The following is a 56,681-nucleotide window of genomic DNA, read 5'->3' as shown; positions in this document are numbered from 1 at the left end:
ATTACGGCTTGATGAAGGTCCGCTTCACGCGCTCTGAACGCTTGAAATACGGAACCAGCAGCGCGGTGGCCAGTAACGGGAACAGCAGCTGGCGTAATGCGAGGGCATCAGACACCGGCGCGAAGGCAAAGGCTTTCACCGCCAGCAGCACTGAAATCAGCAGCCAGATAATATAATGCTTAGGCACCAGCTTCCGGCGTTTAAAGAATGCCGCGGTTAGCCACAGGGTGTAACACCACATGCCGATTGCAAAAACCAAAGACAGTAGCCACAGACTTAAATTGGTCGTTGTTAAAGCGGCCAGATTCGAACGTGCGGCAGGCGACAATAGCACGCCGGCGTACAACAGGACCGCCAGCGAAGCGCTGAGTAAGGCCACAATGAGCCATGCCAGCGGGGCGAGTAGCCAGCCACCAATACGTTCTTCCGTCGGTTCAGCGGACATTACTTCTCCAGAATCAGCGTCAATCAAAAATGCAGGGCGAGAAGTATAAGCAACTGACGCGTGAGAAAACAGTCTTTATTGCACGTAGCGCCAGACGGTCTTTGGCACCTGGCCTACATCGTACAGACGCCCGCCTGAAACCAGTTCTGCACGACGATGATCGGCCGCGCGATACATATTCACGATTTCCTGGGTATCCGTCAGCGAGTAATTAAGATGGTCAAAAAGTTTTTCCAGACTCTCAAGAGAACTGATCTTTCGGAATTTTAATAAATAATCCTGAACGGTCATATTAGCGATCTTCCATTTTATAATGTTGTATTTATTAGGTAAAAATAACCTGGTGAGGGCAATCTTCGCCAGTCAGGGTAAGGGAATCAGGCGATAAGATTTGCATGGATTATTTAGGCTAAAAATATCAAAAACAAGCACAGAACGTCATTCTGTTGCTGTTAAATTTAAATTAAGAGTTTTCTAAGCTAAATACCAGGCACCGGACGGCGCCTGGTGAGGAAGATTAACGCTGTTCACCGCGAGTGGCAATCACGTTTTGATACCAGAAGAAGCTCTTTTTACGCTTACGGGCCAGGTTTTGCTGATGATCAACATAAACAAAACCGTACTGTTTTTTGTAGCCATTCAGCCAGCTCAATAAATCGATAAATGACCACGGATAATATCCGCGAACATCAGCGCCCAGCGCCATGGCTTTTTCCATTGCGTCGATATGCATGCGCAAATAGTCGATTCGCGGCTCGTCGACAATTTCCCCGTCAATAATCGGGTCTTTTGCCCCGAGGCCATTTTCGGTGATGTACATCGGAATATCGCCATAGCGTTCTTTGATCATCATGATGCCGTCAGTTAACCCCTGTGGCCAGATTTCCCAGTCCCAGTCGGTATAAACGCCATCCGGATTGCGGACGAATTTAAACAAGTCTTTAAAGCCGAATTCCGCGCCGCTGTTCGGTTCACCGTTGTGATTGCTGGCGGTTTTGGTTTCACCCGGGTTGGCGACTACGGTTTCACGGCGATAATAGTTCAGGCCGATAAAGTCGCAGATGTTGTTGCGCAGCAGTTCGTCATCGCCTGGCTCAAAGCGGGGCACGTCCCACAGCGCCTGGGTTTGCGCTAGCAACGTTTCCGGGTAATGGCCTTTCAATACCGGGTCGTACAGCCAGTGGGTATGAATGGCATCGGCAATTTCTGTGGCAATACGGTCTTCCGGGCTGTTGGTCAGCGCGGTGTGCGGTTGCAGCACGTTCACAAAACCGATCTCGCCCTGAACGTTCATTTCGCGGAAGGCTTTCACCGCCAGCGCATGAGCGATAAAGACCTGGTGGCAGGCCTGAACGGCTCTCGCCGGGTCACGCACGGAAGGCGGATGGCTGCCAGTAATGTAGCCATGGCCGATAAATACGATGGTTTCGTTGAAGGTCGCCCACAGCTTAACGCGGTCGCCGTAGCGCGAATAACACAGGCGCGCGTACTCTTCGAAGGCATGTGCCGTCGAGCGTACTTCCCAGCCGCCTTCATCCTGCAAGGCCTGCGGCAGATCCCAGTGGTAAAGGGTAATCATTGGCACGATGTTGTGCGCCAGCAGGGTGTCTATCAAATCACTGTAAAACTTGACCCCGGCTTCGTTGACGGTACCGCGCCCGTTTGGAAGCAGGCGAGGCCAGGAGATGGAAAATCGGTAGCTTTGCAGGCCCATTTCGGCCATCAGCGCCACGTCTTCCTGCATGCGGTGGTAGTGATCTACGGCGACGTCGCCATTGGTGTCCTGCCAGGTCGTACCGGGAAGATGAGAGAATACGTCCCAGATGGAAAGTCCTTTGCCATCTTCGTTATGCGCGCCTTCAACCTGATACGCGGCGGTTGCAGCGCCCCAGAGAAAGTCTTTCGGAAATACAGCCATTACACGCTCCTTATCGATGAGATAAGTCCAGTGTAAGGAGTGAGGATATGGGTCTGCAACCGGTTTCAGAAACCGGTTACATAGTTGCGACCGAGGTCACTTTCTGGCGTTTACTTATGCGGCTGTGCCGCAACAGGCTGCTCTGGTGGCTGGTAATTATCAATATGATGCGCTGCAATGAGCAGCAAAACGCACACCCCAAGCACAATCCAGCCCACCAGCTCGACGATGCGATTAAATACCATAGTCATAACAATCAATGTCCAAAATTATCCAGGGGCGAAATATTACCAGGAACACGGCTTTCGGGCCAGGGCGTTGCGGAACAATCTTGCGGATTTTTTCACCAGCAGCTGAAAGTTACAGCGCTCGTACTGGCGGAAGGGCGATTATGTTAATAATGGGTTGTGAGCAACCTGCATATGTTGTGAAATGACGGACATTCACAGATGAGGGCGATAACATGAGTGACACTATTCGGGTCGGATTAATAGGCTATGGCTACGCGAGTAAAACCTTCCACGCGCCGCTGATCAGCGGTACGCCGGGCATGGAACTGGCGGCTGTTTCCAGTAGTGATGAAGCGAAGGTGAAAGTGGACTGGCCGGGCGTGAAAGTCGTCTCTGAACCAAAGCATCTCTTCAACGATCCCAGCATCGATTTGATTGTTATTCCTACGCCTAACGATACTCATTTCCCGCTGGCTAAAGCCGCGCTGGAAGCGGGAAAACACGTGGTAGTGGACAAACCGTTTACCGTGACGTTGTCACAAGCGCGTGAGCTGGATGCGTTAGCCCGCAGCCTGGGCCGACTGCTTTCCGTATTCCACAACCGCCGCTGGGACAGCGATTTTCTGACCGTGAAGGCATTAATTGCCGACGGTACCCTCGGGGAAGTGACTTTCTTTGAATCGCATTTTGACCGCTATCGTCCGGAAGTGCGTAACCGCTGGCGTGAACAGGGCGGTCCGGGCAGCGGCATCTGGTACGATCTGGCTCCGCATCTGCTCGACCAGGTGGTAAATCTGTTCGGCCTGCCGGTCAGCCTGACGGTCGATCTGGCGCAGTTACGTCCTGGCGCGCAGTCCACGGATTATTTTCATGCCGTTCTGACCTATCCACAGCGTCGTGTGGTTCTGCACGGCACGTTGCTGGCGGCGGCGGAGTCTGCACGTTATATCGTGCACGGCACCCGCGCAAGCTATGTGAAGTATGGTCTGGACCCGCAGGAAGAACGCCTGAAAAATGGTGAACGTCTGCCGCAAGAGGATTGGGGATACGACATGCGCGATGGCGTTGTCACGCGTGTGGACGGTGATGAGCGTACAGAAGAAACGTGGCTGACGGTGCCGGGCAACTATCCGGCGTACTACGCGGGTATCCGCGATGCGCTGAACGGCAGCGGTGAGAACCCGGTTCCGGCCAGCCAGGCGATTCAGATTATGGAATTGATTGAGCTGGGGATTGAATCAGCGAAACATCGTTCGACGCTCAGTTTGACTTGATAGTGATTCCAGTGCCCGGCGGCGCTGCGCTTGCGCGGGTCTACAAGTGTGAAATGTAGGCCTGACAAGTAGCGCGCCGCCGGGCGTTTTTTTAAGCTGCTTTTACTTTCTGAATTAACGCCTGTTTCTCCTGCGCAGACAGGAACGCAATTTCCAGGCCGTTAATCTGCGCCTGACGAATCTGCGCAGCTGTTAGGCCAGCCGCCGGGGCCGCGATTTCATACTCGTGAATAATATCGATTCCCTGAACTGCCGGGTCGTCGGTGTTCAGCGATGCCAGCACGCCATGTTCCAGGAAAATCTTCAGAGGATGACGCTCAAGCGACGGCACGGTGCTGGTCTGAATGTTGGAGGTCAGACAGGATTCAATGCCAATGCGCTGCTCTGCGAGGAAATCCATCAGGGCGCGATCTTCTACTGCCTTCACACCGTGGCCGATACGCTCCGCGCCCAGCTCACGAATTGCCTGCCAGATGCTTTCCGGACCAGCCGCTTCGCCCGCATGGACGGTGATACGCCAGCCCGCGTCACGTGCGCGATTGAAATGATTGAGGAACAGGCTGCCAGGGAAACCCAGTTCATCACCAGCCAAATCCAGCGCGGTGATACTGTCGCGATGGGCGAGCAGGGCATTGAGCTCCTGTTCGCAGGCAGTTTCACCAAAGGTACGACTCATGATGCCAATCAGGTTCGCCTGCACCGGGAAGTCACGACAGCCCTGTTTTACCCCAGCGATCACCGCTTCTACCACGCCAGCCACCGGCAGGTTGTGCGCCATCGCCATATAGCCCGGGGAAAAACGCAGCTCAACGTAGTGCAGGCCGTTTTGTGCAGCATCTTCAATGTTTTCGTAGGCAACGCGACGACAGGCGTCGAGATCCGCCAGCACTTTCACGCCCCAGTCGAGTTTACTCAGGAAGCTGACAAGATCAGGCTCAAGGCTGGTGACCTGCACGTGCGGGCGCAGAGCGTCAAGAGTGGAAGCAGGAAGCGCAATATTATGCTGGCGACCAAGTTCAAGGATGGTTTGTGCGCGAATGTTGCCGTCAAGGTGGCGGTGAATGTCTGTCAGGGGCAGGTCTTTATGAATCATGGTCGCACTCTTTTTTTAGTTAAAGTGCGACGTATTATAGAGTCAAAGTGGATGGAAAAGCCATGTTGCGCAACGAAAATCTCCGTTGCGCAACATATTTAGCGGACGGCGTGAAGGGCGTTGATCAAACCCTGAATGCCACGCTCAAGTTTACTGCGCGGGCAGCCTGCATTCAGACGGACAAAGCCGTTGCCTTCTTCACCATAGGTATAACCCGGCATGATGGCCACTTTTTGCTGCTCAATCAGTACTTTTTGCAGCAGTTTGTCGTCAATGTGCAGCGGGCGTAAATCAATCCACGCCAGATAGGTGGATTCCGGGGGGTGCCAGTTCAGTTCTGGGAACGCGGCGTTCAGCTCGCTGGCGATAAAGTGCATATTGCCCTGCAAATAATCGCGCAGCGCATCCAGCCACGGAGCACCTTGCTGATAGGCCGCAATGTGCGCGACCACCGCGGGAATCGAGGGGGAAGAGAGTCCATCGCGGCCTTTCAGCGCACTGAGGTAATCGTTGCGTGAGATCTCATTGCCAATCAGGCCATACGCGCCGGTGAGCGCCGGAATGTTGAAACTCTTGGAGCCAGACGTGAACAGCGCCCAGTCACTTTGCGCGACATCGCACCACGGAATATGCCGATGTCCGTTCCACGTCATATCCATATGGATTTCATCACTGATCACTTTCACATCGTGCTTCTGACACAGTGCGGCGATGGTGGTCAATTCTTCATGGGTCCACACTTTCCCGGTCGGGTTATGCGGGCTGCACAGCAGCAGCACTTTGTTGCGCGGTTCGGCGAGCACGCTTTCCAGCAGGGCCATATCGCAACCCCAGCCTTCACTCGTCTGGTGCAGTGGTACGGCGGCGATAGTGCGCTGATTGCCTTCAATCGCTTTGTAAAACGCGTCATAAGCGGGGGTTTGCACCACGATGCCATCGCCCACGTCAGACCATTGGCGGATCATCTGGGAAACCATGTAGATAACCGAAGGGCCGTACACCAGGTGTTCCGTGTTAATCGCGCTGTCAAAACGGGTCTGGAACCAGTGCTGAATGGCGGCGAGAAACTCGTCATTTTTCCAGCGGCTGTAGCCGAGGACGCCGTGGCTCAGACGCTGGCTGATAGCCTCAAGCACGCAAGGTGCGGTTGGGAAATCCATATCCGAGATAGTGAAAGGCAGTAAATCGGCAACGCCGAAGCGGTCTGCGACGTAATCCCACTGGGTGCACCAGGTACCGTGACGGTCGACGACCGTTGAGAAATCAAACATCGGAAACTCCATTTCGGTCAAAACGGGTGAGGAAACATTGTCCCCCTTCAGGGCGAAGGGGGAAAGGGGATTTACGCTTCGACGCTGTGCATCAGTGTCGCCATTTCATCTTTCACCGACTGCACCTGCGGGCCAATCACGACCTGCAGACTGTGCTGGTTCAGCTGTACCACGCCGATGGCACGGTTCGCTTTTAAAGCTTCAACGTCGACTTTGGTCATGTCGTCAACCGACAAACGCAGACGGGTTAGACAGTTATCCAGGTTAGTGATGTTATCCGCGCCGCCAAGTGCCGCCAGAATAGCCGGAACGTTGTAGCCTGATTTACCGATAGTACCGGCCATGGCTTTTTCCACGCTGGATGCGGTTTCGGTATCGCGACCTGGCGTTTTCAGGTTAAAGCGGGTGATAGCGAAGCGGAAGATGGTGTAGTAGGCAACGAACCAGATGATTGCCACCACCGGCACCAGATACCACTTGGTCGCCAGACCGTGCAGGATCCCAAACACCACGAAGTCGATGATGTTGCCGTCGGTATTCCCGATGGTCACACCCAGGACCGCCATCACGGTGAAGCCAAGGCCGGTCAACAGTGCGTGAATGACATACAGTACCGGAGCCACGAACAGGAACAGGAATTCCAGCGGTTCAGTGGTGCCGCCCACAACGCAGGCAACTACGCCGGAGATCAGCAGGCCTTTAATTTTATGACGGTTTTCCGGACGTGCGCAGTGGTACATCGCCAGTGCAGCACCCGGCAGGCCGCCGAGGAAGGCTGGCATTTTGCCCTGAGACAGGAAGCGGGTTGCGCTTTCGGAGAAGCCTTGCGTGGTCGGGCAGCTCAGCTGCGCCTGGAAGATGGTCAGGGCGCCGCTTACCGAGTGGCCGCAAACATCCATGGTGCCGCCTGCTTCAGAGAAGCGGATCAGGGCAACAAGAATGTGATGCAAGCCGAATGGCAGCAGCAGACGTTCACCGGTACCGAAGATCATCGGACCAAACTCACCGGCTTCGTTAATCACGTAGCCGAGGGCGTTGATGCCTTTTGCGAACACAGGCCAAATCAGCGGAATGACCAGACCGACCAGGCCGAGCACCACGGTGGTGATGATCGGCACAAAACGCGTGCCGCCGAAGAACGCCAGCGCATCCGGCAGGCGAATGGTATGGAAACGCTCGTGCAGCATCCAGACGATAACGCCGCAGATAACCGCGCCGAGAATACCGGTATCAATAGACTGAATACCAATCACGTTCTGGATGTTGTTTGCTTTCAGAATGGCGGCATCCGTTGTCGGCAGAATACCCTGCGCCGTCAGCCAGAAGTTAACCCCGAGGTTCATCACCGCGAAGCCAACAAAACCGGCAAAAGCGGCCACGCCTTTGTTATCACGCGCCAGTCCCAGTGGGATTGCGATACAGAACATCACAGGCAGGAAGCTGAAGGCAAACGAGCCGACTTTACCCATCCAGATGAAAACGGCCTGCAGAAACGGGGTGTCCAGCCACGGCAGTAATGTGGTGACATCATGGCTGCTCAGCGAGCTGCCGATCCCCATCATGATCCCGCAGAAAGAGAGTAGTGCCACTGGCAGCATGAAGGTTTTGCCCAATTGCTGGAAAAATTCCCAGAGGGTGATTTTTGGTGCTGCTTTCGCCGTCATATAACGACTCCTTGTGCTTAAAAATCTGTTGTAGTTGTAGAATGCAGCGAGAAGATAAAACGTTTTACCTAACTTTAGTGCGAGGTAAATCACATAATCAAACTATGATTAGGTTTATAAATATAACCCATTGATAAAACGTTTTATCGCTACGCAGGAGTGGCAAGCGGCGCATGGCCATTGCAAAAAAAGTCACCATTAACGATGTCGCGCATGCTGCGGGTGTATCGGTCGCCACCGTTTCTCTGGTGTTAAGTGGCAAAGGGCGTATTTCTACCGCTACGGGTGAGCGCGTCAGTCAGGCGATTGAACATCTCGGATTTGTACGTAACCGTCAGGCGGCATCGCTGCGCGGTGGTCAAACGGGGGTCATCGGACTGATTGTCGGCGATCTCAGTTCACCCTTTTACGCAGAGCTGGCCGCCGGGCTTATCGAAGCCCTTGAATCACAGGGAAAAATGGTGTTTCTCACTCAGGGTGGGAAGCAGGGCGAACATATGCTTCAGCGCTTCGCGACCCTGGTGTCGCAAGGTGTGGACGGCGTGGTGATCGCCGGTTCGGTGGACCAGGGCATGGAGTTGCGTGATAAAGCCGATGAAAGCGGGGTACCGCTGGTCTTTGCCTCCAGGGCAAGCTATCTCGATGACGTGGATTTAATCCGGCCTGACAACATGCAGGCGGCGCAAATGATAACCGAACATCTTATCCGACGTGGACACCAGCGCATCGCCTGGCTCGGGGGGCTGAGCGCGTCGTTGACCCGTGCGGAGCGCGTCGGGGGATATTGCGCCACGCTGCTGAAATTTGGATTACCGTTCCACAGCGAATGGGTCGTTGAGTGCGAAACCAGCCAGAAACAGGCGTCACAGGCGCTGACACAGCTCCTTAGGCATAATCCAACCATCACCGCAGTGGTGTGTTACAACAACGTGGTAGCGATGGGCGCGTGGCTGGGGTTGATGCGTGCAGGCTGGCAGAGTGGCGAGCATGCGGTCGATTACTACGATAAACGGGTTGCGTTAGCGGCGTTTGCTGATGTACCGGAAAAAGATCTCGATGATGCCCCGATGAGTTGGGTGATAACCCCGGCCCGGGAAATGGGAAAAAGCGTGGCGGAAAGAATGCTACAGCGAATCGAAGACAGAAAGAGTACGGCACGTAATCAGATTATGCCGCCGCGGCTGGTCAAACAGCAATAAAACCGGCAGCAGGGCTGCCGGTTTTATTATCAGTTTGGCGCGATGGCCGGGGTTGCGTCTTCCGGTGCAGGTGCTGCTTGACCCTGTGGTTCAGGGGCTGGAGCGTCACTCTGCGGCGCTGGAATAGCCACATCCGGCACGCCGAACATCCCGACAAAATCAGCCAGTGGCATTTTCTGTCCGTTGAGGGAGACCTGACCGTTCGAATATTGCAGGCTGGACTGAATGTTGTTGTCCTGTTGGGTGGTGATGCGGAACATCTGACCCATCGCCGCCAGGCCTTTCACCTGCTGGCTTGCCAGCTTCTCGGCATCAGCCTGCTGATAACCTTCCAGACGCGCTACCTGAGTCATAAACTCGGTCGCCATATCCATTGGGATGACCAGTTTGCTGTCGAGCGATTTCACGCTGCGATCGACTTCTTGCGCCAGCGTCTGCGGAGCGATGGTCGCCTGGGACGGATCTTTCAGGAACAGTGACAGATTAAAGGTGGTTTCGCCTTTGCTGTTTTTCCAGCTCAGCGGTGCCACGGTAATCACTGGCTCGCCTTTCAGCAGCAGCGGCAGGGCGCCGAAGAACGCTTCGGTCACTTTTTGCTGATACACTTCCGGATTATCCATCACGCCAGGCTGCGCAAGCAGGGCCTGAACCTGACTGTTGTACTGCTGGCTGAACTGGTGCCACGCCTGACCGTCAATCTGACCGATTTTCAGCGCCAGTTTGCTGCTGCCCATGTCCTGGCCCTGAAGCTTCAGGCTGTTGAGCGCGTAGTCCAGCGTCGCATCGATGGTTTTACCGTCTTTTGACAGGTTGGATTTACCGTCGATGGTCATGCCATCGAGAAGCGCCAACTCTTTGCCTTCCACGGAAATCGCCATTTTATCCAGGGTCACTTTCTGATTGCCAATGCGTTCTGCGAAGCTGGTGAGCTTGCTGTCGCCGCTGGTTTTCAGGTTGTTGAAGGTGACCAGTACTTTCTGGTTGTATTCGTTAACCGCGTTAATCACGCCGCTTTCCATGTCGCCGTTCAGAGCGAAAGCGTTGCCATCACGGTCTGCATCAAGCTGGAATTCACCGCCGCTGAAAGCGACTTTCTCTTCGCCTTTTTCGTAATTTAACGGTTTAAGGCTGATGTCGGAGCGGGTGTCACCGGCATAGCTAATGCGGGTGCTGATATCAAACGGCGACTGGCCTTTCGCCAGTTCGAACAGCTGTTTGCTGGCCTCGTTGTTTACCAGCTTTGACTCAACGGTCGCCATCGCCGGGGCGAGGTTAAAGGTTTTTAGCGATGCCATTGGGAACGGGCCGTGCGAAACGTTTTCATCCAGTACGATGGTCTGACCAGGTTTCAGCCAGCTGCTTTTCGCGCCGTCTACTGGTTTAACCACCATCTGAAGATGGCTGCTGAACACGCCGCGCTGGTAGTTTTGATAGGCCAGCTGAATACCGGCTTCCGGCGCGGTGCTTGCGAGCTGCGTATTGGCCTGCGCAACCATATCGGCCAGACGACCTTCCAGCTGTTTACCCGTGTACCAGGATCCCCCGGTCCACACCACTCCTAAAGCCACAATAATTCCAACTGCAACCAGCGATTTTTTCATAGCGTTTGTCCATAAAATAAAAACAGGCGGAATCGTCCGCCTGTGATGTCGTTAGGCTGCCTCAAGCTTAGCAAGAGTTGCCCCGATCTTCAGTATTTACTTGAGCTTATTAAAAACCCGCGCGATACGGCCGACGCCGCTCAGATTAACCGGCGAATCGTTGGCGCAGACAAAAGCGGACTCACCAGGCTTCAGCACCAGCTGCTGTTCACCTTTACGCAATACCGCTTCACCTTCAACACAAAACAGGATTGCAGCGCTCTGCTGAGCAACGTCGGCACCCGCCGTGCTCAGGTCGTGCAACGAGAAAGCAAAATCGTCGACCGGGATCGGGAAATCAAGCTCAGAGCCGTTTTTAGCCGGCTGCGTCAGCAGTTCGGCCGCCGGTTTCGGCGTGAATTTCACGTTCGCCACCAGTTCCGGGATGTCGATGTATTTCGGCGTCAGACCCGCACGAAGTACGTTATCGGAGTTCGCCATCACTTCCAGCGCCACACCCTGCAAGTAAGCATGTGGGGTTTCTGCAAACAGGAACATCGCGTCGCCTGGATTGAGCTTCACCACGTTCAGCAGCAGCGGCGAGAACAGACCGCTGTCGTCCGGGTAGAACTGAGCGATAAAGCGAATGGTCTCCCACGGCTCGCCCTGCTGGCTGTTGAGTGCGGCTTTGAGTACGGCCAGCGCACGGGATTTTTCCTCGCCCTGCATATTCAGCAGGCTGGCGAACAGCTGGCTCAAACGCTCGGCACTCGGCTCTTGCAGGAAATGGGCGATGGAGGTGTGCGCCCCAGAAACCGGCTGCAGCAGAGAGACAATGTCAGAAAACTCGCGGAATGCGTTCATCGCCAGGAACGGGGTGAGGGCGAATACCAGTTCCGGTTTGTGGTTCGGATCTTTGTAGTTACGTTCGGCTGCGTCCAGCGGAATACCCGCGGCGTTCTCTTTGGCAAAGCCTTCTTCGGACGCTTTCTTATTCGGGTGAACCTGAATCGAGAGCGGGTTATCGGCGCACAGTACTTTAAACAAGAACGGCAGTTCACCGAAACGGTCGGCAACGTTTTTGCCCAGCAGTGCGGCTTTATCGGCGTCGATAACGTCACGCAGACTGCGGACCTGGCCGCTGGCATCGGTTATCTTCGAGCTGCTCTTCGGATGCGCACCCATCCAGAGTTCTGCCATTGGCAGGTTGTCCGGGTTGGCGATACCGTAGAGTTCCGTTAACGCAGTTTTACTACCCCAGGCATAGTTCTGCACTGAGTTGATGAGTTTTTGCATTATCAAGCCCTGTATTCATAAGGAAATTATCTGTTCGTATTAAACCAATAAACCGCACAGAAGTAACCTTCTCAGGGAAAAAGTCGTACTAGTCTCAGTTTTTGTTAAAAAGTTGTGTAGGATATGCGGACTCGCTTTTCCCAGGGTCTATGGAAAACTGACCCGTGAATTAATCAGCCAACGTCGTAAGTGAGAGTACAATGTCGAACAAACCCTTTATCTATCAGGATCCTTTTCCTCTGAAAAAGGATGACACCGAATATTATCTCCTCAGTAAAGACCACGTCTCTGTTACCGAATTTGAAGGCCAGGAAATCCTTAAAGTCGACCCGCAGGCGCTCACGCTGCTGGCCAAACACGCCTTCCATGATGCCTCATTTATGCTGCGCCCGGCGCATCAGCAGCAGGTCGCCGATATTCTGAATGACCCGGAAGCCAGCGAAAACGATAAATACGTCGCGCTACAGTTCCTGCGCAACTCTGATATCGCGGCGAAGGGTATTCTGCCGACCTGTCAGGACACCGGCACGGCGATCATCGTCGGTAAAAAAGGCCAGCGCGTCTGGACCGGCGGTGGCGATGACGCGGCACTGGCCCGCGGTGTGTATGACACCTACATCGAAGACAACCTGCGCTATTCACAAAACGCGCCGCTGGACATGTATAAAGAGGTCAACACCGGCACCAACCTGCCTGCGCAGATTGACCTCTACAGCGTCGACGGCGAAGAGTATAAGTTCCTGTGCATCGCCAAGGGCGGCGGTTCCGCCAACAAAACCTACCTCTATCAGGAAACCAAAGCGCTGATCACCCCGGCGAAGCTGAAAGGTTATCTGGTCGAGAAAATGCGTACGCTCGGCACCGCAGCATGCCCGCCGTATCACATCGCGTTTGTGATTGGCGGTACGTCTGCAGAAGCGACGCTGAAAACGGTTAAACTTGCGTCGACTAAATACTACGACGGCTTGCCGACCGAAGGTAACGAGCACGGCCAGGCGTTCCGTGACATTCAGCTTGAGCAGGAATTACTGCTTGAAGCGCAAAACCTCGGCCTCGGTGCGCAGTTCGGCGGTAAATACTTCGCCCATGACATTCGCGTGGTGCGCCTGCCGCGTCACGGTGCGTCGTGTCCGGTGGGAATGGGCGTGTCCTGTTCTGCAGACCGCAACATCAAAGCGAAAATCAACCGCGAAGGTGTGTGGATTGAGAAGCTTGAACACAATCCAGGCAAGTATATTCCTGAGGAATTGCGCAACGCCGGAGAAGGTGAAGCGGTAAAAATCGACCTCAACCGTCCGATGAAAGAGATCCTCGCCCAGCTTTCTGACTTCCCGGTTTCCACCCGTCTGTCGCTGAACGGCACCATTATTGTGGCCCGTGACATCGCCCATGCAAAACTCAAAGAGCGCATGGACAACGGCGAAGGTCTGCCGCAGTACGTGAAAGATCACCCGATTTACTACGCAGGCCCGGCCAAAACGCCGGAAGGGTATGCCTCGGGCTCTCTCGGCCCAACCACCGCCGGACGTATGGATTCCTACGTCGACCAGTTACAGGCGGAAGGCGGCAGCATGATCATGCTCGCCAAAGGCAACCGTAGCCAGCAGGTGACCGACGCGTGTCACAAACACGGTGGGTTCTACCTCGGAAGCATCGGTGGCCCGGCAGCCGTACTGGCGCAGGGCAGTATCATGAGCCTTGAGTGCGTCGAATACCCGGAACTGGGGATGGAAGCCATCTGGAAAATCGAAGTTGAAGATTTCCCGGCGTTTATCCTGGTAGACGATAAAGGTAATGATTTCTTCCAGCAGATTCAGTCGTCGCAGTGTGACCGCTGCGTGAAGTGATAACAGGCCGCTCCTCGGGGCGGCTTTTTTTGGTTGATTGCGATAAAACAAAAGTTAAAAAAGCATCAATACTTAACGTTCTGGAAGGCATGCGAGCTTCGTCGAAACCCTTCACTTTGATTTCAAGGAGAAAGTCATGACAACGTTACGCCGCGAGAGCGACTCCATGGGCGCGATTGAGGTTCCGGCAGACAAGCTGTGGGGCGCGCAAACCCAGCGCTCGCTGGAACATTTCCGCATATCCACTGAAAAAATGCCGGTCTCGCTGATTGCTGCGCTTGCGCTGACCAAACGCGCGGCCGCCAAGGTCAATCAGGATTTGCAGCTGCTTCCGGCTGATAAAGCCAATGCTATCGTCAGCGCCGCCGACGAAGTGCTGGCGGGCAAACACGCAGACGAATTTCCCCTCGCCATCTGGCAAACTGGCTCTGGTACGCAGAGCAACATGAATATGAACGAAGTGCTGGCCAACCGCGCCAGTGAGCTGCTCGGCGGCGTGCGTGGCATGGAGCGTAAGGTTCACCCTAATGACGATGTGAACAAAAGCCAGAGTTCGAACGACGTATTCCCGACCGCCATGCACGTTGCGGCGGTGATCGCGCTTCGCGAAAACCTTATCCCGCAGTTACAGGTGCTGAAAAAGACGCTGAGCGGCAAATCCCACGCCTTCGCCGATATCGTCAAAATTGGCCGCACCCATTTGCAGGATGCCACGCCGCTGACGCTCGGGCAGGAGATTTCAGGCTGGGTGGCGATGCTGGAACACAATCTAAAACATATCGATTTAACGCTGCCACACTTAAGCGAGCTGGCGCTGGGTGGCACGGCGGTTGGCACCGGCCTGAACACCCATCCGGAATACGCCAGGCGCGTAGCGGATGAACTGGCGGCAATCACCAGACAGGCGTTTATCACCGCGCCGAACAAATTCGAAGCGTTAGGAACCTGCGATGCGCTGGTTCACGCCCACGGCGCACTGAAAGGGCTGGCGGCATCGCTGATGAAAATCGCCAACGATGTGCGCTGGCTGGCATCCGGCCCGCGTTGTGGTATTGGTGAGCTATCGATCCCTGAAAACGAACCTGGTAGTTCGATAATGCCCGGCAAAGTGAACCCGACGCAGTGCGAAGCGATGACCATGCTGTGTTGTCAGGTGATGGGCAATGATGTGGCGGTGAATATGGGGGGCGCATCGGGCAATTTCGAGCTGAATGTGTATCGCCCGATGGTGATTCATAATTTCCTGCAATCGGTGCGCCTGCTGGCGGATGGAATGGAAAGTTTCAACGAGCATTGTGCGGTGGGGATCGAGCCAAACCGCGCACGTATCGATCAGCTGCTGAATGAATCGCTAATGCTGGTCACTGCGCTCAATACCCATATTGGCTACGACAAAGCGGCAGAAATTGCCAAAAAAGCCCATAAAGACGGGCTGACGCTGAAGGCCTCGGCATTGAAACTCGGCTATCTGACCGACGCTGAGTTTGACGAGTGGGTACGTCCGCAAGCGATGGTCGGCAGCATGAAAATCAGTCGCTAGCCAGATACAGGTGCAGTCGTGGGATGATCAGTTCCAGCGACTGCGCGTCAGGCTTATAGCGATACTGTACGTTATCTTCATCGTAATTCAGCAACTCTCCAATCTCCGGTACGCTAACGCCTTGGGTGCCGGATATCAACGCGATCATCGGTCCTGGACAGGCGTACTGCACCTGTTTTTGCTTTCCTGCATACCACACGCGCGCAATCGGCTGGACTTTTACCGGACGCTTAATCTTCAGTTTTGCCTTCTGCGGCAGCGCCGCGATGTCCTGATACTCACGCTCCAGTTTGGCCTGCCACTGTTCACGAGTGAAAGGCGGCACGGAACGCGGCGAGCGCAGGCTGTTTTCCAGCTGTTTTAGCACTTCGTCACGGGTCAGATTCTTGATGATGTGTTTATTGGCCCATCCAAAGCGGATGGTGGCCGGGTCGCGCAACAGCGTCAGGGAACGGTAGGCTTTGAGGGTAATCAACCCGGGTAAATGGTGATGCACCCACTCAAAGCGGGCCGCGGAGGGCAAACCAGACTCGACGGTGACAATGGCCTCGAACGCCGCTTTTAGCGCGTTAATGCTGCTGATTTTGTTGTCCAGTACCTGCAACTGCTCCGGCTCCGGATGCAGACAAATCACCCCGGGCAAACGTACCGCCGCTTTACTGCTGCGGTTCTCCGACTGCTGCTGAATAAACAGGTGACTATAGTGGTTCAGCGCTTTCAGCCGCGCCGCATCGCCCAGATGCTGCGCGACCGAAATGGCAGAGAGCGGGTCGTGCTCATGCTCCTTGCTCACTTCCGGTAGTTCGAACACCCGCGCGGCAAGTAGCCGACAGTCCGCCAGCATTTGCTGCAGCTCGAGCAGTTCGTGCTCCATCTGGCGGAAAGTTGTGGTTAAACGCTCAATCAGGTCGTAATCGGCCATAACACCCACTTTAGTTACAACATACTCATTAGTTTTTACTATAAGCCGGGTGGTGGCATTGTGCAATGTTCGCTCAGGCAGGGGCGTTAAGGTTTTGCGAAACGTTCACCGGCCAGCTGAAACAGAAACGCGCGCCGCCAATCGGGCTGGCGTCGCAGCTCACTTCCCCTGACATCGCATGACCAATGGAATGCACGATAGCCAGGCCCAGTCCGCATCCTCCGGTGGCGCGGTCGCGGCTTGGGTCGAGGCGCACAAACGGCTCGAACACACGTTCGCGTTCGTCAGGCGCAATGCCCGGACCATCGTCATCAACCAGCAGTGTCGCGCGTCCGTCGTTCAGCGTCAGGCTAACCTGAATCTGCTGCCGGCTGTAGCGCATCGCATTGTTCACGAGGTTATCCAGTACCCGTTCCATCAGACGCATATCCAGCGCGCCGTAGTGACCCGGCGTCAGTTTCACCAGAGACACATCGCGTTGAGGATTGACGGTCTGAATATCATCGACATGGGCGCTTATCCACGCGGGGAGGTCGGGCGTGGTGAGGATCAGTTCATTCTGCGGGCGGTCGAGGCGCGCGTAGGTCAGCAGTTCGTCGATAAGCGCTTCGAGCTGACCGATATCCCGGTTCAGCGCCTGAGATTCCGCGTCGGTTAAATTCTCGCTCATCTCAAGACGGTAGCGCAGACGCACCAGCGGGGTACGCAGTTCGTGGGCTATCCCGTCGGTGAGCTGTTTTTTACTGGCGATCAGCGTATTGATGTTGTCCGCCATCTGGTTGAACACCACCCCAAGCCGTTCAAAGCTCGACATACTGTCAAAATGAATACGCTCGGTAAGGTGTCCTTCACCAAAGCGCTGGGCTGCGGTTTCCAGACGTAGCATGTCCTGCCAGTGCGGTCGCATCCAGATAAACACAGGGAAGGCCAGCGAGATGGCGATAAACGCCAGCAGGGCGACGTCCAGCAATCGCATTTCATGCAGGTAATAGAGATACGGCACCGGGCCGACGGCCAAAACGTAATGACTGCGCGGAATGCGCTGAATAAAAGTGTACTGATCGTCGAGTGCGACGATATCGCCCCGGCGTAAATGCTCCATCGAGCTTTCTGCCAGCTGGAATTTATTCAATGGCTCAATGCGTAAATCGAAAGAGAGATTGAGATCAAGCTCTTTAAGGGTCTTACTCCAGTCCCGGGGCGGGATTTCACGCAGTTCGCTGCGCATCAGATAAAGCGAACTTTTCATCAGATCGTCGAGGGACTGTCGGCCCGCACGTTCGGCAGTGAATTTATACACCAGCCCGACCAGCATGGTCATCACCAGAAAGCAGACAAACAGCAGCAGGTAAAACTGCACGAACAACTTTTTCATTTCTGGCCCCGGAAGTCCGAAAAATTAGTTATCCCAGGCGTGGGGGGCGAAAAGATAGCCCTTATTACGCACGGTTTTAATACGGTACGGCTCGGTGGCGCTATCGAGCAGCTTTTTACGCAGGCGAGAAATCGCCACGTCCACGCTGCGGTCCATCCCGTCATAGGTCACGCCGCGCAGGTTTTTCAGCAGCGCGTCGCGGTCCATAATTTGCCCCGCATGGGTTGCAAGCTCCCACAGCAGGTCAAAATCGGCGGTCGACAGGGTGACATTCACGCCGCTGAGCAATACCTGGCGATTGACCGGGTCGATAGACAGCGTTCCAAAGCGGATCGCTTTATGCTGCATCAGTCCGGTTGCCGGTTTCTCTCCTGTCGGCTGTGCAACGTGCTGACGCAAGTGCAGACGCAGACGTGCCAAAAGCACCGCAGGCGGGGTGGTTTTGAGGATATAGTCGCTGGCGCCCATTTCCAGAGACAGAATATGGTTCATGTCGCTGTCGAGCGAGGTCAGCAGAACGATCGGGCCTTGCCACTGCGCGCGCAAATCGCGGCAAATGGTCATCCCATCTTTGCCGGGCAGCATGATGTCGAGCAGGACCAGATCGGGTTTTTCACGCAGAACCACTTCTTCAGCGCGGTCACCGCGCGGTTCAACGATAACGTCCATATCATGCTTGCCAAGGTAGGCGGCGATGAGCGATCCGACTTCCGGATCATCTTCCACAAAAACGATCTTATTCATATCAACTGTGCGAGGCGAAAAAAGCTAAAATACACCGCCATTCTGTGGGGTGCTATTAATCTTTCATAAACAATGTAACTTCCGCTATCCTCGACTCATTCATCGGGTGAATTGTAGGCTGGAAGATGGCTTTACTGATAAAAGCGGCGCTGGGTGCGCTGGTGGTGTTATTGATTGGTGTGCTGGCGAAAACGAAAAATTATTATATTGCCGGGCTTATTCCTCTGTTTCCGACGTTCGCCCTGATTGCGCATTATATTATTGCCAGCGAGCGGGGCATCGAGGCGCTGCGCACCACCATCGTGTTTGGTATGTGGTCGATCATTCCCTACTTTTTCTATCTGCTTTCGCTGTGGTATTTCACCGGCTTTCTGCGCCTGCCGTTGGCGCTGGCAGGCGCAGTCGGGTGCTGGAGTCTGAGCGCGTGGCTGTTAATCGCCCTCTGGAGCCGGGTGCATTAACGCAGCGGACGACCGCCGTCGACGCCGAACGACCGTCCGGTGACGTAACAACTGGTCAGCAGATAATCCACCAGGTCGATAATTTCTTTTTCGCCAGGCGCGACTTTCATCAGCGATTTATTCAGCGCCTGCTGGCGATATTCCGCATCATCACTTTCATTAAACAAAATCAACGCCGGGGCGATGGCGTTGACCTTCACTTCCGGCGCCAGCTTGCGGGCAAATGAGCGGGTCATATTGTCGAGCGCGGCTTTACTGGCGGCGTAGGCGATATGCTTGTCGCTGCCTTTTTCCACCACGTAATCGGTGAAATGAATGATATCGCTGGACGCGTGGCCGTGACCGCGCAACAGTGTTTCCAGCGCATGATTCAGTAAGTAGGGCGCATTAACGTGAATTTGCATCATCTGTTGCATCACGTCGCTCAATGAAACGCCGGGCTTTTCGGCCCGCCAGCTACTGGCATTGTGAATGACCGCCCGCAGGCTATTGGTATGGGTTTTCACGGTTTCCGCGAAAGATAAAATGCCGTCATCACTGGAAAAATCGGCTGCGATGCACAACGCACCGGCACGTTCCAGCACACCGATAGCGTCATAGCGCGTGCGGTAGCTGACAATCACCGGCTGCTGTTGATTCAGAAAATGATGGGCAAGGGCGAGGCCGATACGGCGGCCTCCACCGGTAATCAGGACGGGGCGGGAATGACTTTCTCCCATCGTTTTCTCCTTAGGGTCGCGATGGGGTAAGCGCATTACCCCACTAATATCCACGTTGCCGGCACGGCGGCAACCAGTAATAAACCAATCAGCGCCATTTCACGACGCTTAAGCGTGTCACTCAACGAGTGCGTACGGCGAGCATACATAAACACCAGCAGGCCCGGTGCGTACAGCACAACCGACAGCAGCAGGTGCATCGGTCCGGAAGCATACAGTAACCATAAGCCATAAATGCAGGCACCGATACCCACCGCTTTATGTAGCGGACGTGTTGCCATCTTCAGCAGGAACGCGCCGACAAGGAAATACGGCACCAGAATCATCTCTGAGGCGATGGTCAGCAGCGTATTGTAGTCAGAGCCGGTGATCCCAATCAGGATAAGACACACTTGCACACTGATGTTGGTCAACCACAGCGAAGACGACGGCGCGTTATTTTTATTCTGACGGGCAAAAATGCGAGGGAATGCCTTATGCGTCGCTGCCAGATACGGCACTTCGGCCGCCATAATGGTCCAGCTCAGGTACGCGCCACACACGGAGACAATCAGTCCTGCTGCAATTACCACTTCGCCCCAGGAACCCATCAGACGTACCATCAGGCCAGCCATCGACGGATTTCGCATCTCAGCGAGTTCAGGACGCGGTACGACACCCAACGACAGCAGAGTAACCAGCAGATACACGCTTAACGCAGAAAGCACCGCCAGCAGCGTGGCGCGGCCAACATCCTTCTTATTCCGCGCGCGGGCAGAAACCACCACCGCGCCTTCGACGCCGATGAACACCCACAAGGTAATGAGCATCGTGCCTTTAACCTGTTCCCACACTGGCACGCCCAGCGCCACGCCGCTGAAATCCAGACTGAAGGTGTCGCTGCTGAAGGCCATCGCCGCCAGTACGATAAACAGGCCGAGCGGCACCAGCTTCGCCAGCGTAGCCACTACATTAATGCTGGCTGCGGTCTGCACGCCGCGCAGCACCAGGAAATGCACCACCCATAGCAGCACCGAGGCGCCAATCATCGCCTGCCAGGTATTACCGTCGCCAAACAGGCGCAGTTCTGGCGTATCAGTAAAGAAACTCAGGGCTGAAAACACGATGACCAGGTAGGAGACGTTGGCGATTACTGCACAGAGCCAGTAACCCCAGGCGGAGCAGAAGCCAATCAGCTCGCCGAAGCCTTCACGGGCGTAGGTGAAAATGCCGCCATCCAGATCCGGACGAATGCGGGTCAGCAGTAACATGGCGAAAGCGAGGAACAAAATGCCCACGCCGGTAATGGCCCAACCAATAAGCAGTGCGGAAGGGCTGGCCACTTCGGCCATATTCTGCGGCAAACTGAATACGCCTGCACCCAGCATTGAGCTGAGTACCAGGGCCGTCAAGGCACCAAGGCCGAGTTTCTTTTCCATGGGCATCCTGTCGAAGGAAGAATAAAAGCCAGAATATTTATTTGGCTAAAACGCATAAAAATGGAAGATTACGCTACGGCGCGCGATTTTACGGAGAGAGTCGGTGGCATGCAATGGCGTAAGGCAGAAAAAAATAAAAAAGGCAGCCGAGGCTGCCTTATCTGTCTTGAAAAGCAATTACTTATAGAGGTCGGCGCTGATGGTCATATTACCACCACGTTCCTGCCACTGGCGGGTAATGTGGTAGTACTTAGCCCCTTTCTTAGCAGCACGCTTAGCGACCTGATAAGAGATTTCAGTCATGTTGCCGTAGTTACCGGTGAACTGAATATCATCAAACGGTACCATCTGGGCGGCGGTGACTTTGTTCAGCTCTTCAATCTTCGTCCCGTCTGGCAGCGTGACGCTGTAACGTCCACCTTTAGTCGACTGTGTTTCGAAGAACAGACCTACGCCCGCAGCCGAAGCCGAAGTCGAGCCGACGGTGGAGGATGTCGCCACGCCTGGTATTTCAACTTTCTTCGCCGCTTCACCACCTTCCGCTAATGCCGCACGTCCTGCATCAGAATTTGCCGGGATTGCATCCGGGCTCTGAACCACACGCTTCTTCGCATCGGCTTTATAGATGTAGGCGGTGACACGCTGGTTACCGCCGCCGTTGGCATCCACCTGACGAACGATAAAGAACGACGCGGCGCCTTTCTCTTTCGCGGCTTTCGCAATGGCAGAGTTAACGTCAGGCTGGCTGCGGTAAAAACCCTGTACGGTGACGGTGTCGAATGGCTCAATCAGGGCAGCCTGGTCTTTCGGCAGTTCAGTCACGCCATCAATTACGCGGTTTTTAGGTGCGTCGGCTTTAGCGGCATCGTCTTTATATAAGTCTGCGGTAACGCGCCAGTTGCCACTGCTGGAGAAATCGGACGTATCGACGACGTAGAAGGAGGCTGCGCCTGCTTTATCGGCTTTACGGGAAACAGCATCAACGGCGTCACCAATAGCATTAAAACGACCGGTGATAACGATACGATCGTACGGCTTGAGGGCTGCCGCTTGCTCCGGCGTTAACTCGGTTGCTGCACTGGCGGAAAAAGCCGCTGCAGACAGGAGAGCGGACGCCAGGAGGGTGTACTTAAGCTTCATAAAAATAATCCTTCGCCTTGCGCAAACCAGGTACTGGTAGTTGTTAGTGACTAAAACGTCAGAGATTATTGCATTTAAATTGCTTCACTGTCTGCGTGATTTTGCTCATCTTGTGCGACCCTGCTAACAGGGCGCGATAACTTTTCACGATATGTCGTGGAAATGGACGGTTGACCAGAAAAAGCGATAATCATTATGACTTTTATAAGTTAATGCAATGTTAATTTCCGGTAATAACGCCGAGAATAATCATGTTTTACCGCTTCGCTTAAGCGAATTATCAGGCTTGCCAGACAAAATAAGGTAAATATTGCTGCCTGAGACCTGCATAAGTGACTTTTCCCTAATAAAATCACAATTACTGTTTCCTAACGCTAGATCACAACCGCTATTTTCAGTAGCTTATAGAAAGTTTGTTACTGTTTTTTTTCCGGGTGCTCGCCACTTCGCCAGTCCATACGGCCAGGGACGGAACCCGATGAGACAACAAACCATCATTACAATCGATGGAAGGGAAAACTATGCGTATTGCAGTACCTAAAGAGACGCTGGCCCTGGAAACCCGGGCTGCAGCAACGCCGAAAACGGTAGAACAGCTGCTCAAACTCGGTTTTACAGTGGCAGTTGAAAGCGGGGCCGGTAAGCTTGCAAGCTTTGACGATCGTGCTTTTACCGAGGCGGGCGCTGAAGTCGTCAGCACAGAAACCGTCTGGCAGTCTGACATTATTCTAAAAGTGAATGCCCCAACGGACGCGGAAATCGCGCTGCTTAATCCGGGCACCACGCTGATTAGCTTTATTTGGCCGGCACAAAACCCGGAGCTGATGGCAAAATTAGCCGAGCGACAGGTCAACGTGATGGCGATGGATTCCGTGCCGCGTATTTCACGCGCGCAGTCTCTCGATGCCCTGAGTTCGATGGCGAACATCGCGGGTTACCGCGCGATTGTTGAAGCCGCCCACGAGTTTGGCCGCTTCTTCACCGGGCAAATCACCGCCGCAGGTAAAGTGCCACCGGCTAAAGTCATGGTTATCGGTGCGGGTGTTGCGGGTCTGGCCGCCATCGGCGCGGCGAACAGCCTCGGCGCTATCGTGCGTGCTTTTGACACCCGTCCGGAAGTGAAGGAACAGGTCCAGAGTATGGGCGCGGAATTCCTCGAACTGGATTTCGAGGAAGAAGCGGGCAGCGGCGACGGCTATGCCAAAGTAATGTCCGAAGCCTTTATCAAAGCGGAAATGGAACTGTTCGCCGCCCAGGCGAAAGAAGTCGATATTATCGTCACCACCGCACTGATCCCTGGCAAGCCAGCCCCAAAACTGATCACCCGCGAGATGGTGGATTCGATGAATCCAGGCAGCGTGGTGGTTGATCTGGCGGCACAAAACGGTGGCAACTGCGAATATACCGTGCCGGGTGAAGTGTTCACTACCGCCAACGGTGTGAAGGTGATTGGCTATACCGATTTAGCCAGCCGCCTGCCGACCCAGTCCTCACAGCTTTACGGCACCAACCTGGTGAACTTGCTCAAACTGCTGTGCAAAGAAAAAGACGGCAACATCAACATTGATTTTGACGACGTGGTTATTCGCGGCGTGACCGTGGTTCGCGAAGGTGAAGTCACCTGGCCTGCGCCACCGATTCAGGTTTCTGCTCAGCCGAAAGCGGCAGCAAAAGTTGAAGCGGCACCTGCGGAACCGGAAAAACCGGCATCGCCGTGGCGCAAATACGCGCTGATGGCGCTGGCGATTATTCTGTTTGGCTGGCTCGCAGACGTTGCACCAAAAGAGTTCCTCGGCCACTTCACCGTGTTCGCGCTCTCCTGCGTGGTCGGTTATTACGTTGTGTGGAACGTGTCTCATGCGCTGCACACGCCGCTGATGTCGGTCACGAACGCCATTTCCGGAATCATCGTGGTGGGTGCGTTGCTGCAAATTGGCCACGGTGGCTGGGTCAGTTTCCTCAGCTTTATTGCCGTGCTGATTGCCAGCATCAATATTTTCGGTGGTTTCACCGTGACTCAGCGCATGCTGAAAATGTTCCGCAAAGGGTAAGGGGTAGCACATGTCTGGAGGATTAGTTACAGCTGCATACATTGTTGCCGCGATCCTGTTTATTTTTAGTCTGGCAGGGCTTTCGAAACACGAAACGTCACAGCAGGGCAACTATTACGGCATCGCCGGGATGGCCATTGCGCTGATTGCCACCATCTTTGGGCCGGAAACGGGCAACGTGGCGTGGATTTTAGTCGCGATGATTATCGGCGGGGCGATCGGTATTCGTCTGGCAAAACGGGTCGAAATGACTGAAATGCCAGAGCTGGTGGCGGTGCTGCACAGCTTTGTGGGCCTGGCTGCGGTACTGGTCGGCTTTAACAGCTACCTGTACCACGAACCGGGCCTTGAGCCGATCCTGGTCAATATTCACCTGACCGAAGTGTTCCTTGGCATCTTTATTGGTGCGGTGACCTTCACCGGTTCCATCGTTGCATTCGGTAAACTGCGCGGCAAAATTTCGTCCAAGCCGCTGATGCTACCGAACCGTCATAAAATGAACCTGGCCGCGCTGGTGGTTTCATTCCTGATGCTGGTGGTATTTGTTCGTACCGAAAGCGTTGGCCTGCAGGTACTGGCCCTGCTCATCATGACCGTTATCGCGCTGGCCTTTGGCTGGCACCTGGTGGCGTCCATCGGTGGGGCTGACATGCCGGTTGTGGTGTCGATGCTGAACTCCTATTCCGGTTGGGCGGCTGCGGCTGCGGGCTTCATGCTCAGCAACGATCTGCTGATCGTTACCGGTGCGTTGGTCGGTTCTTCTGGTGCGATCCTGTCTTATATCATGTGTAAAGCGATGAACCGTTCGTTCTTCAGCGTTATTGCAGGCGGCTTCGGCACCGACGGTTCGTCTACCGGGGCTGACGACGAAGTGGGTGAACACCGCGAAATCAGCGCGGAAGACACCGCTGAGATGCTGAAAAACTCGCAGACGGTCATCATCACCCCAGGCTACGGCATGGCGGTGGCGCAGGCGCAGTATCCGGTGGCTGAAATCACTGAAAGACTGCGCGCGCGCGGTATCAAAGTGCGTTTCGGTATTCACCCTGTGGCGGGCCGTTTGCCGGGGCACATGAACGTACTGCTGGCTGAAGCGAAAGTGCCGTATGACATCGTGCTGGAAATGGACGAAATCAATGACGATTTCCGCGACACCGATACCGTGCTGGTCATTGGCGCCAACGACACCGTTAACCCGGCGGCGCTGGACGATCCGAAGAGCCCGATTGCCGGAATGCCAGTGCTGGAAGTGTGGAAAGCGCAGAACGTAATTGTCTTCAAACGTTCGATGAATACCGGCTACGCTGGCGTGCAAAACCCGCTGTTCTTCAAAGAGAACACCCACATGTTGTTTGGCGATGCAAAAGCCAGCGTGGATGCGATCCTCAAAGCGCTGTAATTACCTGATATAAATCTGTGCTTAAAGCCGTCTTCCGGTAAAAGGAAGGCGGCTTTTTTGTTATGATGGCCGTCACATTTTGAATCAGCAGCAGTGAAGGGAGAGCAGCGTGTTTGCGGATTTTGGCGTACTGAATTACTGGACTTACCTGGTCGGCGCGATATTTATCATTCTGGTGCCGGGGCCTAATACCTTTTTTGTGCTCAAAACCGGGGCCGCATATGGTATCCGCACTGGCTATCTGGCCGCGCTGGCGGTGTTTATCGGCGATGCGGTGCTGATGTTCCTCTCCTGGGCGGGGGTCGCCACGCTGATTAAAACCACGCCGGTGCTGTTTAACATTGTCCGTTATCTGGGCGCACTGTATCTGCTATATCTCGGGCTTAAAATGCTGTGGGCAGTTATCAAACAGAAAGGTGGCGAGCACATGCACACCGCTGACCAGCGCAGCACTATTTTCAAACGCGCGCTGACGCTGAGCCTGACCAACCCGAAAGCGATTCTGTTCTACGTCTCATTCTTCGTTCAGTTCATTGACGTGAACTCCACCACGCCGGGTCTGGCATTCCTGATCCTCGGCGTCACGCTGGAAATCGTCAGCTTCACCTATCTCAGCTTCCTGATTGTCTCCGGTTCGCTGGTGACCCGTTTCGTTGGCAGCCGTAAAAAGCTGGTGAAGCTCGGCAATAGTCTGATTGGCCTGGTGTTCGTCGGATTTGCCGCACGACTGGCATCATTACAGTCTTAATATTTCCCTCGCTCCTGTGAGGTTTTTGCTTTTTGCGGGTGGGTTGGTTAGCATTCCGCTTCAAAAGGGGAAACTGATGAAAAAAGCAATCTTAGCCATATCTGTAGTGCTTATCGCTGGATGTTCATCTACTTCTGAACAAAATCCAGCACCCGGCCTCTCGAATCCTGCATCTATTTACTGCATTAAACAGGGCGGCAAACTGAGTATTGTTAACTCTGGCAATGGCGAAGTTGGCTACTGCAATCTGCCTAATAAAGAGCGGGTAGAGGAGTGGGAGCTATATCGCCGAATGGGACATTGACATTATTTTACTTAACGGATTGTTTATAAATAAACAGTCCATTTGCACGCGACTTGAAAATCCAGCATTTAAAGCTAAATTTAGGTTGTGATTTTGTTGCATCTTTGCGGCGAATTTAACCTCAGGGAGCGTGTTATGGATTTTTTAAAGAGAACCAAAGCTGAAGCGCGAAACTATGGCGTCGCATTATGGGCCGGTTTTTTAGGTGGAAACTTATCGAGTTTCGTAAAGTGGGGGACAGAAAATCCTATGCCTCCCCGTACTGCAGACAGAGCTATCCCACCGGCAGAAATGCTTCAGGACGTTGGATTTCAGGTGAATGAAATGATCTATCACTATTCCGGTCACGTCGTGAACTGGGGAGTGGCAGGTATCCATCATATGTTCTCTATCGGTTTTGCTATGTTTTATTGCCTCGTTGCAGAAGTATTCCCGGCAATTAAATTATGGCAGGGCGCTGCTTTTGCCATACTCGTTACCATTGGGTTTCATGGTGTTATGTTGCCAATATTTCATTGGGCTCCGCCATTATGGCAATTGCCTTTTGATGAGCTTCTCTCGGAGACGCTCGGGCATATCCTTTGGATGTGGGCAATTGAGATTGTTCGACGTGACATCCGTAATCGAATAACGAAAAAACCAGACCCCGAGTTTCAGTGATTAGCTGTTAATCACCGTAATAGTTATGAGATCATTCTATAAGGGCTCGCTTTGGCGAGCCTTTTTTATGAATTTTTTGATGCAGGCACCCAATTCCCGCGCCGCTATTGGGTTGTGTATGCTGAACGGGAGTCCGCGGTTGATAAATCGCGTCGGTAGCTGGCATTCAATGAAGCGCTTTTTTCTTGAGTCACTTCATAATACCACCAATAACCTTGCACTTTAGGAGGATACTTGTAGACGAGTGATGCCCAAAAATCCAAAAATAAATGATAAGAAGATTGAATTTGGTGAGTGTATGAACTGGATGTATTACCTCGGGCATTGGTGGCGGATTGTGAAGTTTGAAGAGAACAGTGTATTCATCCTTTTTCCAGAATTCGGAGCGTCCTCTCTGATGGTCTCAGAGTTGACGCTGCGCGATATTATGAAGTCCTACTGGGGTTTTAAATCTTCGCTTGTTTAAGGTCGGAAAAAGCATATTTCACCCAATCCACTCTTTGACGCTATCACGATAACCGTGCAGGCCTGATAGCAAGCCGTCAGGGAGTGGGCTCTTCGTCATAAATGACCTATCGCAGACTCAATTTCATCTGTATTTATCAGGAAGTATTGCGGCCAAAATCGCTTTCAGGGGCAATTTTGGGGCGATAAAAGGCCTGGTTATGTCTGATAGTGTCTTTTGCCTGTTTTTGTCAACCGACTGATAAGCATGAAAAAGTTAATGTATACAGGCAAATGCTAAAAAAGCTACTATACTCCTCTATAGTATTTAGGGGGGCCTATGCCGCATTCACCTGAAGATAAAAAGCGCGCTTTGACGCGCGTGCGTCGTATTCGTGGTCAGGTCGATGCACTTGAGCGGGCGCTGGAGTCCGGCGAGCCGTGCCTGAGCATCCTGCAACAGATTGCTGCCGTGCGCGGGGCCGCCAACGGCCTGATGGGCGAAATGATCGAAATGCATCTTAAAGACGAGCTGGTGACGGGCGAAACCACCGTCGATCAGCGCGCGGCTCGCATGGCGGAAGTTGGTCATCTGCTACGATCGTATTTAAAATAACTGACAACAAGGTAAGAGACGGAATGAAATCACGTGCTGCAGTTGCGTTTGGTCCAGGCCAGCCGCTAAAAATTGTCGAAATTGACGTGGCGCCGCCGAAGAAGGGCGAAGTACTGGTCAAAATTACCCATACCGGCGTGTGCCACACTGATGCGTTCACGCTGTCGGGTGATGATCCGGAAGGCGTCTTCCCGGCGGTACTCGGGCATGAAGGCGGCGGCGTAGTGGTTGAAGTCGGTGAAGGCGTAAGTAGCCTGAAGGCGGGCGACCACGTTATCCCGCTGTACACAGCGGAATGTCGCGAGTGTAAGTTCTGTAAATCCGGTAAAACCAACCTTTGTCAGGCGGTCCGCGCCACGCAGGGTAAAGGCCTGATGCCAGACGGTACCACTCGTTTCTCTTATAACGGCGAGCCGATTTACCACTACATGGGCACCAGCACCTTCAGCGAATACACGGTAGTGGCTGAAATCTCCCTGGCGAAAGTTAACCCGCAGGCACCACTGGATAAAGTCTGTCTGCTAGGCTGCGGCGTGACCACCGGTATTGGCGCGGTGCATAACACGGCGAAAGTGAAAGAAGGTGACACCGTGGCGGTATTTGGCCTCGGCGGTATCGGTCTGGCGGTCATTCAGGGCGCAGTTCAGGCAAAGGCCGGGCGCATCATTGCGGTCGACACCAACCCGGAAAAATTCAAACTAGCCGGTGAAATGGGCGCGACCGATTTCATCAACCCGAATGACAGTGATAAGCCAGTGCAGGACGTTATCGTCGAACTGACCGACGGTGGCGTAGATTTCAGCTTCGAGTGCATCGGCAACGTGAACGTGATGCGTGCGGCGCTGGAATGCTGCCACAAAGGTTGGGGTGAAAGCGTGATTATCGGCGTGGCGGGTGCAGGTCAGGAAATCAAAACCCGTCCGTTCCAGCTGGTGACCGGTCGCGTGTGGCGCGGTTCGGCGTTTGGCGGCGTGAAAGGGCGCACCCAACTGCCGGGCATGGTTGAAGATGCGATGGTCGGTAAAATTAACCTCGACCCGTTCATTACCCACCGTATGCCGCTGGACCAGATCAACGAAGCGTTTGATCTGATGCACGAAGGCAAGTCAATCCGCACTGTTATCCATTTCGGCGACAACTGATGCGCAGGCCAGCGGAGCCATTCCGCTGGCTTTACCCCGCGTAATCTCCAAAGTGTGATCGATGTAGCGCTTTTACCTGTAAGCAATCTCCCCGCCAGGCCGATGACAATCTAACGGGCGTTTTGGTACGCCTCTTACAATAAGAGAGTCGATAAGCCATGGACAAATCAGCCGCAGGGCAAAAGTCGCAAACAGTCAGTTTTTTACATCACATCCGTCTCGTTCCACTGTTCTCCTCAATTCTGGGCGGCATCCTGCTGCTGTTCGCATTAAGCTCGGGCCTGGCGGGCTATTTCCTGTTGCAGGCTGACCGCGACCAGAACGACGTCACGCAAGAGTTAGAAGTCCGAATGGGGCTCTCGAACAGCTCGAACCACCTGCGTACCGCGCGTATCAACCTGATCCACGCCGGGGCCGCCAGCCGTATTGCCGAAATGGATGATATGAAGCGCAATATTTCCGAGGCTGAACTGCGGATCAAACAGTCGCAGGAAGGGTTTAAGCAGTACGTGAACCGTGACGTAAAAACCCCTGCGGACGAAGCACTGGATGGCGAAATCAATGCGCGTTACAACGCTTATATCGACGGCATGAAGCCGATGCTGAAATATGCCAAAAACGGCATGTTTGAAGCGATCATTAATCATGAAAACGAGCACGCTCGCCTGCTGGATTCGGCCTATAACGATGTGCTGTTGAAAGCGATTAAAATCCGTAGCGACCGCGCGCGTCATCTCTCTGAATCGGCCCACAGCCGCACCCAGCTCGGCCTGGCCTTTATGGTCGGCGCGTTTGTCCTGGCGCTGGTGTTGACGCTGCTGACCTTCGTTGCGCTGCGCCGTACCGTTATCAACCCGCTTCGCCGCGCGTTGCATCGTATCGAGCAGATTGCCGATGGCGATTTAACTCTGGCGGATGAAGCCTCCGGACGGAGTGAAATCGGCAAGCTGAGCCATGATTTGCAGAAAATGCAGCACGCGCTGTCGCAAACGGTCGGTACCGTACGTCAAGGTGCCGAGGAAATTTACCGCGGTACCAGCGAAATTTCGGCGGGCAATACCGATCTCTCGTCCCGCACTGAGCAGCAGGCAGCGGCGATTGAGGAAACGGCAGCCAGCATGGAACAGCTGACCGCCACGGTGAAACAGAACGCCGACAACGCACATCACGCTACCAAACTAGCGGAAGATGCCTCCGGGAAAGCCACTCGCGGTGGGCAGATTGTGTCGGGGGTGGTGTCGACGATGGGTAACATCTCCAGCAGCTCGAAGAAAATTTCTGAAATTACCGCAGTAATTAACAGCATCGCGTTCCAGACCAATATTCTGGCGCTGAACGCAGCGGTTGAAGCCGCGCGCGCCGGGGAACAAGGGCGTGGATTTGCCGTGGTGGCGAGCGAAGTGCGAACTCTGGCGAGCCGCAGCGCGCAGGCGGCGAAAGAGATAGAAGGGCTGATCAGTGAATCGGTCACGCTGATCGAGCGTGGGTCCGGCGAAGTGGTTGCGGCGGGCAGCACCATGAGTGAAATCGTGGATGCGGTGAAGCGCGTGACCGACATTATGCTGGAAATTGCGGCGGCATCTGACGAACAGAGTCGCGGTATTTTGCAGGTCAGCCAGGCGATCACCGAAATGGATAACGTCACCCAACAGAACGCCTCGCTGGTGGAAGAAGCGTCTGCGGCGGCAGGATCGCTGGAAGAGCAGGCCGCTCGTTTGACCGAAGCCGTGGGTGCGTTTCGTTTGCAGCAGGGCGGTTCGGTTCGCCAGCCGAAACCTTCTTCCGGCGCGACTTATGTCGCACAACGTCCAGCGTTGGCGAGCGGGGATAACTGGGAAACGTTTTGACTGAGGGAAACGCCCGGTGACGCTTCGCTTATCGGGCCTACATTCGAATTTGATATCACCGCAGGCCTGGCAAGCCTGCGCCGCCGGGCACAACAACAAACATAAAAAAGGGACCTTTCGGTCCCTTTGCCGTTACTGCGAGAAGATTACTGCTTATCTGGCAGCGCGTAGGCGATAATGTAATCGCCACGGTCCGGAGACTGACGGGCGCCGCCTGCGTTAATGATGATGTACTGCTTCCCGGTTTTCGGTGATACGTAGGTCATCGGGCCGGACTGGCTGCCGACCGGCAGGCGGGATTTCCAGATTTCTTTCCCGTTTGCTGTATCGAACGCGCGCAGGTAGAAATCTTGCGTGCCCGCGAAGAACAGCAGACCAGACTGCGTGGACAGCGAAGCGCCCAGCGTCGGCATCCCAATCGGGATCGGCAGGTGCATACGAATGCCCAGCGGACCGGTGTCTTCTACCGTACCGACCGGAACTTGCCACACCAGCTTGCCACTTTTCAGGTCAACGGCGGACATGGTGCCGAATGGGGGTTTCTGGCACGGAATGCCGAGCGGAGACAGGAAGCGTTCACGCATCGCGCCGAAAGGCGTACCGTCCATCGGCACAATACCCATCTCGATGCCGCTGGCATTTTTCGCTACCTTGGCGCGCGGAACCATATAGTTCGCCAGGCCCAGACGCATATCGTTCACGAACATCAGGCTGTTATTCGGGTCAACCGACACGCTGCCCCAGTTCATACCGCCGAGCGATCCCGGGAACTGCAGGGAACGATCGAGGCCTGGTGGGGTGAACACGCCCTGATGACGCATCTCTTTAAACTGAATGCGGCACAGCAGCAGGTCAATTGGCGTTGCACCCCACATGTCGGACTCTTTCAGGGTTTGATTGCCGATCATCGGCATCCCTACAGAGTACGGCTGCGTTGGGGAATAACGCTCACCTTTGATGTCGCCCGCAGGCACCGGACGCTCTTCCACTTTGGCGACAGGTTTACCGGTCGCGCGGTTGAGCATAAAGATCATGCCCTGTTTGGAGGTTTGCACCAGCACCGGCGTCGTGCCGCCTTTACCGTCCGGCAAATCGTACAGCAGCGGCTGCGACGGCAGGTCAAAGTCCCAAAGGTCGTGATGGGTGGTTTGATAATGCCAACGCACCTGGCCCGTAGTTGCATCAACGGCGACGATAGACGAGCTGTATTTGTCGTCCAGAGCCGTGCGATGACCGCCGAAGAAATCAGGGGTTGCGTTGCCGGTCGGCAGATAAATCAGGTTCAGCTTCGCGTCATAAGACATTGCTGACCAGACGTTTGGGGTTCCGCGGGTATAGGTTGTGCCTTCTGGCGGAACGCTGGTCAGATTCGGATTACCCGGATCCCACGCCCACGCCAGTTTGCCAGTGTGAACGTCATACGCGCGCACCACGCCCGGCGGTTCACCCGTCGAGAAGTTATCCGCGACGCGACCGCCGACCACAACCACATTTCCAGCCACCAATGGGGTCGAGGTTTGCTGGTAGTAGCCAGGCTTGATTTCGCCCATGCCAACGCTCAAATCCACCACGCCGTGGGTGCCAAAGTCTTCACAAACTTTGCCGGTGTCAGCGTTAATGGCAATCAGACGGGCGTCAGTGGTCGGCAAGAACAGGCGACGCGGGCAGGCAGCGGGCTGCGAATCTGCTGTCGGTGTTGCGTTAGCCACAGGCGTTTCAGCTGCCTGGTCGTAATAGCCGAGACCACGGCACCGCTGCCAGTTTGGCGCAGTGGCCTTTGAATCATAGCGCCACTTCTCTTTGCCGGAATCAACGTCCAGCGCCAGAACTTTGCTGTAAGGCGTGCAGACAAACAGCGTGTCACCCACTTGCAGCGGTGTATTCTGATCTTCCGCGCCGGAACCATTGCTCAGCGGAATGTCTCCGGTATGTGCGGTCCACGCGACCTGAAGCTGGCTGACGTTTTGCTTATTGATTTGATCAAGGGCGGCAAAGCGGTCGCCGTGGGTGGTATTGCCCCAGTGCTCCCAATTTTTTTGCGCTTCGCCCGCTGCGACCGGTTTCACCGGAACGGGTTCGTCGGCGGTGACCAGCGTTTGTGGGCGGAACATGCCGCCTGCGCTGGCCAGTAAAATAACCACCAGCACCGCGGCAATGCCAAAGGCCGGGGCTTTACCCGTGGCGGTCTGTTGGCCGAGGAAAGGCCAGAGCAGGGTAGCCAGCAGTGCCAGCACGCCGAAGGTGAACAGTCGTGAGAACAGCGGCCAGAACTCCCAGCCTGCATCGCTAATCGCCCAGACACTCGAGGCAATGAATAACACCGCATAAAGCACAAGACCGCTGCGACGATTTTTAGCGATAAGCCAGGCTGAAATCAGTATCACGATACCGGCGATGACGAAGTACCAGCTCCCGCCTACGCTCGCGAGTTTGGCGCCGAGGCCACCCACGGCGAGGCCGATCACGGCCATCAGCACCACTAAAAGCCACTGCAGGATCTGAGGTAATCCGCGTGGCGAACTGCCAGTTGTCATTTCTGTCTCCTTAACGACACACATACGTGCAGGTTATGAACCATACGTAACGCTTGAACACGAATGGGTTTTTGAATGAAGCGATAAATACCTTCAGAGAGGCGCAATAGTCACCTTTATGAATTTCATATGAACCATTTGGTGAATTGCGAGCATGATAGATCTGTTAAATTGCATTGCGCAATTGTTAATAAATAATATCGCATTATTTGCGCAGCAGAGGCGGGGCCAAAACGAGGGCCGCCGATGAAAATTCTGTAGGGTCTAAACTGTGATCGGGACTGATAATTTCAATGCTGGCGCCGATCGACATCACAATTCACGCTGTGAGCGTTGGGTGTATTTTGCTCATCATGATTAAAACTATATCTATAATAGAAACAAACAGAGGCAATGATGAACGATGAACAGAACAGAAACGTTGCAGGCGGTATCGCCCGCCGCTGAGATCCCAGCGGCGCGTAAGCTGCGCAAGGTGCTACTCGCCACCGGTGTGGGGCATTTCGTTGAATGGTTCGATTTCGGATTGTACGGTACGCTGGCGGCGATTATCGGTATGCAGTTTTTCCACGCCGACAGTCCGGGCGTGGCGCTGCTGTCATCGTTCGCGGTTTTTGGTGCCGGGTTTATCATGCGCCCGCTAGGTGGGTTGTATTTCGGCTCGCTAGGTGACCGGGTGGGGCGGCAGAAAGTACTGGCTACGGTGATTTTGCTGACCTCTGGCGCGACGTTTGTTATGGGCTTGTTGCCCACTTTCCATCAGATTGGCGTCACGGCGACGGTGCTGTTGGTCATTACCCGTTTGGTTCAGGGTTTTGCCGCTGGCGGTGAAAGCTCTGGCGCCACCACCTATCTGGCGGAATACGCTCCGAACGATCGGCGCGGCTATTTTACCTGCTGGATAGATAACTTTGGCTTTATGGCTTTTGTCGCTGGCTCGGGGCTGGTGTTTATCCTCACGGCGTCGTTGGGTGAAACCGCGATGAACGACTGGGGCTGGCGGATCCCGTTCCTGGTGGCCGGGCCGCTCGGCTGGGTGGGGCTGTATCTGCGCCAGCATCTGGAAGATTCACCGGAATTTAAGGCCGTAGCACAAAGCGGTAAAACCGAAAGCAAGCCGCTGCGCGCTGCGGTGACGAAAGCCTGGGGCGCGCTGCTGTTTTGCGTAGGATTCGTGGTGCTCAAAGCGGTCGGACACTGGACGTTGCAAACCTTTATGCCGGGCTATCTCTCCACCGAACTGCATTTCTCAAAGCTCAACGCTTACGCCATCACCACCATCGGCCTGTTTGGCATTGCGGTTCTGGTGCCATTTATGGGCTGGCTGTCGGATAAATATGGCCGCAAGCCGCTGATGCTGGCCGGATGCGCCGGGTTTATTCTGTTCAGCTATCCGGCGATGATGGTGATGGCGCAGGGGAACATGCTGTCGGCGGTGTTGGCGATGTTGCTGCTCGGGGCGTTTATTGCCGCGTTTGACGGGGCGTGCAGTGCGGCCATGGCTGAGCTGTTCCCGACCAGCGTGCGCTATGGCGGCTTGTCCATCGCCTATAACTTTGCGGTGGCGTTCTTTGGCGGCATCACGCCGTGGTTCTCGGTATGGCTGATTGGGGCCACTGGCGATCGGTTTTCCCCGGCGTATTACGTGATGGGGGCGGCATTGATCACCTTCCTTACAGTGCTGAAAGCCAAAGAAACCGCAGGAAAACCGCTTAAAAGATGAGGTTTATATTCACGCAAGTGTTGTTTCTGGTCAAAAAACAATCAGAGCCAGATGCTATACTGGATGGGTTTTCAACGTAAAAGAGGATGTCATGGATACCGAATTAAACCCTAAGCAGCTGGCCGTCGAATTTCTGCGTCGTGATACAAGCCCGTTAACTCCTGCGCAATATCTGAAACGCGTTAAACAGCTGGAGCTGGAGTTTGCCGACCTGATGGCGCTTTCCTCCCTCGAACTGAAAGAAGAGATCGACTACGCCTGGCGCATGGGTATCCATTGATCCTGACGTCAGCTATAAAAAAAACCGGTGAGTGTTCTCATCGGGTTTTTTATTCGCGGCTAACGCTTAATCGTCGTCTTCATCGTCCAGTTCGACCGGGGTCTGATACTGATCTGGTTTCAGCGCCAGCAAATCGCAGCGCAGATGGTCAATCACCTGTTCCGCCGTATTGCCGAGGAACGCCGCAGACAGCCCGGTGCGTCCTACGGTGCCAAGCACCACAATCCCCGCCTGCAAATGCTCCGCCAAATCCGGGATAACTTCTTCCGGCAGGCCTTTTTCGACGTGAGTCATCTCTTCCGAAATACCGTATTTCTGACGTAATGACTTCATTGCCAGCAGATGTTGGCCGCGAATCGCGTCGTTATACACGCTCGGGTCAAAATCAGGCAGCTCGATTGCGATATTGATAGGGGTAACCGGATACGCGCCAACCAGATGCACTTCGGTGTGGTTAATCTGATCGGCGAGCTGGAGGGTTTCACGAACCAGCTTATCGTTGAGGGCGTTGTGATATTCCTCTTCGCTGGCGAGATTAACCGCCACAATCGCCTTACCACCTTCCGGCCACGGCTGATCTTTCACCATCCAAACCGGACACGGACATTTTCTCAGCAGATGCCAGTCGGTTGGGGTGAAAATCACCGCTTCCAGTTTGTCGTGCTGATGCGCCATCTTAAGCAACAAATCGTGCCCGTTACTCATGATTTCCTGAATGATGGCTTCAAAAGGACGGTTATGCCAGACGACCTTAATTTCAATCGGTACGCCGGCATCCAGATAAAATTTTGCCTGCTCGCGGATCCAGGCGGTCCGTTGGCTGATGACGCCCTGACGCATAGCGGTGCGCTCATCAGGCGACAGAAGGGTGGTCATCTCGTAGGAAAAGTCATAGATCGGCAAAAAGGCTTTAATCGATCCACCAATCCGTTGATGAAGGTAAACAGCGCGCCGTAATGCGGGTTGATCGTCCTGGTTAGGATCGATGGCTACCAGCATATTTTGATACTTTGCCATATAGGGTCTCCTTACAACTGTCACCACAGTCTGTAACTAAAAGATAACCCATCCGGCGTGATTGAAACAGGGGAGAACCTTCGCCAGATCAATAAATCAGGAAAATTTAACGATCCGGCGAAAGGAAAGAGAAGAATCAGGCGACGTTACGGGCGTGACCAGCGAGGACTGCCAGCGCATCGCTATTTTCGATGGTAATGTATTTCCCTTTAACTGCTAGCATGCCGCTTTTCTGGAAACGACCGAGCAGACGGCTGATGGTTTCTACCGTCAGACCGAGATAGTTACCGATGTCACCGCGGGTCATGGTCAGACGGAATTCACGCGGTGAGAAACCACGTTCGGCGAAACGACGGGAGAGGTTATAGATAAATGCTGCCAGGCGCTCTTCCGCGTTTTTCTTAGACAGCAGCAGGATCATGTCCTGATCGCCTTTGATTTCGCCGCTCATCAGACGCATCATCTGCTGACGCAGGTTTGGCATCTTGCCGGAGAGGTCATCCAGCGTTTCAAAGGGGATTTCGCAAACCATGGAGGTTTCCAGCGCCTGAGCAAAGCTCGGGTGATGGCCAGTACCAATGGCGTCAAAACCTACTAAATCGCCCGCCAGATGGAAGCCGGTGATTTGCTCATCACCTTGTTCGGTGATGGTGTAGCTTTTGATGGTCCCGGAGCGGATGGCATACAGAGATTTCAGCTCATCGCCCGCTTTGAACAGAGTCTGCCCCTTCTGGATGGGCTTCTTGCGCTCGATGATATTATCAAGCTGATCGAGCTCATGTTCATTAAGAGTGAACGGAATACAGAGCTGGCTGATACTGCAATCCTGGCAGTGGATAGCACAACCGCCAGACTGGATGCGTCGAATAATTCGCTTTTCCGGGATCATAGATTTGCTCAGGCTTTAATTGATATTGGTCAATTTTAACATCTTTTTGTTGAGCAGGTAAGCCTCGAAAACCCGATTCACGCAATATAAGCAAGGGAAATAGTCTGAAGATTATATCTCCCTGAAATGTATGGGTTTAAACTGGAACAATTTATTATAAAATTGCGCAATCACTCCAGTAAAGCACTAAAAATCAAAGCAGCAGATAGCCTTCATGGCGCAGCAGCCACTCTTTGCGCTGCACACCCCCAGCATATCCCGTCAGGGTGCCGTTACGGCCAATCACCCGATGACAGGGCACCACAATACTGACCGGATTTGAGCCATTCGCCGCGCCCACTGCGCGTGCCGCCCCCGGTCTGCCAAGCTGTTCGGCCAGCTCACCGTAGTGCATCACATGGCCGCACGGAATGGAACGTAGCGCCTGCCACACTTCGCGCTGAAAAGGCGTACCCGCGGTCGCGCTGGACAGGGTGTCAATAATGCTGAGATCGCCGTCAAAGTAGGCCTTCATCTTGCTACTTAAGCCATTGGGGTCCGTGGATGCCACACGCTGATAGCCTTCCGCGCGATAGTGTATATCCAGTAACTGCACCATCCGCTCGCTGTGCTCTTCCCACTCAACGGCGCGCAGATGGAATTGTTCATCGCACAGGATCCACAACGGTCCAAGCGGGGTAGCAATCTTATCTTCCAGCAATCTCAGCATCACGTTTCCTTAGTTCAGCCGCGGGTAAATCCCCGGCCCAATGGGGAGCCCGACAAGATACCATGTCACCAGCATCAGCAACCATACCCCTAAAAAGATAAGCGGATAGGGTAACACCAGCGAATAGTAGGTACCGAGTTTTGCCTCCGGTTTATAGCGTTGTAGGAAGCCAAGAAACAGCGGCACGAACGGTGATACCGGGGCCAGTGGAATAACGGAAGAATCTGCGACACGAAACAGAATTTGTGCAAAGGCCGGGTGGAAACCGAGCATCATAAACATCGGCACGAAGATAGGTGCCAGAATTGACCAGATAGCCGAGCCGCTGGCGATAAACATACACAGCAATGACGAAAGCAATGCCAGCCCGACAAACGCTGGCACGCCACCTAAACCGGCACTTTCCAGAACATCGGTCAGGCCGACCGCCATAAACTTGCCCATATTGCTCCAGTTAAACATCGCAACAAACTGGGCCAGCGGGAACACCATGACGATAAATCCCGCCATCTCTTTCATCGGTTCGATCATCAAATGGGGAATATCAGCCTGGCTGCGGATTTTCTTTGTTGCCAGGCCATAAGACAGCGAAACCACAAAGAAGAAAAAGATGATAAGCGGTACGATGCCTTTAATGAACGGTGAAGGCAGTACGGTATGCAACACCGGGTCACGCAGAATACCGTTTTGTGGGATAACCAACAGCGCTATCAGGCCGATGAACAGCAGTGAGACGCCCCCGGCAACCCGTAAACCAAAACGTTGTTCAGCGCCCAGAGTTTCCAGTTTATCATCGCTACTGCCTTGCCACGCCCCGAGGCGCGGTTCGACGATTTTATCGGTAATCAAGCCACCGACAATCGTCAGCACAACCACCGAACAGGCCATAAAGTACCAGTTATCAATCACGCTCACGTGCAGTGCGGCATCCATGGTTTTTGCCGCCTCGGTACTGATTCCGGAGAGCAACACGTCAGTGGTAACAATCAATAAGTTTGCGGTAAACCCACAGCCAACCCCGGCAATCGCTGCCAGCAGACCCGCCACCGGATGACGCCCGACTGCCAGGAAAATTAAGGCTCCCATCGGCGGCATAATCACCAATGCGGCATCAGACGAAATATGGCTGAAGAAGGCGATAAACAGCACCATATAGCTGGCATAACGGGCGCTGACGTGCGAGGCCATTTTGACCATCAGGGCGGGTAGCAAGCCCACACGTTCCGCGAGACCTGCACCCAGCACCAAAGCCAGAATGGCGCCGAGTGGGGCGAAGCCACTGAAGTTGTTAATCACATTGGGTAAAAACCAGTGCAACCCCTCGACGCTAAGCAGATTTTTAACCACCACTGTCGAACCGTCAGCGGGGCTTTTAACACTGACATCAAAGGCCGACAGTACGGCAGTGGCTATCATCAATGCCGCAATCAAATACACAAACAGCAGGAAAGGGTGCGGCACTTTATTACCAATCTTTTCTACCCAGCCATATAGCTTACCGGTGGGGGAATGCGTCGGTATGGAAGACATACTCATGGGCGTTCCTCGGGTGTCGTTGTGTTTATTCTGTTTTATAATGATTATTTTAAAGGTGACGGTGTCACGTTTTTCGGGATGGGACACTGATAAGGCCGTTCCGCCAGTTGCTGAGCCAGCTCGTGCTGGCACGCTTGCAACAGCGCAGGATCGTTAAACAGTTTGATGGCCGTCGCCGCCATAATTTTACCGGCGTGTAGCATTCCTTTATGGGCGATAGAGGTGCGACCCTGACTCACCAGTTGCCAGGTATGCAGTGGCGTACCGACGGTAAAGCAGGGGCTGAAGCATTGGGCCACCGGTGTTTTCCAACTGACATCACCGACATCCGTTGAACCCGGCAAAATGCCATCGTTCGCCACATACGGTGCGACTTCGTCAATCAGTAGGGTCTGCTGATGGCGACGGGCAAATGCTGTACCTGCGTCAGCGCCAGTGCGGGCGATATTTTGCAGGCTGTTCTGCAGATCGTTCTCGCTGAGTGTGTCGCGGATTTGCCGGGCAAAGGCCAGTTCTTCCTCATTCCATTCTGGCGTCGCGTAGTGCTGAACCGCGTGATACATCGCAGCTTCCAGCGTGCGGTTTGGCAGATAACTGGAACAGGCTTTCTCGAAACGACAACTGACCTGGGTTTCGGTCATCAACGCCGCGCCCTGCGCGATTTTTTCGATCCGTTGATAAATCTGCTGCGCATCCGCCATCTCCGGGGCGCGAATCAGATACAGCACTTCGGCCTGCGCTTGAACCACATTGGGTGAAATACCGCCGGTGTCGGTAATGGCATAGTGCACCCGTGCTTTTTCAATGATGTGTTCGTTGAGGAAATTGCTGCCCGTCGTCATCAACGTGACGGCATCCAGTGCGCTGCGCCCTAAATGCGGGGAGTTGGCCGCGTGAGCTGCCACTCCGGTGAAACGCCATGCCGCCTGAATGTTCGCCAGGGTGCTGGAGCTGAACATCCCGGCGAATGCTTCCGGATGCCAGGTAACAGCGGCATCGACATCGTCAAACAGCCCTTCACGGACCATAAAGGTTTTACCCGATCCTCCTTCTTCGCCAGGGCAACCATAAAAGCGCAGCGTCCCTTCGCCACCGTGCTGTTCCAGCCATGCTTTTGCTGCCACCGCTGCGGCAAACGCTGCGGTGCCGAGCAAGTTATGTCCGCAGCCGTGACCGTTGGCGCCAGGCGTGGTTGAGCGAGGTTGGGGGCAATGTGCTTGCTGGCTCAGCCCGGCCAGCGCATCGTATTCACCCAGTACCGCGATAACCGGTTTGCCGCTGCCGATACTGGCAATAAAGGCATTGGGAATAGCGCCTGCTTCACGGGCCACACTAAACCCTTCTTCCTCAAGAGCGCCAGCCAGTCGTTCGGCTGACCAGAATTCTTCAAAACGTGTTTCCGGATGGTCCCAAATCTCATCCGCAATATCGCTGAACATCTGCTGGCGGGCATTCAAGGTATCAGCCACAAAATCGTAAATTTGCTGCATTATTTTGTTCCTGTCTGCGGACAACAAAGCGCGATGCGCGCGAGTGTTTCCACTGCAATGCCCAGCACCTGTTCGTCAAAATCGAATTGTTCATTGTGATGCCCGGCACTCAGTTCAGTACCGAAAACCATATAGGAGGCCAGACCGTGATGTTCCTGCACACGTGCCATCATCAGAGTGGCATCTTCAGATCCCGCCGGAGCGGCGACACGATCGATTGCCTGCTTTACGCCCGGGACCAGAGCCGCCTGTTCACGGAGGAAACTGACCCACACCGGGGACGGTGAACTCGCAGTGGCCGCGCCCATCAGACGTACATCGGCACTCGCGCCGTACATCGCCGCCGCCCCCGCAATGACATGTTGCGCCTGGTCGAAAACGTACTGGTTGATGACTTCGCTCTCACCGCGTGTTTCCACTTTTAACAGCGCCGAGGAAGGCACGACATTGCGCCCGGTTCCAGCCTGCATCACCCCGACATTCACCCGCGAGGCTCCCGCACTGTGTGGGGCAATACTGTGTAGTGCAATTGCCGCCTGAGCTGCAGCCAAAAGCGCATTGCGACCGTCTTCGGGTTTCCCGCCTGCATGCGCGGCAACACCGCTAAAACGCACATCAAATTTGCTGGTAGCCATAAAGTTATCCGCCCCACAGACCACGGTTCCTGCACTCACGCCGGTGCCGATATGTACCGCAGTAAAGTAATCCACATCATCCAGAATGCCCGCAGCAACCATCGCCCGTGCGCCACGAGTGCCTTCTTCGGCTGGCTGAAAAATGAGTTTAAGGGTGCCGCTGAGGTTATCAGCAAACCTCTTCAACACGTGGGCGAGACCTAAACCAATGGCGGTGTGCCCATCATGGCCGCAGGCGTGCATCATGCCTGCGTTACAGGAAGCAAAACCGTCGCGGAATGGGCGATGGCTGTCGTCCAGCTGTTCATTGAGATCCAGTGCATCCATATCGACACGGAAGGCCTGCGTCGGGCCAGGGCGCCCCGTTTTTAGCGTCGCCACGACGCCAGTAAAGCCACCTTTAAATGCCGGAAGCCAGCGTTCCGGCGCACCCTGAAGACGAGCGCGTTCGTAGGCTTGCGCCAGTGTGTTGTCATCGGGCAGACCCATCCGACTTTGTGCCTCGACGACTTCGCGACCGATGGCTAATTCGTAGCCCAGCTCGTCGAGGATCTCCGCCACTTTGGCGGCGGTACGAAATTCCAGCCAACCGGATTCGGCATATTGATGAAAATCACGACGCCAGGCGCGGAGATCCGTCGCCAGCGACGCAACGTAATCGCTAAGTAATTGCATAAGTTCTCCTGTCATCGGCAAAAAATGTGAATCACTTCACGCTGTGATAGTTTTTACTTATCAGTAATAATTTTTTAACGTTTCGGCCATTACCCTGCCATATCGCTTTGCATTACAGTAGATGCCAGTTTCTTGTGTCTGATAGATTTTGGTTATCGGGGCGGGTATGACCTTTCAGGTTAAAATTCATCAAATTCGTGCATTCGTGGAAGTGGCGAGACAGGGCAGTATTCGTGGAGCCAGCCGGATCCTTCAGCTTTCACAACCGGCGCTGACCAAATCGATTAAAGAGCTGGAAGAGGGCGTTTCCGCCCAGTTATTTGTCAGACGCAGTAAAGGTGTGGCGCTCACAGAATGCGGCGAAAGTTTTTATCAGCATGCCAGTTTAATTCTTGAGGAGCTGCGTGCGGCGCAAGAAGAAATTCTGCAACGCCAGGGACGCTTAACGGGGCAAATTAATGTCGGACTGGGGGCCAGCGTGGCGCGCACTCTCATGCCGCCGGTAATTACCCGTTTTCATCAACAGCATCCGCAAGTGAAGGTCAGGATCATGGAGGGCCAACTGGTATCGATGATCAATGAATTACGGCAGGGGGAACTGGATTTCACCATTAATAGTTATTATAAAGGGCCATACGATCACGAGTTCACGTTTGAAAAATTATTTGAAAAAAGCTTCGCGGTATTTGCCCGGACCGGTCATCCGGCGCGAGAGGCAAAAACAATAAGTGATTTATTACAATATAACTGGACAATGCCAACGCCGCGTGGAAGTTATTATAAACAGCTCGAAGAATTATTCAGCGACCGTTCACAAATACCGAATATCGGCGTGGTGTGTGAAACATTTTCATCTTGCATAAGTCTGGTTGCACAAAGTGATTTTTTAAGTATTTTACCGGAAGAGTTAGGTACTGACCGACTAATCTCGCACCGTCTGGAGATAATCCCGATAGCTGAACCGCTACCGAAAGCCGCGTACTATCTGATTCAGCGCCGCGATAGCCAACAGACGCCCTTAACCGCCTCGCTAATTACGCAGTTCCGTCGTCAGAGTCAGCAATTATTCCGTAATTGATTGTATTCGCGACAATAAAAAACAGGATCTGCCGACATCCGCCAGATCCCACAGTATACACAGCAATATTTCCATAACGTATTCCTGCAATTGGCTCCCCTATGCAGGTATTATAGTTATAGCGAATTTAAATTAAATTTCCAGTACTTTCAGGTGATATATTTCACAATTTATTAACATTGGTGATTCACTTCATTGCGCATTAATCTTATTTAAGCAGGGCTTAAGTGTCCCTATTCCCCATTCGGTTAATGTTCATCTCAGAATATATTCTTTCGGCAATCAGTTTCCAGAATCTCAAAACGCGTTGAGCGCGAGGCGGGGCGCGGCTATAGTAGCTTTTCAGCCGTCGCAGCACTGGGAGGAAGTGAAGATGAACCCTGACGACAAATTTCTGTTTCTTGACGCCATGGAAGATGTTCAGCCGCTGAAGCGCAATGATGACGTGCACTGGCAGCCCAGCCGCAACACCCGTACGCCGCAGCACATTGATACGATCCAGCTTGATAACTTCCTGACCACCGGTTTCCTCGACCTCGTGCCGCTCGGTACGCCGCTGGAGTTCAAGCGTGACGGGTTACAAACCGGCGTTCTGGATAAATTACGCTTAGGAAAATACAGCCAACAGGCGAGCCTGACGCTGTTGCGCCAGCCGGTCGAGCAATGTCGACAGCAGCTGTTTGCGTTTATCCGTCAGGCGCATAAAGACGGTCTGAGAAACGTGCTGATCGTTCATGGCAAAGGCAAGGCGGACAATTCCCACGCCAATGTGATTCGGAGCTATCTGGCGCGCTGGTTGACGGAATTTGACGACGTACAGGCGTTTTGTAGCGCACTGCCGCATCACGGCGGCAGCGGGGCGTGCTATGTGGCGTTGAAGAAATCCGAACAGGCGAAGCAGGAAAACTGGGAACGCCACGCCAAACGCAGCCGCTAACGCAGCAACAGCGTTAATTCCTTCGCCGCTTTCTGCAGTTCTGGCAACACGCGATCGACCATTTCATTGGCGGAAACCTGGCCCGCATGGACCCCGACGTTCAGTGCCGCAACACAATGCCCCTGCGGGTTAAACAGCGGCACCGCCAGCGATCGTAACCCCATTTCCAGCTCCTGATCGTTCAGCGCGTAGCCCTGCTGGCGCACGCGCTTCAACTCTGTACGTAGTTTGCTCACTGAATCCACCGTTTGCGGCGTGTAACGGATCATCGTTACCCGCGCCAGCATATCGTTCAGTTTCTCTTCCGGCTGGTGGCTCAACAGTACGCGCCCCATTGACGTCGCCCAGGCGGGCAAGCGGCTGCCGATATCCAAATCGATAGTCATGATTCGGGAACTCGATGCACGCGCAATATACAGAATATCGTCACCGTCGAGCGTGGCGATGGAGCAGGATTCATTCAGCATTTCACTCAGGTGTTTGAGCACCGGCTGCGCGGAACGGGCCAGCGGCGTAGAGGCCAGCCAGGCGTGGCCGAGCGACAGAATGCGCGGACGCAGCTGGAAGTTTTTGCCGTCCTCGGCGTACACAAACCCCAGCTTGCCGAGGGTGTACAGGCAGCGTCGTACCGCCGCCCGGGGAATGCCGGTTTTCTGGCTGATTTGCGAAATCGACAGCACCGGGCGTTGCGGGGTAAATGCCTGAATCACCTCCAGACCACGCGCCAGCGAAGCCATATAATTCGGGTCTCCCTTGAACGGATCGCTCTCACCGTTCAGTACGTCGTCAGGATGTTTGGTCATATTTTTGTCTCCGGGTTTGTCACCGATCACATTCTGAAAACAAACATACAGGATGTTCGATAATCGCACCATATTTCGATTATCGCCCTTGACCGACATCGTTAAGCGGGTCACATTTTGTGCGAACAACGCATAAAAGTGCGATAACCGCACAACAAGGAGCAACCTGATGATCGACAAAAGCGTCCCGACGCCGGAACAGGCCATCGCCGGAATCCCCGATGGTGCCATCATCATGATCGGTGGTTTTGGCCCCGCCGGACAGCCTACCTTTCTGATTGATGCCCTGATAGCACAGGGCGCCCGTGACCTCACCATCATTAATAACAACGCCGGAAACGGCGAAGTCGGCCTGGCAGCGCTGCTGAAAGCCGGTAGGGTGCGCAAAATGATCTGCTCCTTCCCGCGTCAGGTGGATTCGCAGATTTTTGATGACCTGTATCGCCGCGGGAAAGTGGAGCTGGAACTGGTGCCGCAGGGCAATCTGGCGGCGCGTATTCAGGCTGCTGGGGCAGGGCTTGGCGCGGTGTTTACGCCAACCGGCTACGGCACGCCGCTGGCGGAAGGCAAAGAGACGCGTGAAATAGACGGTCGTCATTATGTGCTCGAATATCCGATCCATGCGGATTTCGCGTTGATCAAAGCCCATCAGGCAGACCGCTGGGGCAACCTGATTTATCGCAAAGCGGCGCGCAACTTTGGGCCGATCATGGCGACGGCGGCAAAAATCACCGTGGCGGAAGTGTCGGACATTGTGCCGCTTGGTGAACTTGACCCGGAAAACGTGGTAACGCCGGGGATTTTCGTTCAGCGCGTATTTTCGCTGGCTAACCTGACCGCGGCCAAAAGCGCCTGAGGATAACCTGATGCAAAAACTGACTCGTGACGAAATGGCGAAACGCGTGGCCCAGGATATTCCTGAAGGTGCGTATGTGAATCTGGGTATCGGCCTGCCAACCCGCATCGCCAACTACCTTCCGGCGGACAAAGAGATCTTCCTGCACAGCGAAAATGGGCTGCTTGGTATGGGGCCAAAGCCACAGGAAGGGGAAGAGGATCCGGAGCTGATCAACGCCGGGAAAGAGTACGTCACGTTGCTGCCGGGTGGCTGCTATTTCCATCACGGTGACTCGTTCGCGATGATGCGTGGCGGCCATCTCGATATCTGCGTGCTGGGCGCGTATCAGGTTTCTGCCAGCGGCGATCTCGCTAACTGGAGCACTGGCGCCCCGGATGCGATCCCGGCTGTTGGCGGGGCGATGGATCTCGCCATTGGCGCACGCCAGGTGTTCGTGATGATGGATCACCTGACTCGCGACGGCGAGTGCAAACTGGTGGAGAGCTGCAGCTATCCGCTGACTGGTATTGGCTGCGTCAGCCGCATTTATACTGATCTGGCGGTGATGGATATCACACCTGACGGCCCGGTGGTGCGCGAAATTTTCAACGGACTCTCGTTTGAAGAATTGCAGCGACTCACGCCGGTGAAACTGACCTTCAGCCAACTGGCGCAAAGCGCGTAAGGAATGACGATGAATCAGGCATTTATCTGCGACGCAGTGCGTACACCCTTTGGTCGCTTTGGTGGTACGCTTTCGACGGTGCGGGCTGATGATTTAGCCGCTCTGCCGCTGAAGGCGCTGCTGGAACGCAATCCGGGGCTGGATCCGGCGCGTATCGACGATGTGATTTACGGCTGTGCCAACCAGGCCGGGGAAGACAATCGCAACGTGGCGCGCATGGCTCTGCTGCTGGCCGGACTGCCGGAAAATGTGCCGGGCAGCACCGTGAACCGCCTTTGTGGTTCGAGCCTGGACGCGATAGGTATAGCGGCGCGCGCGATTAAAAGCGGGGAAACGCAGTTGATGGTCGCCGGTGGCGTGGAAAGCATGTCCCGTGCGCCGTTTGTGATGGGCAAGGCCGAAAGCGCCTTTAGCCGCAGCATGAAAATGGAAGACACCACCATCGGCTGGCGTTTTATCAACCCGCTGATGAAAGCGCTATACGGTGTAGATTCGATGCCGGAAACGGCGGAAAACGTGGCGGATGAGTTCGGTATTTCCCGCGCCGATCAGGATGCGTTTGCGCTCCGTAGTCAGCAGCGAACCGCACTGGCGCAGGGAAAAGGTCTGTTTGATGACGAACTCATCGCCGTATCGGTGCCGCAGCGTAAAGGCGATGCGCTGAATTTTGCGCGCGATGAGCACCCGCGCAACACTTCGCTGGAATCACTGGCTAAACTGAAAGGGGTGGTGCGTGCCGACGGTAGCGTCACGGCGGGCAATGCTTCCGGTGTGAACGACGGGGCATGTGCGATGCTGCTGGCAAGCGAGCAAGCATTAATTGCCCACGATTTACAGCCGCTGGCGCGCGTGGTTGGCGGGGCGACGGCGGGCGTGGCACCGCGAATAATGGGTTTTGGTCCGTCTCCTGCGGTACGCAAAGTGCTGGCGCAGACCGGATTGACGCTTGACCAGATGGATGTGATAGAACTGAATGAAGCCTTTGCTGCCCAGGCGCTGGCGGTGACGCGTTCGCTGGGGCTGGCGGACGATGCGGCCCACATCAACCCGAACGGCGGGGCGATTGCGCTGGGGCATCCGCTCGGTGCGTCCGGTGGACGACTGGCGATGACCGCCGCGTATCAGCTGAAACGCACCGGCGGGCGCTACGCGCTGTGCACCATGTGTATCGGCGTTGGGCAGGGGATTGCGCTGATTATTGAACGGGTTTAAGGAGCCGGAATGGATGTGTTGACCCCGCTGTTGCGCGGCAGTGCGCTGACGGAAATTTTTAGCGACGTGAACACCGTGCAGGGGATGCTCGATTTTGAAGCCGCACTGGCGCGGGCCGAAGCGCGCTGCGGCGTTATCCCGCAGGAGGCAGTGGCGGCCATTGAAGCCGCCTGTCAGGTAAAGAATATCGACCTGCTGGCATTGGCTGATGCCGCCGCCAGCGCGGGTAACCTGGCAATTCCGCTGGTCAGGCAGCTCACTGCACAGGTGAAAATGCGAGATGAAAATGCGGCCCGCTACGTGCACTGGGGCGCAACCAGTCAGGATGCTATCGACACCGGTTTTGTGCTGCAACTGCGTAATGCGTTGCGCGAAACGAACGTGATGCTGACGCAGCTTTTGTCGACGCTGGCCGAACAAACCGAAACCCATCGCCAGACGGTGATGCCGGGCCGCACCTGGATGCAGCACGCGCTGCCTGTCACTTTTGGCCTCAAACTCGCCGGAACGCTGGATGCGCTACTGCGCTGGCAGTTACGCCTGCGTGAAATGCAGTCTCGCGTTTTGACGCTTCAGTTTGGCGGCGCGGCGGGCACCCTGGTCTCACTCAATGAGCACGGTCCGGCGGTGGCACAGGCGTTAGCGCAGGAATTACACCTCACGCAGCCGGATACGCCGTGGCACAGCCAACGCGATCGGTTCCTCGAGGTCGGGCACGGGTACGCAGGCATGTGTGGCACGCTCGGTAAATTCGCCAACGATTTTTCACTGCTGATGCAGACCGAAGTGGCGGAAGTCTGCGAGCCGACGGCCCCAGGGCGCGGCGGATCGTCGACCATGCCGCACAAACGTAATCCGATTGGCTGCGCGGTTATTCTCACTGCCGCCCAGCGCACGCCGGGCCTGATGGCGACGCTGTACGCCAGTCAGATTCAGCAGCATGAAAGGGCGCTCGGTGGCTGGCAGGCGGAATGGGAAGTGCTGCCCGAACTGCTGATGCTGACCGGCGCGGCTATCGTTCAGAGCGAACAGCTGGTGCGTGGGATGCAGGTGGACGCCGCCAAAATGCGCGCCGACCTGGATATCACGCACGGGCTGATTATGGCGGAATCGTTAACTCTGGCGCTGGCGAAACATCTGGGCAAACAGGACGCGCATCATCTCGTGGAGACACTTTGTCACGCGGCGTTGGACCAAAAACGCCCACTGCTGCAGCTGCTGGAAGCCGACTCGCGCATCACCGCCTGGTTCACTCCGACTGAATTACATACGCTGCTGGACCCGTCGCGGGCCACCGGCAGCGCCGATCATTTTGTGCGTCAGGTTCTGACGCGATATCAGGAGCAACGCCATGACGCTTCATTATCAGATTGATGGCCCGGAAAACGCGCCGGTGCTGGTGCTCTCGAACTCGATGGGCACGTCGCTGTCGCTGTGGCAGCCGCAGATTCAGGCCCTGAGCGCCTATTTTCGCGTGCTGCGCTACGACACGCACGGCCATGGGCAAACCACCAAACGCGGCAAAGTGACGCTTGCACAGCTGGGCGAGGATGTGATTGCGCTACTCGATCACCTGCATATCGACAAGGCCTGTTTCTGCGGGATTTCTGTCGGCGGCCTGACCGGGCTGTGGCTGGCACGTTTTGCGCCGGAGCGTTTTTATGGCTTTGCCGTGGCGAACACGGCAGCCAAAATCGGCGACCAGGCCAGCTGGCTTTCGCGTGCGCGCGCCGTGCGTCAGGAAGGCATGGACGTTGTGGCGGCAGGCACGGCTGACCGCTGGTTCACCCCGACGTTTCGGCAGCATTCTCCGGAAGTGGTGGATCAACTGGTTCACGAGCTGACGCACATGGATCCGGAAGGCTACGCTGAAGGTTGCGAAGCGCTGGCCGCGGCAGATTTACGCGCTGAAGTCAGCGCCATTACCGCGCCGGTGCTGATTATCGCCGGGGAATATGACCCGGTGACCACGCTGGTGGATGCCGATTTCCTGCATAAAAATATTGCCGGTAGCCAGTGTGTGACGCTGCCCGCATCGCATCTTTCTAACGTTGAAGCCGCAGATGAGTTTGCCTCTGTGGTGTTGAGCTATTTCCGGGGGTAATGCATGGACGATGAAGCACGCTATCATCAAGGTATGGATGTGCGCCGCAAAGTGCTGGGTGACGCGCACGTAGATCGCACGCTGGATAACCTGTCGCCGCTGAATGAAGAGTTTCAGAATTTTATTACCCGCTATGCGTGGGGCGAAACCTGGACCCGTCCGGGTTTGAGCCACCACACCCGCAGCATGATTACCATCGCGATGCTCATTGCGCTCAACCGCGAGGCCGAGCTGAAAATGCACCTGCGTGCGGCATTCAATAACGGCGTTACGCGCGATGAACTCAAAGAGCTCATCATGCATTCGGCGCTGTATTGCGGTCTTCCGGCGGCCAACGCTACGCTGCATCTGGCGCAACAGGTGTTTGACGAGTTGGATGCGTAAAATTGCCCGGTGGCGCTGCGTTTGCACGGGTCGATAAATGTCCCGTAGGCCCGTACAAGCGTAGCGCCGCCAGGCAATCAAGCACTACACCGGAATGGTCTCACCTTTACGCAGCGTCAAAACGTCGAAGCCATCAGCGGTCACGGCGATGGTGTGCTCCCACTGCGCCGACAATTTTTTGTCGCGGGTGATCACCGTCCAGCCGTCCTTTTTGGTTTTGATTTTGCTGTCGCCCTGGTTAATCATCGGTTCGATGGTAAACACCATTCCCTCACGCAGCACCTCGCCGGTGCCGGGTTTGCCGTAGTGCAGCACCTGCGGCTCTTCGTGCATCTCTTTGCCAATGCCATGCCCACAGTATTCCCGCACCACGCTATAACCGTTGCTTTCCGCATACGTCTGGATGGCATGCCCAATATCGCCCAGCGTCGCACCGGGCTTCACGGCTTTGATGCCTTTCCACATCGCTTCGTAGGTTTTGTTCACTAGCCGACGGGCCAGTGGCGAAACGTCGCCAATCAGGTACATTTTGCTGGAGTCCGCGATCATGCCGTCTTTTTCCAGCGTGATATCGACGTTCACGATAGCGCCGGATTTCAGGTGTTCCGACTCTTTCGGGATCCCGTGACACACCACCTCATTCACCGAGGTATTCAGTACGTATGGGAAATCGTATTGCCCTTTACTGGCCGGGCGGGATTGCAGTTGATTGACGATAAAATCTTCGGCGCGGTTATTGATATCCATAGTGCTGACGCCGGGCTGAATAAAGTCATCCAGCATGGCAAACACAGAGGCTAACAGCTCGCCCGCATGACGCTGGCGGGAGAGTTCATCGGCGGTTTTAATGAGAATTGATGGCATTGATTACCTCCAGCAGTCGATCGGATCCGGATTTCAGCATCATCATTTTGATTTGCTGGTAGTTAAGATCCGGGTACAGCTCGCTCATCATTCCGAGGCGGATCCAGTATTCGGCCTGCGCATTCACCGACCGTGACATGGCCTTGCTGGCATCACGGATGTCTTCATGCAGCAGGTCGGAAATTTTAACGATTCCCATAAAGCGACACTCTATATATGAAACATATATAAATCGTATATGAATCGTAGCCTGCTGTCACCCCTGCGGTTGCGTCGAGGATCTGCGTTATCAGCGGATCCTGCTTGATCTCTGCCATCAACATGCAATACTGTATATATATACAGTTATCATTGATGGTGATTCTCATGCAGTTTTTCACACCCGCCGAATTGCGCCCAATTGTGGCGTTCCCCCTCTTTGGAGACCGTGTCCCATGCGGCTTTCCCAGCCCGGCGCAGGATTACGTTGAGCAGCGCATCGACCTGAATGAATTGATGATTCAGCACCCGAGCGCGACCTATTTTGTGAAATCCTCTGGTGATTCAATGATGGATGCCGGGATCAGCGAGGGCGATTTGCTGGTGGTGGACAGCTCCCGTAAGGCCGAACACGGTGACATCGTCATCGCCGCGGTCGACGGCGAATTTACGGTGAAGCGCCTGCAACTGCATCCTGTCGTCATGCTCAAACCGGAGAATACCGCCTACCGGCCGATTATGATTGGCAGCGAAGACTGCCTGGAAGTGTTCGGCGTCGTCACTTACATCGTGAAGTCTGCGTGCTGATATGTTCGCACTGTGTGATGTGAATTCATTTTATGCCTCCTGTGAAACCGTGTTTCGCCCGGATTTGAAGGGAAAGCCGGTGGTCGTTTTATCCAACAACGACGGCTGCGTGATTGCGCGATCTGCTGAAGCAAAGCCCTTTGTGAAAATGGGTGAGCCGTACTTCAAACAGAAAGACGCTTTCAGGCGTCACGGCGTGGTGTGTTTCAGCAGTAACTATGAGCTTTACGCGGACATGTCCAACAGGGTGATGAGCATCCTCGAGGGGATGCTGCCGCGCTGCGAAATCTACTCCATCGATGAGGTATTTTGTGACCTGACCGGAGTGCGTAACTGCCGTGACCTGACCGAGTTTGGCCGTGAAATCAGAGCGACGATTTTGCAGTGCACGCATCTGACCGTTGGGGTGGGGATTGCCCAAACCAAGACGCTGGCCAAGTTGGCGAACCATGCGGCAAAGAAATGGCAGCGGCAGACGGGTGGTGTGGTGGATTTGTCGAACGTCGAACGTCAGAGGAAACTGATGGCGGCATTGTCGGTGGGTGAAGTCTGGGGCGTCGGGAGGCGGATCTCGAAAAAGCTGGAGTCGATGGGGATCAAAACCGTGCTACAGCTGGCAGACAGCGATATTCGCTTCATCAGGAAGCATTTCAACGTGGTGCTGGAAAGAACCGTGCGTGAGCTGCGCGGTGAACCGTGTTTTGGGCTGGAAGAGTTTGCGCCGGTCAAACAGGACATTATCTGCTCCCGGTCGTTCGGGGACCGCATCACCGAATATGAGGAGATGCGCCAGGCGATTTGCAGCTATGCGTCGCGTGCCGCGGAAAAACTGCGCGGCGAGCATCAATATTGTCGGTTTGTCTCCGCTTTCGTCAAAACGTCGCCATTTGCGCCGAATGTGCCGTATTACGGCAACAGCGCCTCGGTAAAACTGCTGACGCCGACGCAGGACAGCCGGGATATTATCGGCGTGGCGACGCGTTGCCTGGAGGCTATCTGGCGAGAAGGGCATCGCTATCAGAAAGCCGGGGTGATGCTGAGCGATTTTTACAGTCAGGGCGTGGCGCAGCTTAACCTGTTCGATGAAAACGCGTCGCGTCACAACAGCCCGCAGCTGATGAACGTTCTGGATCACCTGAACGTGAAAGAAGGGCGCGGGACGTTGTATTTCGCCGGGCAGGGGATCCGCCAGCAGTGGCAAATGAAACGGGACATGCTCTCGCCACGATATACCACGCGCTATGCGGATTTACTTATGGTGAGATGAGGGAGCGTGGTGAGTTCTTCAATTACGAAATGATTCAATTATTCACGTTTTTTCATGTCATCCGCCGACATCAATCACTAACTATGCGAATTGCCGTTCATCCATATTCAGCTCTTCCTCTGAAAGAACATGGCGAGCACAATTATCGGGCTAATGGTCACTGTGTTTAACAAATTATGGTGTTAATTCAGCATCCGAAAAGACGGTCTCAAACTGAAGAGAGCAAAACACAGGCACATTGCAGCGGTCAGCCACGGCAGTCCGTGTAAAGAATATTGCATGGCGAACCCACCCAGGAGCGGACCTGCCAGCGCGCCTGCACCCCAGGCGACCGACATCGCGGAATAAATTCCGGCCAGTTGACTACCTTTAAAGCGCTCACCCACCCATGTGATGGCGACGGTGTATATGCCAACAAAAATTCCGCCCCAGATAAATAACATGACGTACGAGAGAAAATGAAAGGCGAGAATATAGGGCCAGATAAAGGCCAGCGCCGCGGCGAGAAATGCCAGGACTCGTATGAGCGAAAGCCGGTTGACCTTATCGGCCAACCAGCCAACGGGCAGCTGCAGCACGATGGCCCCGAACATCAGAACCGAAATCAGTAATGCGGACGCAGATTCGCTCCAGCCCAGTTTTATGGCATAGAGAGACAGGAAATTCATGCCCAGCATTTCGACTGCGGCGTTAAGTACCGTGGCCATAATCGGTAAGGCGGCAAGTTTCAGGCTACCTAAAAACCCTTCCGGAGCATCCTCGTCGTGCTCGACGCGTGGCATGCCGGAAAGCGCGATTAGCCCAATCGCGATGGCGGTAATCAGGGCCGAAATATAAAACGCCAGGTTGCCGTCGCTGCCGGTGTAGGCGAGTATCAACGGGCCCGCCGCGAACCCCAATGACATCCCTGCCGTATAGAGTGCGAGCACTTTGCCTCTGGCGCGTTCCACGGTACTGCCGTTCAACCAGGTTTCGGTCTGGACCATGATGATTTCACTGAACATGCCGAGCCCCATTCTTAGCAAGAACCAGAACGGGAGTGTGACCACGCTGAATAACAGGAAAATAATGGCGATGGCGCCGAGTGATATCAGCATCAGAGTGGCAGGGCGAACTCGTCTGAACAAAGCAGGCAAAAACGGCGCGATGGCAAAAACGCCGACGGCGTGCATCGCGGCATTGAGGCCAATCATGCTTTCCGTCATGCCTGCATGAATCAGTTTAAAGGACAATAAAGGTGAGCTCAGACCGTAAGTTAAGCTGAATACCGTCACTGAAAAAATAATGGCAAATAGCCGCTTATTTAATAACATACGACCCCTTTATTGCGTCACCACAAATATTGCAAACCAGCCGTGATGGTCCAGTTTCTGTTCTGAATACCCCCCCCGCTGGACGCTGACTGATAGCCATCGTTATCCCATTGCTCAATCTTGCCTTTTTTATTCGGATAATAGGTGTAATTGGCTTCGGTGAAAATTTTGGCCTGCGATGTCACCCAGTAACCCGCATTAATCTGACCGGCCCAAAGTTCTGCGCTGCTGGTATTGGTCGCGCTGGTTGCACCGGTTAAGTAATGGTTGTCGTTATCTTTGGCATCAACCCAATGGCTGTATTTCATGAGTGCATTAAATTCAAAATCATTGATGGCGTATTTTCCGATGAGGCCGATATAAGGGGTGCGATAGGTTTGTTTATAGCCTATAACCGATTGATTTCGTGGGAAGGAGCCACGCTGACGTGGGAGATTTGGGTCATAGTTATCGTTCGCATCCGTTCCTGCATAATCATAGGTACCGCCTTTCCCCGTCAGGCTAAACCGACTCTCCTGATAGCCAGCAATCATTCCCGCCTTGTAATTATTGTTATTGACTATCCAGCCTCTTAGGCTCAGATCATATTCATTGGCTTCATTCAATACGGCAGTGCTTGAGGAACTGTCGGTTTTTGACGAAGAATTAGGATCCTGCCAGTCAAAATCATTTAAATGGCCAGAGCCGGAGGCTACTGTTGTCCAGCCAGCGGCATTTACGCTCAGCCACGGAAGAACATCATAATTTGCCTCCATTTTGAGGATCGCGGCGTTCTTTATTTTCCAGTCGAGTCGGCTGAGTAACTTATCATTGTCGTAAACGTATTCTTTCGATTCCCCGCCCATGTAACCCAGCGACGTCGTTAACGATAAACCATCGTGAATATACTGTTTTTCCTGGCCTGAAAGGTAATCAACCGCCCAGACTGGAGTAGAACAAATGGCTGCCACGCCACATACCACCGCTTTTTTTTTCATTGCCATGCACCTCGTCTCGTTTGAATCGATTTAAATCAAAAGGTATAACTGACCCCTAGTGTCAGTTCGGTGACGCCGTGTTTATTGACCATTGGGCTGTCGCTTATTGTCGATGGATAAAATCGTCCGGTGATTTCGCCCCAGGTATTCCATTGTTTTGACCAGGCGTAATTCATTGCCAGCTGCAAATAAGGCACGAAACTATCGTGTGGACGCCAGGGGGCAAGGCCGCTGCGCGCGGACTCTTGCTCTGAAATACCATAGTAATAGCGGGTGTTTTGCGCATTAGCCCAGTCGATGCCCATTTCGGGAACCAGAATGAAATTACCCCACTGTTGCAGAAGAATATACGCCGCATTCACGGTGACGCCCTTACTGTTATTCAACGTATCAGCCCCAAGCGTAGTGCTGAATGCGCCGATGGGAGAGATATATTGATAAGTAAAACCTGCCATCATTGTGCTGTAGCGAGGCTTTGTTGAATAAATCGAACTTTTGCTGAGTTAAAGGATCAGATCACGCATCATCCGGCAACACGGGTCGTCCCATGGCAAAGCAGAAGTTTAAAGTCACCAACTGGCGTAACTACAACAAAGCA

53 protein-coding genes and 1 pseudogene are annotated in these 56,681 nt (G+C 54.4%); 26 read left to right on the top strand and 28 right to left on the bottom strand.

Annotation, left to right across the window (positions count from 1 at the left end; genetic code table 11):
- Nucleotide 1 precedes the first annotated feature (1 nt).
- The 4 genes from MUU51_RS03350 to blr form a co-directional block, all read right to left on the bottom strand.
- The gene (locus tag MUU51_RS03350; RefSeq protein ID WP_258967105.1) at nucleotides 2-445 is read right to left on the bottom strand and encodes a DUF2569 domain-containing protein; all 444 of its coding nucleotides are present in this window, start codon (nucleotides 443-445) and stop codon (nucleotides 2-4) included.
- Between the two features lie 75 nt (nucleotides 446-520).
- Nucleotides 521-736: a transcription modulator YdgT gene (gene ydgT, locus MUU51_RS03345; protein WP_159767915.1), complete on the bottom strand. Its 216-nt coding sequence runs from the start codon at nucleotides 734-736 to the stop codon at nucleotides 521-523.
- Between the two features lie 226 nt (nucleotides 737-962).
- Nucleotides 963-2,363, bottom strand: a complete 1,401-nt coding sequence (locus tag MUU51_RS03340) for a GH1 family beta-glucosidase (protein WP_159767918.1) — start codon at nucleotides 2,361-2,363, stop codon at nucleotides 963-965.
- A gap of 110 nt (nucleotides 2,364-2,473) precedes the next feature.
- A complete protein-coding gene (gene blr / locus MUU51_RS03335; RefSeq protein WP_110508386.1) occupies nucleotides 2,474-2,614 on the bottom strand; it encodes a division septum protein Blr in 141 nt (46 codons plus the stop codon).
- Nucleotides 2,615-2,826: 212 nt separating this feature from the next.
- Here blr and MUU51_RS03330 point away from each other — a divergent pair, with 212 nt between their 5' ends.
- Entirely contained in the window at nucleotides 2,827-3,867 is a 1,041-nt protein-coding gene (locus MUU51_RS03330; protein WP_258967104.1) for an oxidoreductase, read from the top strand.
- A 91-nt stretch (nucleotides 3,868-3,958) separates the two neighbouring features.
- On the opposite strand, the gene add is transcribed toward MUU51_RS03330, so the two are convergent.
- From add to malX, 3 genes are all read right to left on the bottom strand, one after another.
- Nucleotides 3,959-4,960, bottom strand: a complete 1,002-nt coding sequence (gene add, locus MUU51_RS03325) for an adenosine deaminase (RefSeq protein WP_258967103.1) — start codon at nucleotides 4,958-4,960, stop codon at nucleotides 3,959-3,961.
- A gap of 98 nt (nucleotides 4,961-5,058) precedes the next feature.
- A complete protein-coding gene (locus tag MUU51_RS03320; RefSeq protein ID WP_258967102.1) occupies nucleotides 5,059-6,231 on the bottom strand; it encodes a MalY/PatB family protein in 1,173 nt (390 codons plus the stop codon).
- 71 nt (nucleotides 6,232-6,302) lie between these two features.
- Nucleotides 6,303-7,895 carry a maltose/glucose-specific PTS transporter subunit IIBC gene (gene malX, locus MUU51_RS03315; RefSeq protein WP_159767930.1) on the bottom strand — a complete coding sequence of 531 codons (1,593 nt, stop codon included), beginning with the start codon at nucleotides 7,893-7,895 and terminating at the stop codon, nucleotides 6,303-6,305.
- A 173-nt stretch (nucleotides 7,896-8,068) separates the two neighbouring features.
- Here malX and MUU51_RS03310 point away from each other — a divergent pair, with 173 nt between their 5' ends.
- Nucleotides 8,069-9,094: a Mal regulon transcriptional regulator MalI gene (locus MUU51_RS03310; protein ID WP_159767933.1), complete on the top strand. Its 1,026-nt coding sequence runs from the start codon at nucleotides 8,069-8,071 to the stop codon at nucleotides 9,092-9,094.
- A gap of 29 nt (nucleotides 9,095-9,123) precedes the next feature.
- Here the strand turns inward: MUU51_RS03310 and MUU51_RS03305 are convergent, their stop codons facing one another.
- Nucleotides 9,124-10,695, bottom strand: coding sequence for a YdgA family protein (locus tag MUU51_RS03305; protein WP_258967101.1), 1,572 nt, complete (start codon nucleotides 10,693-10,695; stop codon nucleotides 9,124-9,126).
- Nucleotides 10,696-10,791: 96 nt separating this feature from the next.
- Nucleotides 10,792-11,970, bottom strand: a complete 1,179-nt coding sequence (gene manA / locus MUU51_RS03300) for a mannose-6-phosphate isomerase (protein WP_159767939.1) — start codon at nucleotides 11,968-11,970, stop codon at nucleotides 10,792-10,794.
- 200 nt (nucleotides 11,971-12,170) lie between these two features.
- On the opposite strand from manA, the gene fumA reads away from it, so the two are divergent.
- On the top strand, nucleotides 12,171-13,817 hold the full coding sequence (fumA, locus tag MUU51_RS03295; protein ID WP_258967100.1) for a class I fumarate hydratase FumA: 1,647 nt from the start codon (nucleotides 12,171-12,173) through the stop codon (nucleotides 13,815-13,817).
- 136 nt (nucleotides 13,818-13,953) lie between these two features.
- The gene (gene fumC, locus MUU51_RS03290; protein ID WP_159767945.1) at nucleotides 13,954-15,357 is read left to right on the top strand and encodes a class II fumarate hydratase; all 1,404 of its coding nucleotides are present in this window, start codon (nucleotides 13,954-13,956) and stop codon (nucleotides 15,355-15,357) included.
- On the opposite strand, the gene tus is transcribed toward fumC, so the two are convergent.
- From tus to rstA, 3 genes are all read right to left on the bottom strand, one after another.
- Nucleotides 15,347-16,279 (bottom strand): DNA replication terminus site-binding protein, encoded by a 933-nt coding sequence (gene tus / locus MUU51_RS03285; RefSeq protein ID WP_159767948.1) that lies wholly within the window; start codon nucleotides 16,277-16,279, stop codon nucleotides 15,347-15,349. The genes fumC and tus overlap by 11 nt on opposite strands.
- 73 nt (nucleotides 16,280-16,352) lie before the next feature.
- Nucleotides 16,353-17,654: a two-component system sensor histidine kinase RstB gene (gene rstB / locus MUU51_RS03280; protein WP_258967099.1), complete on the bottom strand. Its 1,302-nt coding sequence runs from the start codon at nucleotides 17,652-17,654 to the stop codon at nucleotides 16,353-16,355.
- A gap of 24 nt (nucleotides 17,655-17,678) precedes the next feature.
- On the bottom strand, nucleotides 17,679-18,398 hold the full coding sequence (rstA, locus tag MUU51_RS03275; protein WP_159767954.1) for a two-component system response regulator RstA: 720 nt from the start codon (nucleotides 18,396-18,398) through the stop codon (nucleotides 17,679-17,681).
- 125 nt (nucleotides 18,399-18,523) lie between these two features.
- Between rstA and MUU51_RS03270 the strand changes: the two genes are divergently transcribed.
- Complete coding sequence (locus MUU51_RS03270; RefSeq protein WP_159767957.1) at nucleotides 18,524-18,859, top strand: GlpM family protein; 336 nt, start codon at nucleotides 18,524-18,526, stop codon at nucleotides 18,857-18,859.
- Here the strand turns inward: MUU51_RS03270 and folM are convergent.
- From folM to ydgH, 3 genes are all read right to left on the bottom strand, one after another.
- On the bottom strand, nucleotides 18,856-19,578 hold the full coding sequence (gene folM, locus MUU51_RS03265; RefSeq protein WP_159767960.1) for a dihydromonapterin reductase: 723 nt from the start codon (nucleotides 19,576-19,578) through the stop codon (nucleotides 18,856-18,858). The two genes, MUU51_RS03270 and folM, sit on opposite strands and share 4 nt — an antisense overlap.
- A gap of 35 nt (nucleotides 19,579-19,613) precedes the next feature.
- Entirely contained in the window at nucleotides 19,614-20,996 is a 1,383-nt protein-coding gene (locus MUU51_RS03260; protein WP_159767963.1) for an amino acid permease, read from the bottom strand.
- A 177-nt stretch (nucleotides 20,997-21,173) separates the two neighbouring features.
- On the bottom strand, nucleotides 21,174-22,136 hold the full coding sequence (gene ydgH, locus MUU51_RS03255) for a DUF1471 family protein YdgH (protein WP_159767966.1): 963 nt from the start codon (nucleotides 22,134-22,136) through the stop codon (nucleotides 21,174-21,176).
- Nucleotides 22,137-22,657: 521 nt separating this feature from the next.
- On the opposite strand from ydgH, the gene pntA reads away from it, so the two are divergent.
- The 8 genes from pntA to MUU51_RS03215 all read left to right on the top strand — a co-directional run bounded on the left by pntA (nucleotide 22,658) and on the right by MUU51_RS03215 (nucleotide 31,347).
- Nucleotides 22,658-24,187, top strand: coding sequence for a Re/Si-specific NAD(P)(+) transhydrogenase subunit alpha (gene pntA / locus MUU51_RS03250; RefSeq protein WP_159767969.1), 1,530 nt, complete (start codon nucleotides 22,658-22,660; stop codon nucleotides 24,185-24,187).
- 10 nt (nucleotides 24,188-24,197) lie between these two features.
- Nucleotides 24,198-25,586, top strand: coding sequence for a Re/Si-specific NAD(P)(+) transhydrogenase subunit beta (pntB, locus tag MUU51_RS03245; RefSeq protein ID WP_159767972.1), 1,389 nt, complete (start codon nucleotides 24,198-24,200; stop codon nucleotides 25,584-25,586).
- Between the two features lie 109 nt (nucleotides 25,587-25,695).
- Nucleotides 25,696-26,334: a leucine efflux protein LeuE gene (leuE, locus tag MUU51_RS03240; protein WP_159767975.1), complete on the top strand. Its 639-nt coding sequence runs from the start codon at nucleotides 25,696-25,698 to the stop codon at nucleotides 26,332-26,334.
- A 76-nt stretch (nucleotides 26,335-26,410) separates the two neighbouring features.
- The gene (locus MUU51_RS03235; RefSeq protein WP_258967098.1) at nucleotides 26,411-26,638 is read left to right on the top strand and encodes a putative hemolysin; all 228 of its coding nucleotides are present in this window, start codon (nucleotides 26,411-26,413) and stop codon (nucleotides 26,636-26,638) included.
- 135 nt (nucleotides 26,639-26,773) lie between these two features.
- Nucleotides 26,774-27,298: a YagU family protein gene (locus MUU51_RS03230; RefSeq protein ID WP_258967097.1), complete on the top strand. Its 525-nt coding sequence runs from the start codon at nucleotides 26,774-26,776 to the stop codon at nucleotides 27,296-27,298.
- Between the two features lie 784 nt (nucleotides 27,299-28,082).
- Nucleotides 28,083-28,358: a metal/formaldehyde-sensitive transcriptional repressor gene (locus tag MUU51_RS03225; RefSeq protein WP_159768001.1), complete on the top strand. Its 276-nt coding sequence runs from the start codon at nucleotides 28,083-28,085 to the stop codon at nucleotides 28,356-28,358.
- Nucleotides 28,359-28,381: 23 nt separating this feature from the next.
- A complete protein-coding gene (locus MUU51_RS03220) occupies nucleotides 28,382-29,500 on the top strand; it encodes an S-(hydroxymethyl)glutathione dehydrogenase/class III alcohol dehydrogenase (RefSeq protein WP_159768004.1) in 1,119 nt (372 codons plus the stop codon).
- A gap of 158 nt (nucleotides 29,501-29,658) precedes the next feature.
- On the top strand, nucleotides 29,659-31,347 hold the full coding sequence (locus MUU51_RS03215; protein WP_159768007.1) for a methyl-accepting chemotaxis protein: 1,689 nt from the start codon (nucleotides 29,659-29,661) through the stop codon (nucleotides 31,345-31,347).
- Nucleotides 31,348-31,493: 146 nt separating this feature from the next.
- Here the strand turns inward: MUU51_RS03215 and MUU51_RS03210 are convergent, their stop codons facing one another.
- Nucleotides 31,494-33,881 carry a glucose/quinate/shikimate family membrane-bound PQQ-dependent dehydrogenase gene (locus MUU51_RS03210; RefSeq protein ID WP_258967096.1) on the bottom strand — a complete coding sequence of 796 codons (2,388 nt, stop codon included), beginning with the start codon at nucleotides 33,879-33,881 and terminating at the stop codon, nucleotides 31,494-31,496.
- 403 nt (nucleotides 33,882-34,284) lie between these two features.
- Here MUU51_RS03210 and MUU51_RS03205 point away from each other — a divergent pair, with 403 nt between their 5' ends.
- Together MUU51_RS03205 and MUU51_RS03200 are read left to right on the top strand one after the other, a co-directional pair.
- Nucleotides 34,285-35,604, top strand: a complete 1,320-nt coding sequence (locus MUU51_RS03205; RefSeq protein ID WP_159768013.1) for an MFS transporter — start codon at nucleotides 34,285-34,287, stop codon at nucleotides 35,602-35,604.
- A 91-nt stretch (nucleotides 35,605-35,695) separates the two neighbouring features.
- Complete coding sequence (locus MUU51_RS03200; RefSeq protein ID WP_159768016.1) at nucleotides 35,696-35,884, top strand: YdiH family protein; 189 nt, start codon at nucleotides 35,696-35,698, stop codon at nucleotides 35,882-35,884.
- A 66-nt stretch (nucleotides 35,885-35,950) separates the two neighbouring features.
- Here MUU51_RS03200 and uspE read toward each other — a convergent pair whose 3' ends face one another.
- The 6 genes from uspE to MUU51_RS03170 form a co-directional block, all read right to left on the bottom strand.
- Nucleotides 35,951-36,901, bottom strand: coding sequence for a universal stress protein UspE (gene uspE / locus MUU51_RS03195; protein ID WP_258967095.1), 951 nt, complete (start codon nucleotides 36,899-36,901; stop codon nucleotides 35,951-35,953).
- Nucleotides 36,902-37,037: 136 nt separating this feature from the next.
- Nucleotides 37,038-37,790, bottom strand: a complete 753-nt coding sequence (gene fnr, locus MUU51_RS03190; protein ID WP_110508346.1) for a fumarate/nitrate reduction transcriptional regulator Fnr — start codon at nucleotides 37,788-37,790, stop codon at nucleotides 37,038-37,040.
- 193 nt (nucleotides 37,791-37,983) lie between these two features.
- Nucleotides 37,984-38,499, bottom strand: coding sequence for a methylated-DNA--[protein]-cysteine S-methyltransferase (ogt, locus tag MUU51_RS03185; protein WP_258967094.1), 516 nt, complete (start codon nucleotides 38,497-38,499; stop codon nucleotides 37,984-37,986).
- Between the two features lie 9 nt (nucleotides 38,500-38,508).
- Complete coding sequence (abgT, locus tag MUU51_RS03180; protein ID WP_258967093.1) at nucleotides 38,509-40,035, bottom strand: p-aminobenzoyl-glutamate transporter; 1,527 nt, start codon at nucleotides 40,033-40,035, stop codon at nucleotides 38,509-38,511.
- A gap of 44 nt (nucleotides 40,036-40,079) precedes the next feature.
- Nucleotides 40,080-41,525: a M20 family metallopeptidase gene (locus MUU51_RS03175; protein ID WP_159768028.1), complete on the bottom strand. Its 1,446-nt coding sequence runs from the start codon at nucleotides 41,523-41,525 to the stop codon at nucleotides 40,080-40,082.
- Nucleotides 41,525-42,835 (bottom strand): M20 family metallo-hydrolase, encoded by a 1,311-nt coding sequence (locus MUU51_RS03170; protein WP_159768031.1) that lies wholly within the window; start codon nucleotides 42,833-42,835, stop codon nucleotides 41,525-41,527. The genes MUU51_RS03175 and MUU51_RS03170 overlap by 1 nt, the downstream gene beginning before the upstream one ends.
- Nucleotides 42,836-43,001: 166 nt before the next feature.
- Here MUU51_RS03170 and MUU51_RS03165 point away from each other — a divergent pair, with 166 nt between their 5' ends.
- Together MUU51_RS03165 and smrA are read left to right on the top strand one after the other, a co-directional pair.
- Nucleotides 43,002-43,913, top strand: coding sequence for a LysR family transcriptional regulator (locus MUU51_RS03165; protein WP_159768034.1), 912 nt, complete (start codon nucleotides 43,002-43,004; stop codon nucleotides 43,911-43,913).
- 373 nt (nucleotides 43,914-44,286) lie between these two features.
- Nucleotides 44,287-44,850 carry a DNA endonuclease SmrA gene (gene smrA / locus MUU51_RS03160; protein WP_258967092.1) on the top strand — a complete coding sequence of 188 codons (564 nt, stop codon included), beginning with the start codon at nucleotides 44,287-44,289 and terminating at the stop codon, nucleotides 44,848-44,850.
- On the opposite strand, the gene MUU51_RS03155 is transcribed toward smrA, so the two are convergent.
- Nucleotides 44,847-45,653 (bottom strand): IclR family transcriptional regulator domain-containing protein, encoded by an 807-nt coding sequence (locus tag MUU51_RS03155; protein WP_258967091.1) that lies wholly within the window; start codon nucleotides 45,651-45,653, stop codon nucleotides 44,847-44,849. The two genes, smrA and MUU51_RS03155, sit on opposite strands and share 4 nt — an antisense overlap.
- A 169-nt stretch (nucleotides 45,654-45,822) precedes the next feature.
- Here MUU51_RS03155 and MUU51_RS03150 point away from each other — a divergent pair, with 169 nt between their 5' ends.
- From MUU51_RS03150 to pcaC, 6 genes are read left to right on the top strand one after another with little or no spacing between them, the layout of a single operon-like run.
- Complete coding sequence (locus tag MUU51_RS03150) at nucleotides 45,823-46,509, top strand: 3-oxoacid CoA-transferase subunit A (protein WP_258967090.1); 687 nt, start codon at nucleotides 45,823-45,825, stop codon at nucleotides 46,507-46,509.
- Between the two features lie 10 nt (nucleotides 46,510-46,519).
- A complete protein-coding gene (locus tag MUU51_RS03145) occupies nucleotides 46,520-47,176 on the top strand; it encodes a 3-oxoacid CoA-transferase subunit B (protein WP_159768046.1) in 657 nt (218 codons plus the stop codon).
- A gap of 9 nt (nucleotides 47,177-47,185) precedes the next feature.
- The gene (gene pcaF, locus MUU51_RS03140; protein ID WP_258967089.1) at nucleotides 47,186-48,388 is read left to right on the top strand and encodes a 3-oxoadipyl-CoA thiolase; all 1,203 of its coding nucleotides are present in this window, start codon (nucleotides 47,186-47,188) and stop codon (nucleotides 48,386-48,388) included.
- 9 nt (nucleotides 48,389-48,397) lie between these two features.
- Nucleotides 48,398-49,762, top strand: coding sequence for a 3-carboxy-cis,cis-muconate cycloisomerase (locus MUU51_RS03135; RefSeq protein ID WP_258967088.1), 1,365 nt, complete (start codon nucleotides 48,398-48,400; stop codon nucleotides 49,760-49,762).
- Nucleotides 49,740-50,492: a 3-oxoadipate enol-lactonase gene (gene pcaD / locus MUU51_RS03130; protein WP_258967087.1), complete on the top strand. Its 753-nt coding sequence runs from the start codon at nucleotides 49,740-49,742 to the stop codon at nucleotides 50,490-50,492. Before MUU51_RS03135 ends, pcaD begins: the two co-directional genes overlap by 23 nt.
- Before the next feature lie 3 nt (nucleotides 50,493-50,495).
- A complete protein-coding gene (gene pcaC, locus MUU51_RS03125) occupies nucleotides 50,496-50,876 on the top strand; it encodes a 4-carboxymuconolactone decarboxylase (protein ID WP_258967086.1) in 381 nt (126 codons plus the stop codon).
- Nucleotides 50,877-50,960: 84 nt separating this feature from the next.
- Here pcaC and map read toward each other — a convergent pair whose 3' ends face one another.
- Together map and MUU51_RS03115 are read right to left on the bottom strand one after the other, a co-directional pair.
- Nucleotides 50,961-51,740, bottom strand: coding sequence for a type I methionyl aminopeptidase (gene map, locus MUU51_RS03120; protein ID WP_159768061.1), 780 nt, complete (start codon nucleotides 51,738-51,740; stop codon nucleotides 50,961-50,963).
- A complete protein-coding gene (locus MUU51_RS03115) occupies nucleotides 51,721-51,939 on the bottom strand; it encodes a ParD-like family protein (protein WP_110508335.1) in 219 nt (72 codons plus the stop codon). The genes map and MUU51_RS03115 overlap by 20 nt, the downstream gene beginning before the upstream one ends.
- A 167-nt stretch (nucleotides 51,940-52,106) precedes the next feature.
- Here MUU51_RS03115 and MUU51_RS03110 point away from each other — a divergent pair, with 167 nt between their 5' ends.
- Nucleotides 52,107-52,526, top strand: coding sequence for a translesion error-prone DNA polymerase V autoproteolytic subunit (locus MUU51_RS03110; protein ID WP_159768064.1), 420 nt, complete (start codon nucleotides 52,107-52,109; stop codon nucleotides 52,524-52,526).
- Nucleotide 52,527: 1 nt separating this feature from the next.
- Nucleotides 52,528-53,793, top strand: coding sequence for a Y-family DNA polymerase (locus tag MUU51_RS03105; RefSeq protein ID WP_159768084.1), 1,266 nt, complete (start codon nucleotides 52,528-52,530; stop codon nucleotides 53,791-53,793).
- Nucleotides 53,794-53,975: 182 nt separating this feature from the next.
- Here the strand turns inward: MUU51_RS03105 and MUU51_RS03100 are convergent, their stop codons facing one another.
- From MUU51_RS03100 to MUU51_RS03090, 3 genes are read right to left on the bottom strand one after another with little or no spacing between them, the layout of a single operon-like run.
- The gene (locus MUU51_RS03100; protein WP_159768087.1) at nucleotides 53,976-55,106 is read right to left on the bottom strand and encodes an MFS transporter; all 1,131 of its coding nucleotides are present in this window, start codon (nucleotides 55,104-55,106) and stop codon (nucleotides 53,976-53,978) included.
- A gap of 17 nt (nucleotides 55,107-55,123) precedes the next feature.
- Nucleotides 55,124-56,083: an omptin family outer membrane protease gene (locus tag MUU51_RS03095; RefSeq protein WP_258967085.1), complete on the bottom strand. Its 960-nt coding sequence runs from the start codon at nucleotides 56,081-56,083 to the stop codon at nucleotides 55,124-55,126.
- A gap of 35 nt (nucleotides 56,084-56,118) precedes the next feature.
- A complete protein-coding gene (locus MUU51_RS03090; RefSeq protein ID WP_374684783.1) occupies nucleotides 56,119-56,541 on the bottom strand; it encodes a MipA/OmpV family protein in 423 nt (140 codons plus the stop codon).
- A 24-nt stretch (nucleotides 56,542-56,565) separates the two neighbouring features.
- Between MUU51_RS03090 and MUU51_RS22275 the strand changes: the two are divergent.
- Nucleotides 56,566-56,681, top strand: a pseudogene (locus MUU51_RS22275) (hypothetical protein); the annotation flags it as partial.

The sequence above is a fragment of the Scandinavium manionii genome, assembly GCF_024764775.1.
Lineage (GTDB): Bacteria > Pseudomonadota > Gammaproteobacteria > Enterobacterales > Enterobacteriaceae > Scandinavium > Scandinavium manionii.
This window is presented reverse-complemented; position numbering and strand designations above follow the sequence as displayed.

What these genes read in the sequence shown, in the direction of transcription:
- MUU51_RS03115 (WP_110508335.1), bottom strand. Translation starts at nt 51,939, where the DNA reads ATGGGAATCGTTAAAATTTCCGACCTGCTGCATGAAGACATCCGTGAT.
- MUU51_RS03175 (WP_159768028.1), bottom strand. Translation starts at nt 41,525, where the DNA reads ATGCAGCAAATTTACGATTTTGTGGCTGATACCTTGAATGCCCGCCAG.
- ydgH (WP_159767966.1), bottom strand. Translation starts at nt 22,136, where the DNA reads ATGAAGCTTAAGTACACCCTCCTGGCGTCCGCTCTCCTGTCTGCAGCG.
- fumC (WP_159767945.1), top strand. Translation starts at nt 13,954, where the DNA reads ATGACAACGTTACGCCGCGAGAGCGACTCCATGGGCGCGATTGAGGTT.
- pntB (WP_159767972.1), top strand. Translation starts at nt 24,198, where the DNA reads ATGTCTGGAGGATTAGTTACAGCTGCATACATTGTTGCCGCGATCCTG.
- pcaF (WP_258967089.1), top strand. Translation starts at nt 47,186, where the DNA reads ATGAATCAGGCATTTATCTGCGACGCAGTGCGTACACCCTTTGGTCGC.
- MUU51_RS03095 (WP_258967085.1), bottom strand. Translation starts at nt 56,083, where the DNA reads ATGAAAAAAAAAGCGGTGGTATGTGGCGTGGCAGCCATTTGTTCTACT.
- uspE (WP_258967095.1), bottom strand. Translation starts at nt 36,901, where the DNA reads ATGGCAAAGTATCAAAATATGCTGGTAGCCATCGATCCTAACCAGGAC.
- MUU51_RS03200 (WP_159768016.1), top strand. Translation starts at nt 35,696, where the DNA reads ATGGATACCGAATTAAACCCTAAGCAGCTGGCCGTCGAATTTCTGCGT.
- MUU51_RS03135 (WP_258967088.1), top strand. Translation starts at nt 48,398, where the DNA reads ATGGATGTGTTGACCCCGCTGTTGCGCGGCAGTGCGCTGACGGAAATT.
- ogt (WP_258967094.1), bottom strand. Translation starts at nt 38,499, where the DNA reads ATGCTGAGATTGCTGGAAGATAAGATTGCTACCCCGCTTGGACCGTTG.
- MUU51_RS03210 (WP_258967096.1), bottom strand. Translation starts at nt 33,881, where the DNA reads ATGACAACTGGCAGTTCGCCACGCGGATTACCTCAGATCCTGCAGTGG.
- MUU51_RS03330 (WP_258967104.1), top strand. Translation starts at nt 2,827, where the DNA reads ATGAGTGACACTATTCGGGTCGGATTAATAGGCTATGGCTACGCGAGT.
- fnr (WP_110508346.1), bottom strand. Translation starts at nt 37,790, where the DNA reads ATGATCCCGGAAAAGCGAATTATTCGACGCATCCAGTCTGGCGGTTGT.
- MUU51_RS03170 (WP_159768031.1), bottom strand. Translation starts at nt 42,835, where the DNA reads ATGCAATTACTTAGCGATTACGTTGCGTCGCTGGCGACGGATCTCCGC.
- pcaC (WP_258967086.1), top strand. Translation starts at nt 50,496, where the DNA reads ATGGACGATGAAGCACGCTATCATCAAGGTATGGATGTGCGCCGCAAA.
- MUU51_RS03260 (WP_159767963.1), bottom strand. Translation starts at nt 20,996, where the DNA reads ATGGAAAAGAAACTCGGCCTTGGTGCCTTGACGGCCCTGGTACTCAGC.
- MUU51_RS03155 (WP_258967091.1), bottom strand. Translation starts at nt 45,653, where the DNA reads ATGACCAAACATCCTGACGACGTACTGAACGGTGAGAGCGATCCGTTC.
- tus (WP_159767948.1), bottom strand. Translation starts at nt 16,279, where the DNA reads ATGGCCGATTACGACCTGATTGAGCGTTTAACCACAACTTTCCGCCAG.
- smrA (WP_258967092.1), top strand. Translation starts at nt 44,287, where the DNA reads ATGAACCCTGACGACAAATTTCTGTTTCTTGACGCCATGGAAGATGTT.
- blr (WP_110508386.1), bottom strand. Translation starts at nt 2,614, where the DNA reads ATGACTATGGTATTTAATCGCATCGTCGAGCTGGTGGGCTGGATTGTG.
- MUU51_RS03165 (WP_159768034.1), top strand. Translation starts at nt 43,002, where the DNA reads ATGACCTTTCAGGTTAAAATTCATCAAATTCGTGCATTCGTGGAAGTG.
- MUU51_RS03100 (WP_159768087.1), bottom strand. Translation starts at nt 55,106, where the DNA reads ATGTTATTAAATAAGCGGCTATTTGCCATTATTTTTTCAGTGACGGTA.
- MUU51_RS03215 (WP_159768007.1), top strand. Translation starts at nt 29,659, where the DNA reads ATGGACAAATCAGCCGCAGGGCAAAAGTCGCAAACAGTCAGTTTTTTA.
- abgT (WP_258967093.1), bottom strand. Translation starts at nt 40,035, where the DNA reads ATGAGTATGTCTTCCATACCGACGCATTCCCCCACCGGTAAGCTATAT.
- MUU51_RS03145 (WP_159768046.1), top strand. Translation starts at nt 46,520, where the DNA reads ATGCAAAAACTGACTCGTGACGAAATGGCGAAACGCGTGGCCCAGGAT.
- ydgT (WP_159767915.1), bottom strand. Translation starts at nt 736, where the DNA reads ATGACCGTTCAGGATTATTTATTAAAATTCCGAAAGATCAGTTCTCTT.
- MUU51_RS03150 (WP_258967090.1), top strand. Translation starts at nt 45,823, where the DNA reads ATGATCGACAAAAGCGTCCCGACGCCGGAACAGGCCATCGCCGGAATC.
- MUU51_RS03270 (WP_159767957.1), top strand. Translation starts at nt 18,524, where the DNA reads ATGGCTTTACTGATAAAAGCGGCGCTGGGTGCGCTGGTGGTGTTATTG.
- MUU51_RS03225 (WP_159768001.1), top strand. Translation starts at nt 28,083, where the DNA reads ATGCCGCATTCACCTGAAGATAAAAAGCGCGCTTTGACGCGCGTGCGT.
- pcaD (WP_258967087.1), top strand. Translation starts at nt 49,740, where the DNA reads ATGACGCTTCATTATCAGATTGATGGCCCGGAAAACGCGCCGGTGCTG.
- malX (WP_159767930.1), bottom strand. Translation starts at nt 7,895, where the DNA reads ATGACGGCGAAAGCAGCACCAAAAATCACCCTCTGGGAATTTTTCCAG.
- rstA (WP_159767954.1), bottom strand. Translation starts at nt 18,398, where the DNA reads ATGAATAAGATCGTTTTTGTGGAAGATGATCCGGAAGTCGGATCGCTC.
- MUU51_RS03310 (WP_159767933.1), top strand. Translation starts at nt 8,069, where the DNA reads ATGGCCATTGCAAAAAAAGTCACCATTAACGATGTCGCGCATGCTGCG.
- rstB (WP_258967099.1), bottom strand. Translation starts at nt 17,654, where the DNA reads ATGAAAAAGTTGTTCGTGCAGTTTTACCTGCTGCTGTTTGTCTGCTTT.
- MUU51_RS03090 (WP_374684783.1), bottom strand. Translation starts at nt 56,541, where the DNA reads ATGATGGCAGGTTTTACTTATCAATATATCTCTCCCATCGGCGCATTC.
- MUU51_RS03110 (WP_159768064.1), top strand. Translation starts at nt 52,107, where the DNA reads ATGCAGTTTTTCACACCCGCCGAATTGCGCCCAATTGTGGCGTTCCCC.
- MUU51_RS03340 (WP_159767918.1), bottom strand. Translation starts at nt 2,363, where the DNA reads ATGGCTGTATTTCCGAAAGACTTTCTCTGGGGCGCTGCAACCGCCGCG.
- MUU51_RS03235 (WP_258967098.1), top strand. Translation starts at nt 26,411, where the DNA reads ATGAAAAAAGCAATCTTAGCCATATCTGTAGTGCTTATCGCTGGATGT.
- MUU51_RS03305 (WP_258967101.1), bottom strand. Translation starts at nt 10,695, where the DNA reads ATGAAAAAATCGCTGGTTGCAGTTGGAATTATTGTGGCTTTAGGAGTG.
- map (WP_159768061.1), bottom strand. Translation starts at nt 51,740, where the DNA reads ATGCCATCAATTCTCATTAAAACCGCCGATGAACTCTCCCGCCAGCGT.
- pntA (WP_159767969.1), top strand. Translation starts at nt 22,658, where the DNA reads ATGCGTATTGCAGTACCTAAAGAGACGCTGGCCCTGGAAACCCGGGCT.
- MUU51_RS03350 (WP_258967105.1), bottom strand. Translation starts at nt 445, where the DNA reads ATGTCCGCTGAACCGACGGAAGAACGTATTGGTGGCTGGCTACTCGCC.
- MUU51_RS03105 (WP_159768084.1), top strand. Translation starts at nt 52,528, where the DNA reads ATGTTCGCACTGTGTGATGTGAATTCATTTTATGCCTCCTGTGAAACC.
- MUU51_RS03220 (WP_159768004.1), top strand. Translation starts at nt 28,382, where the DNA reads ATGAAATCACGTGCTGCAGTTGCGTTTGGTCCAGGCCAGCCGCTAAAA.
- MUU51_RS03205 (WP_159768013.1), top strand. Translation starts at nt 34,285, where the DNA reads ATGAACAGAACAGAAACGTTGCAGGCGGTATCGCCCGCCGCTGAGATC.
- fumA (WP_258967100.1), top strand. Translation starts at nt 12,171, where the DNA reads ATGTCGAACAAACCCTTTATCTATCAGGATCCTTTTCCTCTGAAAAAG.
- MUU51_RS03230 (WP_258967097.1), top strand. Translation starts at nt 26,774, where the DNA reads ATGGATTTTTTAAAGAGAACCAAAGCTGAAGCGCGAAACTATGGCGTC.
- MUU51_RS03320 (WP_258967102.1), bottom strand. Translation starts at nt 6,231, where the DNA reads ATGTTTGATTTCTCAACGGTCGTCGACCGTCACGGTACCTGGTGCACC.
- manA (WP_159767939.1), bottom strand. Translation starts at nt 11,970, where the DNA reads ATGCAAAAACTCATCAACTCAGTGCAGAACTATGCCTGGGGTAGTAAA.
- add (WP_258967103.1), bottom strand. Translation starts at nt 4,960, where the DNA reads ATGATTCATAAAGACCTGCCCCTGACAGACATTCACCGCCACCTTGAC.
- folM (WP_159767960.1), bottom strand. Translation starts at nt 19,578, where the DNA reads ATGGGAGAAAGTCATTCCCGCCCCGTCCTGATTACCGGTGGAGGCCGC.